Below are 55,939 nucleotides of genomic sequence, written 5' to 3'. Positions count from 1 at the left end.
CGGCATCGCCCTCGCGCCGGCCATGGCTCAGCCCGGGACGTTGCGCGGGTCGTGCCTGTGGGAGTCCTTCTGGGCGATCGTGCCGTCCATGTTCTTGATGACGAGCTCGGCGCTCTCGCGCTCGGCCGCCGCGCGTCCGGCGGCTATGGCGTCGTCCTTCTTCGCGTGGTTCGACAGCGGCTCACGCTCGCCCTGCCGGCGAACGTGCCACTGCTCGCCCTGGTGATAGACCTCGATCGTCACTGCCACGGGGGTACCCCCTCTCCGTCGGTGTTGAGACCACCGTGGAACGGCCACGCGGTTCTCGCCGCACCGACGACCCGCGTTGCACTCTCCGCTTCTACGGGTGGCATGAGACAGGCGATGGTTCAAGGTCGACACGCAGGCCGTCTACCGGTAGCTCGAGAGTGGCGCGCCCCACAGGCGTTCCGAGCCCGCGACGACCACTACGGCTGCGGGCGACAGGCCAGGACCGTCGCCACCGCGGAGTTCGACTCGACCCAGGTGGCGAGGTCCTGGTTGATGATCCGTAGCAGCAGAACGTAGGCGTCGTAGCCTTCCTGCGCGCTGATGCGCCGGCTCTGCCCGGGCAACGGGATCCCGCGCAGGAGCGGTTCGTGGTGGGCGCACCGGTTGCGCACGGTCTGGACGGTGCTGGCGATCTCGTGAGTCCAAGAGCGGGTGAACTGCTCCTGGCGCTGATTCGCGACGGCGCGACCGCCACGGAAGGCCTGATGGACGCAGTCGCGCCACAGGTCCTCGTAGTTCATCTTGAACGACTGAGGCTCGCTCCGGCCCACGGTGCCGCCGGCGTCGAGCAGGTTGACCCAGAACCCGAGCATGAGCTGGGCCACGACGCGACCCGGCAAGGGGTTCTTCCCGGGCGCGCGGCGCCAGGCGCTGGCAAGCTCGCTACGGGAACGGTCGTCGAGCCCGATGTCCTTGGTGAAGCCGATATCGGTGTCGCAGTACGGGGGGACCCGGCCGCCGGGCGTTCGTGCTTACGTGAAGGGCTCGATCCATGACACGGTTGATGTCGAGAACACCCTCAGATCGCGGCCGTCCCACGTGAAGCACCACATACAGGACAGTCTCTAGGGGCCGTACCCGGGGCAGTGTTCGGCGATCGCAGCCTCCGCGATGAGTCTCGCCTCCTCAGCGTTGGCATCGCCGGTGGCCATCAACCCATCCACGATGTCCGCGTACGACCAGCCCTTACTGAGGCGGTCACATACGACGCCGCCGTACTGTTGGATAACGTCCGCCACCGACGGGCCGTTGTCGCTAGACGTGGCTGGGTCATCCAGGTGTTCAAGTGTGAGCATCGTTCCGTCAGGGAGCGCCTCCGGAGCGGGTACGAGGTGAGGGCAGCTCGCCGCGTAGGCGGCATCGAAGTCCGCACTCCATCCGGCCGTGTCAACCACACGCGACTTCGCCCAGCGGTCAAAGAACCCGTTCCGCGCATCGAAGAACGCGTTGAAGGTTGGACGATCGCCTCCGTGGCTCTCGGAGATCTCATCGCAGACCTTGGAGGCGGCTTCTGATGCCACCCACGGCATTGGAGCGTTGGCACCGGCGACTCCTCCAACGATGAGTCCCGCGACAGCGCCGATGGTTGTGAGCAGCACTGCGGTGCCAGCGGGGGTCTCAAAGCGCTTGTACCGCACGGACATTGCCATCAGGAGGACACAGATAACGCCACCTGCCGCAACCCACCACTGGATTGAGGTAGGGAAACGGCCCCCGAGCCAACGGTCGATGCCACGTGAGATGAGCCACCACAACCCGAACGCGACCCCGCCGACGACCGCAAGCCCGACCAGGTTCCAACCGTCGTCCTGCTTGACGGCGGATCTCGGGTCGGCCGGTTCGCTCGTCCGAAAGGGACGCTGCGGGACTTCGCTAGGGTAAGGTTCTTCGGCATCCATGTGCCCGATTTAACTCCAAGTTCCGACGGCTCGGCGGGTGAATCATCGCGAGTGCTGCCGGACTTTTCGATCAGGTCCTCGCCGACGTCGACCACCACCTGAACACGCCGTGCCGGTGATGCTTGCCGCCCGGCACGTCAGGCTCCAACGTTCGTTACCGTCCCCACCACGTCGCGTGCCGATACCTGCGAGGAGGACTCGAGCGTGGCAACGCTCAAGTCGATCGGTCGTTCGTCCAGCCTGCGCCCGTGAACGTCAGGCGGATGCCGCAACCTTCCGGGTCGCCTTGATGATGCCCATTACGATGAGCCAGATCACTCCGACGACGCCGACGAGAGCCCACAGCATGAAGGGAAGCTTGAAGAGCGCCAGGGCGGGGTTGCTGCGTCCCAGACCTCGCCGTCGAACTACGGGCTCGCTTCAAGGACCCAGCCGTTGATCGTGCTGCCGGCGCTCATGCATACGAAGGAGATGACGATCACTGCGCCCACGAGAGCGAACGGAGCGATCACGCGCCGACGCGGCGCGGGGCGCAGCGCCTTCGTGATTAGTACCGCGCCGACGATCAGAAGGTGCAGGCCCACCAGGATCATGAGGCCGGTCACGGTCCAGATCGATACCTGATCGTCGAGGTCCGGCAGCCACGGGTCGCTGCGGGAGGTCTTGAACACGATCCGGCCCAGCGCCCACACGATGAAGCCGATCGCGATCGCGATCACCCCCGCGACGAAGAGTCGGACATTCCTACGGGGCGCGGCTTCGACCAGGATCGGAGCCGGGACATCTTTTGCACTCATGCGGCAATTCAAGTGCTCGTAGAACCCTGCGTCGCCCGCGACGGCGTGAACTTTGCGCCAGCCACGGCTTGTCGCGGTCGTTGTGCTCGGGCGGTCAGGCAGCGCCTGGTACCGCCACCTGCCGCTGAGCGAGACGCGGGCTTACTCTCTGGGCATGCCCTATGAGCCGGTCTTCCCCGAGGGTCAGCACCTGGGGACGTCACACCAGGTCGCTGGCGCCTTCACCGGTCATCTCTTCGACGACGAGACGGGCGACCTCAAGGGACACGCCGCCTGGCGATGGGTCGAGGAACCCGAGGCGGACGACTCTTCTGGGGGCCGGTACGAGCCACCAGTCGCGAGCACGGCGGAGGACAGCGAGGGCATCGACCTCGCCGCACTGATCGCCGCGTTAGCCGTTGTCGGCATCGTCGCCGCGACACCGCACATCAAGCGCTGGTGGAACGATAAGGGCGCCCCGAAGGTCAAGGCCGCGCTGAAGCGGATTGTACCTTGGGCCAAGGGCGAGGTCCCTGCCCACACGGTGTCCTCAGAGGTCGTGTCCACTGTGGTCGTTGGCGACGCGCCGGGAACGGAAGTCGCAGTCTCCGAGCCCGTCATCGTGATGAGCCTCGCCGAGTGGCAGTACCGGTTCCAGGCGATGCTCGCCGCCGGAGCCTTCCAGGACGAGCAGCGGCGTATCTTGTCTGGCGCCCACGTCGTCGACGGGCCGGAGGACGTGGAGGCGCGAACTCCTTCGGAGCAGTTGACGCCTGGGCAGTTCGCCGACCGCATCCGCGGGATGCTTGAGGCCAACCCGTCGCTGCATGACGAGGAGACCTCGCGTGAGCTGATGAGGATCTTCAGTACACGCGCCCTCGGCCTTCCGGCGGCAGTCCATCGCCCCGCCGAGCCACAGCGGCCAACGATGGAGCTGCCGCCGCACACCGGGGAGGGCGACGACGACCCCGAACAACTCCGCGGGAGCCGGGGCTATCAGTCAAGAGAACAACTTCCCGAGCCTGACTGACTCCCATCACGGCCTCGTCCGCCGACCCTTCCTGCGAAACGCAGGACGTCTGCGGCGGCGCGGACGGGTCTGATCGGCCTCGTCGTCCGAGCCGCGGCCAGGACGTCCTACCCCGCGGGATCAGGTCTCATCGCCTCCGACCACGCGTCGAAGGTCAGCTCGCCGTCGACCCAACGCCTGATGAGAGCGAGCGTCTCAGCGTCGGGCTCGTGGCTATCCAGCGACCAGCTGGCGGTCGTGTCGATCGCGACCTGGCGTCGGCGTTCGCGTTCGTGCCCAGTCATCAACGTGACACCTACCGTGTGGCCGGTGCTCAGGCGACAGTAGCCACGGCGGAGCACCACCGGCAGCCCGAGCGGCTCAGCCGTAGACGACGAGCACGCGCACGTGGCGGGGCATTTTGTGGCGGCCTCACGTCGTGGATTCCACCGCTCCGCTCTCCGCGGTCGGCCGCCGCTGCCGCATTGGTCGCGATCGTCGGCGGCCTGCTTGTCTCGCGCGTCATCGCGTTGTCCACCGAGGCAGGTGACATAAGTCAACGGGTCGCCGACCTTGCATCGGCTCGGCTCAGACGGGCTCAGCCACGTCGGCTCAGACGGGCTCAGCCACGTGTGGCTCATGTCTTCCTGGACCACCGAGTCCATCTACCGCTAGGGCACGGGACGGTGGGTTTTGTTCGACAAGGTAATCGAGTAGCCGCCACTCGCTCGGCACGGAGACGCCAGGGCTCATGCCGTCGAGTGAGGCCTCTGCCGTATCGCCCCCTGCAGGTATCCGTTCAGGACACACCGCAGGGGCCGCAAGAGCGCGACCCTGATCGAACACGTGTTGCGTGTAGGCCGCCGGGGCCTCGAACCCCGAACCCACTGATTAAAAGTCAGTTGCTCTGCCAATTGAGCTAGCGGCCCGTCGTCGCCTCGTGACGACTGTCCGCAGCCTAGCCTGAACCCACTCGGGCCCAGGGGTCATGCCTACGACAGTGCGGAACCGGGCGTCGCCATGCCCTCAATCTTGGCTGCTTCCTCGGCGCGCGTAGTGCTTCAGGGTGTCTCCGCGCTCGCGTGGCCCAAGACGTCGCGGGCGGTCGTGATCGGGACACCGCTGCGAGCCATGGCGCTCGCCGTTGTCCCCCGCTCCCCGCGCAGGACGATGACCGGCACGCCTGCCGTCGCGCAGAGCTTCTTCCACGTCTCCAAGTCACAGTCTGAGTCGACCCGGCATGTCCGGGGACTGGGTTTCGTGCCTCAAGCCGCGTCGGCTTGGCGTTGGTGATGACTGAAGTAGGCCGCTTCGACTTCGACCGGGGTGAGATCGTCGATGTATCCGTGGTGCGTTCGGTGTTGAACCAGTGGACCCAGTCCAGGGTGGCGGCCTCGACGTCGTCGAGGCCCTTCCAGGGGCCTTCGGGGCGGATGAGCTCGGTCTTGTGGAACCCGATGCGTCGATGCCGTGGTCGAGGAGGCGGTCGGTGAATGCGATCGAGGTGTACTGGCTGCCGGCGTCTGTGTGGTGGCGGACCAGCCCGGACAGGTCGACTACGTCCTCGGTGCGCCGGGTCCACAGCGCCATCTCCAGGCAGTCCAGCACCAGGTCGGCCCGCATCGATGTCGCGGCCCGCCAGCCCAGGATCCGGCGGGAGTGGACGTCGAACACGACCAGATCGGCGGCACGGACCGCCGCCAGCCCAGGTCACCTCACACGTTGGGCCTTGCCCCGCACCACCCCGGTGACGCCAAGCTCGCCCATGAGGCGCTCCACGGTGCACCGGGCGATGTCATGCCCGTCCCTGCACACCGCCGTCCAATTCGCCCGGACGCACGCGTCCGTCGCGTCGGACGACAGCGGGTTCAGTCCGCCGAGCGGCTCCTCGCTGCGGGTGCCTCGCCCTCGGTGGGTGGGGACGTCGCGTGGCGCCGTCGTGACGAGCATCAGGACCAGGAGGAGCAGCCCGCGGGTCGGTGACACGGACGGGTCGCCGCCGGTGCAGCGCGTGCGCCGTCTGTTCATCCGCTGTTGGTTGTGCCCCGCGCCGTGGGGCCGGAACGTCGGGTCATGGCGATGGAGGACGAGGACCGCGAGATCGACGTCGTGGTCGAGCGGATCAGTGCGCGCTTCCCGGAGGTGCCGGTGGACGACGTCCGCGACCAGGTGCTCGCGGAGCTCGGGCGCTACCAGACCGCGCACGTGCGCGACTTCGTGCCTGTGCTCGTCGAGAACGCGGTGACGGACGTGCTGCGGTCGGGTACCCGGCCGGCCCGCCCGGCGCGGAGGACGCCGCGACCGGACCGATGAGTCCGGGTGTGGGTGACCGTCGGTAGGTTCACCGGCGGGTCGAGCGGCCCGCCCCCGACGACGAGGAGCACGCATGTCCTTCCAGGCCTATCTCGACGCGGTCGAGGACAAGACCGGCCTCACCCCGCGCCAGCTCGTCGACCTGGCGCACGAGCGCGGGTTCGACGAGTCCACGAAGGCGACGCCGATCCTCGAGTGGCTGAAGGACGACTACGGGCTCGGTCGGGGCCACGGCATGGCGATCGTGCACGTCATCACCAAGGGCCCGCGGATCTCGTCGAAGCACGTGGGGTCCGACGGCACGCACCGCGACGAGTCCGACACCCTGTGGCTCGACGGCAAGGCGACCAAGCCCGCCTGACGCACCGCGGACACCGCCCGGGTCGCCCCGCGCACCGCGGGCAGGGAGACCTCGGGGTCGCCCGTCACCGGCCCCGGTGCACGCTCGACGAAGCCCCGGGTGCCCGACGACGTCCCGCGTGCGGGCGGCGTCGGGCACCGGGCGTGCTGCCGGGTCAGGGACCGGGCGGCGTCAGAACGACCAGCGCTGGGCCTCGGTCTGGTTGCAGGTCCAGAGTTGGACCTTCTGGCCGTCGTGGAGCGGCGCCCCGCCCTGGGCGTCGAGGCACTTGCCGGACTGCGGGTTGCGCAAGGCTTGGGTGCCGGCGTCGTAGACCCACTGCTGGGCGCCAGTCCCGTTGCACGTGTAGATCCACACGACGGTGCCGTCCGCGGTCCCGCTGCGCGCGACGTCGAGGCACTTGCCCAGCGCTCGCACGGTCCCGTCGGGCCCGCGGGTCCACTGCTGCGCCGCGTTGCCGCTGCAGTTCGCGAGCTGGACCTGGTTGGTATCGGTCGGGTCGGCCCACGGCACGTCGAGGCACAGCGCGGCGCCGGCGCGGATCGTCCCGGTGCCGGTCGGCAGGCCGCCGCCGGGGTTCGGCTGCTCGGTGCTGCCATCGTTGTCGCCGATGGGCGTCGCGGCGCCCGTGAACGGGTCCAGCTTGATGAAGGCGGCCTGGGGGTTGCCGTCGTGGACGAGCGACTCGTGCGCGCCGACGTCGTCGAACGCGAAGGCGTACGCCTTGCCGTTCGCCATCTGCTGGTGCGCGAGCTTGGCGTAGACGTTGGTGCGGGCGTCCTGGTAGAAGCCGGCGTCGCTCGCGTCGGGCTGGTTCGGGTTCGTCAGCGCCGTGGTGCGGATGAGCGCCGCGCACAAGGTGCGGGCGATCGGCCCGACGACGTGGTCGTTGGGCGCCTGGAGGTCCTTGTGGCACCCGTACACGCTCGACGCGTCGGGCTTCGTGAAGGCCGCGACCTCCTGCCCGGACGCGTTCCTGAACCGGAACCAGTCGCCGTCGACCCGGCCGCGGAACTGCGTGCCGGGCTCGTGGGAGAACGGCGTGACGACCATGTCGCGCGTGCGGTAGGAGTTCCACACCTCGGTGACGTACGAGTCGATCGACGCCGAGGAGATCTTGCCGACGTCGATCCCGTGCGACGGGTTGAGCGCGCGCAGGCGGCTCCCGTCGGGGGCGCGCTGCACGAGCCCGCCCCACCCCGCGCTCTCGAGGGCCGTGTAGAACGCCTCGTAGCCGTTCGGCGTGAGCATGCCCGTGCTGAGGACCTGCCCGTCGGCGCGCTGGACGCCCACCTGGTACGGCGCGGACCAGTGGTCCACCTGCGTGCTGTTGATCCACAGCCCGCCGTCGTTGAGCGTGTACTCGGTCCAGTTGAAGAGGATGTTCCGGTTGGGGTCGGAGTCGTTCTGGACCGCGGGCTGCACGAGGCGCCCGTCCAGCACGATCTGGAACGTCATCTTCTGGCCGTACGAGTAGTAGACGCGCCCGGACAGCTTCGGGAGCCGGATCGTCACGGACTGGCCGGGGCCGGGTCCCACGATCGACGCGTCGGGTGCCGGGACGGGCACGGGCCCGACCCCGCCGGGCCACGGGTGGAACGTGCCGCCCGCGTCGGCCCAGCCGGCGACGCCGTCGCGCTCGCCGAGGACGTACAGGTAGATCGGCCCCTTGCCCGAGTCGTTGGTGATCGTGAGCGGGATGGTCGCCGGGACCGCGCTCGCGGGGGCCGCCGCACCGACGACCGACCCGCTCACCGCGAGGACCGCCGCGCACAGGGCGGCCCACGCTCGTCTGCTTCTTCTCCGCCTGTCGAGACTCATGCCAGGTCTGCTCCTTGTTCGGTTGCTCCGTCGAAACCGCACTCGCCGGACGGCCCGGCGACGGCACTGCCGCACGAGGTGTGGGAGCGCTGCCACGACCGTAGCGGACGCCACGCCAACGCGCCAGGGAGCGCTCCCACGACGTCGCCGCACGGCCCCCACCGCACCCGGGCCCGCCCGGCACCTAGACTCGAACGAGTGCAGTGCCACCACTACGACGCCGGCCGGTGCCGGTCGTGCAGCCTCCTCGAGCTCGCCTACCCGGCGCAGCTCACCGGCAAGCAGGAGCACTGCGCCGACCTCCTCGCGCCGCTCGCACCCGACCTGACCTGGCTGCCCACGGTCGACTCGGCGGAGTCAGGCTTCCGCAACAAAGCGAAGATGGTCGTGACCGGCACGACGGACGCCCCGGTGCTCGGCATCCTCGGCGAGGGCGGCGGCGTCGACCTCACCGACTGCCCGCTCTACCCGGCCGCGCTCCAGGCGTCGTTCCCGGCGTTCGCGGACTTCGTGACCCGCGCGCGGCTCGTCCCCTACGACGTGCGCGCCCGTCGCGGCGAGCTCAAGTACGTGCTGGTGACGCTGTCCCCCGACGGCGACCTCATGGCGCGGTTCGTCCTGCGGTCCACCGAGTCGCTCCCCCGGGTCCGCAAGCACCTGCCGAGCCTGCTCGACGCGCTGCCGTCGCTGCGCGTCGTCTCGGTGAACCTGCACCCGGAGCACAAGGCCGTGGTCGAGGGCGAGACGGAGATCCTCCTCACGGACGCCGAGACGCTGCGCATGCGCGTCAACGGGATCGACCTGCACCTGCGCCCGCAGAGCTTCTTCCAGACCAACACCGACGTCGCCGCCGCGCTCTACCGCCAGGGCCGCGAGTGGGTGGACGACGCCGCGCCCGCCACGGTCTGGGACCTCTACTGCGGGGTGGGCGGGTTCGCGCTGCACGTCGCGGGGCCGGGCCGGGACGTCGTCGGCGTCGAGACGAGCGCCGAGGCCGTCGCGAGCGCGCGGCTCACCGCGCGCGACGCGGGCCTCGACCGCACGACGTTCCTCGCCCAGGACGCGACGGCGTTCGCGCTGTCGCGGCACGACGTGCCCGACCTCGTCGTCGTCAACCCGCCGCGGCGCGGCATCGGGGAGACGCTCAGCACGTGGCTCGAGGAGTCCGGCGTCGGCCACGTCGTCTACTCGAGCTGCAACGCGACGTCGCTCGCGCGCGACCTCGCGCTCATGCCGTCGCTGCGCCCGCGCGCCGCCCGGGTGCTCGACATGTTCCCGCAGACGTCGCACTACGAGGTCGCGGTCCTGCTCGAGCGCGGCTGACCGCGCTCGTACGGGTGCCGTTCACCCCGGCACCGAGATCGACCCGAGCGTCCGAGATCGACCCTCCGGAGGCCGATCTGGCGACGCGCGGGCCGATCTCGCGGTCAGGGGCGCTCGCCCGCGCGCCGCGCAGCCTCGACGGCGGACGCCTCCAGCCGCTCCCGGTAGGCCGCCCACTCGGCCTCGTCGAGCGCGGGCAGGTTGCCCCGGCCGTCCCCCGCAGCGCCGTCGACGAGCTCCCGCACGATGTCCGCGTGGCCGGCGTGGTGCGCCACCTCCGCGAGCACGTGCACGAGCACCTGGTGGAGCGTGACGTCGCGGTTCTCCGGGCGCCACCACGGCACGTGCCCGGGCGCGTCGAGGTCGAGCGACGCCACGGTCGCGTCGCACAGCTCCGACGACCGGCGGAAGAGCTCCAGGATCTCCTCCCGGCTCTCGTCCGCCGTGGCCCACATGTCCGCGTTCACCTCCGCGTCGTCGGCGAACCAGGGCAGCTCCAGGTCGTGCGTGCCGCCGAACGCCTCGTGGAGATAGCCGAGCTGCACGCTGCCCACGTGCTTCACGAGTCCCAGGACGTTCGTGCCGGTGCGCGTGAGCGGACGGCGGACGTCGTACTCGCTCAGCCCCTCCGCCTTGGCCAGCAGCGCGTCCCGCTCCCGGCCGAGGTACCGCAGCAGCGTCGCCTTGGGGTCGTCAGGTGCCGTCCTCGTGCTCATCCACCGGACACTACCGACGCCCTCCCACGCCGGTGCCAGACTCGCCCCATGGGCACCGTCCACGCAGAGATCACCGACCGGCTCGCGTCGTTCGTCCTCGCGCAGCCGGTGTTCTTCGTCGGGACCGCCCCGCTCGCGGCGGACGGCCACGTCAACGTCTCGCCCAAGGGCATGGCCGGCACGTTCGCCGTGCTCTCGCCGCACCGCGTCGCCTACCTCGACTACACCGGGTCGGGCGCGGAGGCTCCCGCGCACCTGCGGGAGAACGGGCGCATCGTCGTGATGTTCTGCGCGTTCTCCGGGCCGCCCACCATCGTCCGCTTCCACGGCACCGGCCGGTACGTCGAGGCCGGGAGCGCGGAGTTCGACGCGCTGCGCGGGCACTTCGCCAAGACGGAGACCGCCGGGCAGCGCGGCGTCGTCGTCGTGGACGTCACGCGCGTCTCCGACTCGTGCGGGTTCTCCGTCCCGCACCTCGAGCTCGTCGAGGACCGCGACCTGCTCGACCGCTGGGCGGGTCGCAAGACGCCCGAGCAGCTCGACGACTACCGGGTCACCAAGAACTCGACGAGCATCGACGGCCTCCCCGCGATCGGCGAGCCCGCCGAACCTGTCGGCCCGTCGTCGCCGTCGAGCGCGACCTCTCGCCGACCGGTCGAGGCGTCCGCCACCTGACGTCGCGCGACGGCACGACAGAGGCTGACGGCCCACCGGCTCGTCAGGAGCCGGGCGAGGTCGCGTCGAGGTAGGCCCGGCCGCGCGGGGAGAGACGGTAGCCGACGTCCAGGCTCTCGGTGAGGCCGAGCTCCTTGAGCCGGCGCACGCGTACCTTGAAGTCGTCGCGCGCCATCCCGAGGCCGGCGGCGAGCTCGCGCGCGACGACCCCCTCGTTCGCCGCGACCAGCTCCAGGTACTGCCGGGTCCACGGCGCCGCGGCGGCGCGGTCCTTGCGGTCCAGCGCCGCGCGGATCTGCTCGACGGCGGCCGCGTCCAGGTCGGCGTCCTCACGCAGCGCGACGCGCGGGTCGGGACCCGCCAGGCGGATGCCCACGCGGTAGAGGTCGCCCTCGCGTGCGGCTCCCCGGGCGAGCACGCGCTCCGGTGAGGCCATCCCCGCGAGGCGCGCCTCGTCGTCGGACACGAGCGGTGCGCCGTCCGGCCCGACCGCGACGCGCTCGACGGACGTCACCTCGACGACCCCGATCCGCGTCCGCTGGAGCGTCCCCACCTTCACGCGCGGCGTCGTCCAGCGGCGGAACGCGAGCGTCACGGTCCCGTCCTGGAGGCCGCGCAGCGTGCGGGCGTCGAGGAGCACGCCTCCGAGCGTACGACGCCGCCGCCCCGATCTCCCGAGGGAGAGCCCGGGTCACGCGAGGTAGAGCCCTGGTCATGACCAGGGCTCTACCTGGGCGAACCAGGGCTCTACCTCGGCGGGGTCGGACCCGGGGCCGGGTCAGGCGAGCTCGGGGCGGCGGGCGACGGTGAGGACGTGGGTGTCGGGCCAGTCGAGGGGCTCGCCGGTCGCGGCGTCGTGCAGCGCGGCGACGGGCGCGAGGGCGTGCTCGACGACCCACTCGTTGCGCCACGCGCCGCTGCCCGGCTCGAGCTCGAAGCCGGCGTCCGCGAGCAGGTCCGCCCACCGCGGGCCGCTGAGGTCGCAGAACCGCTCGTGGCACTCGGACAGCCAGTTGTCGACGTAGTCCTTGCGCGTGAGGAACTCCATGGCCTCGCGCAGCGTGAGCCGCCACGACCCCGGCGCCAGGCGCTCGGGCGCGAACGCGGCGCCGGACAGGCGCGGGAAGTCGTGCGCGAACTGGACCAGGCGCGCGTCGGTGGACAGCGCGCCGACCCACGCGGCGACGTCCGCGCGCGCGAGGCCGTCGAGGTCGGTACGTGCCCCGCCCGGCCCGTCCCCGGTGGCGGCTGCGCCGTCGTCGGTCCGCAGGGTGAGCACGACGACGCGGTCCGGCGCGGCCGGGCCGCAGACGTCGGAGTTGATCCACACCCCGCCGGGCCGGGTGTGGGCGTGGACGCGGCGCGCGAACGTCTCGACGTCGCGCACGCCGTCCCCGTACGACGAGACCTCGTGCGTGAGGGCGATCGTCAGGGTCGTGTCGACGGTCGCGTCGGGCATCACGGACCGGTCGAGGATGTTGGCCTGCACGAACCACACGTGCGGGTTCGCGAACGCGCCCTGGGCCTTCTTGTGCTCGGCCTCGGCCACGAGGTGCCGCGCGACGTCGACCCCGAACAGGTCGGACTCGTGCAGGCGCGGCTCGCGCGCGACGTGCTCCAGGAGGCCGCCGGTCGCGCAGCCGATGTCGACGATCCGCCCGGGCCGCACGTGCGGCGCCACCTGGGCCCACTTGCGCGCCGACGCGTCCTCGAACGCGGCGGCGTACGTGCGGTAGTCGCGCGTCGAGGTGAGGTCGCCGTCGCCCGAGACGACGGGGTCGGCGAAGATCCGCCGCACGTCCTCCACGAACCGGTAGCGCGCGTAGAACTCCGGGACGGCCGGGTGCGCGACGTCGCGCCAGCGCTCGTCGCCCGCGGCGATCTGCTCGACGACGTCCCACGGGCGGGCGGGCAGCTCACCGCCCGGCTCGGCGGCGTCGAGCTCCACGCCCGCGACGCGGTAGCCGAGCGCGCGGTACGCGTCGACGAGCGCGGGCGTCGAGCACGCGACGACGGTGTCGGCGGGGTCGGGCGCGACACCCGTCGCCGTGGCGACGCTCGTGACGACGAGGTGCGCGAACCGGTCGTCCGGCGCGACGTCGGGCACCGGCACGACGACGGACCGGAGCCCCTCCCGGGTCGTCACGTTCTCGACGAGCGCCTCGCGCCGGTGGCCCGGCAGCGGGTTGCGGCGCGTGCCCGCGTGGTTCGCGGACGTGACCACCCAGACCACCTCGACGTCGGGCGCGCACCGCACGCGGTGCCCGTCGAGGTCGCGCACGAGCCCGGCGCGCAGCGCCCGGAGGTAGTCGACCTGGTAGCGCGTGACGACGTGGTGACGCCCCGGGAAGAGGACGCGACGGACCGGCGGGGACGCAGGAGGGTGCACGCGCACACCGTGCGGGGCGTCACCCCCTCGACGCAACCCGTCTCACCGCTCGGTCCCCCTCGGCGACCGCGTGTTCGCTCTCCGTGAAGGCCGCCGAGCGGGGAAACCCGCTGGTCGCCGGGGCGCCCGCCCCTGAGCGCTCCCCGATCCGGCTGGCCTGGACGCCCGTCCACGATGCGGAGCACAGGGGACGTATGGGACGGTGTTCGCGATGTTCTGGATCGTGGCAGGGGCTGTGCTCGTCGTGTCCGGCCTCGCGATCGCCGCGACGGCCGCCCGCGGCGCGCGCCGAGCCGGGTCGACCGGGGCGAACGGGATGGCGATCGCCGTCGGCGGCGGGCTCGTGATCTGGGGCGCGATCGCCCTGACCGTCGGGCTCCTCACGCAGGACTGAGCGCCGCCTCCCGCGCGTCGACGACCTCCGCCCCGGTCACCGCCCCGGAGAACCCGCGCCGTCCGCGCGTGAACGGGACCGCGGCGACCGACACCACGGCGAACAGCCACGCGACCGGCGCGGCCACGTCGCCCACCACCGCGAGCGCCGCCGGGACGTCCGTCGGCAGGTCGGCGAGCAGGCCCAGCGCCCCCCACAGCGCGCCCCCGGCCGCCGCGCGGGCGACGCGCTGCGCCGTCGTGCCGGGCCGGCCCGCCCAGCGCGGCGCGAGCCACACGGTCCGCTGCCCCCAGGACGCGCCGCTGCCGAGGAACGTCGGCACGACGAACACGAGCGCGAACGGGACGAGCGTGCCGAGCAGCCACTGCGGCCAGTCCGTCCCGTCGGGCAGCGGACGCCCGAGCAGGAGGAGCACCGTGCGGTAGCCCACCTGGAGCACCACCCCGAGCGCGGTGACGAGCAGCGCGTCGAGCAGCATCCCGAGCCAGCGGCGCCACACCGTCACGGGTCGCGCCTCGTCCCGGCGCGCCTCGAGCTCCGCGGCGCGCGGCATCCACCGCAGCACGAGCGGCGCTGCGAGCGCCCCGAGGAACGCGCCGAGCGTGTTGGTCAGGACGTCGTCGACGTCCGCGACGCGGTACGAGCACGGGATGAGCCCGAAGATCCCCGTGTACTGGGTGGTCTCGACGAGCACCGACGCGGCCAGCCCGGAGAGCGTCGCGACGACGACGCCGCGCCCCAGGTAGCGCCGCACGAGCAGCCCCCACGGGACGAACAGGACGACGTTGAACACGACCTGGAGCACGGCCGCGCTGCGCAGGGTCGCGCCGGCGCCGAGGCCGGCGGTGTCACGCCGGATGTCGACCAGGGAGTGGAACGGCACGAGCTCCGCCCCCGCGACGCCGTACCGGGCGCACCACGCGGCGAGGTCGCCGGCGGGCAGCGGCAGGAGCGTGTACGCGACGAGCGCCACCCCGTAGACGGCGACGGCCGCGGCCCCGACCAGGCGGCGGCCGCTCAGGCCGCCGTACCGGCGCGACTGCCACGCGAGGGCGGGCACGAGGAACGCCGCGAAGACCAGCGCGCCGCCGACGACGCCGACGTACGCCGGCCACGTCCACCTGTCGATCACGCGCGGCTCCCGCCGTGCTGAGGGGCGGGTCGGCGTGCGCGGGTGCGGGTCGTGGTCACGGGCTCCAGTATCGCGGCGGCGCCCGCGGCGCCGCCCTCCGGCGCCCGCTGCCCGCCTCCCGGACGAGCGTCGACGACGACCGGCCTCGTCCCCGAGGACCTTCGGCGCGGCGTGCGGGCCGGACCGCGGCCTAGCGTGGAGGTGCGGTCGGTCGCCACGGCCCGCCGAGGGCTCACCGAGGACCGGCCCGGGGACCGCCCGCCGCGCACCGACCGGTGCGCGCGGCCCGACGGACGAGGTGAGGACGATGAAGGCGGCGCGGTACCACGGCAAGGAAGACCTCCGGATCGAGGACGTCCCGGAGCCCGAGACCAGGCCGGGCACCGTGAAGATCCGGCCCGCGTGGACGGGCATCTGCGGGTCCGACCTGCACCTGTACCTCGAGGGCCCCTTCCCGCCCGCGCCGTCGGAGACCGAGCCGCACCCGCTGTCGGGCGAGACGCTGCCCGTCGTGTTCGGCCACGAGTTCTCCGGGGTCGTGGAGGAGCTCGGCGAGGGCGTCGACGGGCTCGCGGTCGGGGATGCCGTGGTGGTCGAGCCGTTCATGGTGTGCGGCGAGTGCCCGCCGTGCCGCGACGGCCTGTACAACGCGTGCGTGAAGATGGGGTTCATCGGGATCTCCGGCCGCGGCGGCGGGCTGTCCGAGCACATCGTCGTCGAGCGCCGGTGGGTGCACCCGGTGGGCGACGTCCCGCTGGACCAGGCCGCGCTGATCGAGCCGCTGGCCGTCGCGTACCACGGCGTGCGGCTGTCCGGGGCTCAGGCGGGCGACACCGTCCTCGTGGGCGGGGCGGGGCCGATCGGCCTGCTGACGTGCGCCGTCCTGCACGCGATCGGGGCGCGGACGATCGTCACGGAGGTGAGCGGGGCGCGCAAGGCCAAGGCGCTGGAGACGGGCGTGGCCGACGTCGTGCTCGACCCGCGCGAGGTCGACGTCGCCGCGCGCGTGCTCGAGCTCACCGACGGCCGCGGCGCGGACGTCGCGATCGAGTGCTCGGGCGCGCAGCCGGTGCTCGACACCCTGACCCACGCGCTCAAGGCGGGCGGCACGCTCCAGATCGTGGCGCTGTTCTCCGCGCCGCCGACGCTCGACGTCATGACGGTGCTGCTGCGCGAGCTCACGATCAAGGGCGCCATCGGGTACGCCGACGACCACCCGGCGGTCATCCGGCTCGTGCAGGAGGGCAAGGTCGACCTCGCCCCGTTCGTCACGAGCCGCATCGCCGTCGAGGACGTCGTGGAGAAGGGGTACCGCGAACTCATCGACCACAAGGACGACCACGTGAAGATCGTCGTGTCGGTGTGAGACGGCGGCCCGCGGCCCTCCCCGTCCCCGGGGGCCGCGGGCCGCGCTCGACCCGTGCTCGTCGACGCGCCGCGCTCGACCTGCGGCGCGCCGCCCGGCGTGCCACGGTGGAGGCTCACGAGGCCTCCGGGAGGTGCCGCATGGATGTCCTCGCCGCCCACGGCGACGCGATCGGCGCGTTCGACGCGATCGTCCGCCCGCTGCGCGACGACCAGTGGGCGCTGCCCACCCCGGACGCCGACTGGACGGTGCGCGACCTCGTCAACCACCTCACCGCCGAGCAGCTCTGGGCCCCGGAGCTGCTCGCCGGGCGCTGGATCGAGGACGTGGGCACCGTCTTCGAGGGCGACGTGCTGGGCGACGACCCGGTGGACCGGTGGGTCGACGCGTCCGTCCAGGCCCGCGAGGCGTTCCTCGCTCCCGACGCCCTGGACCGCCGCGTGCACCTGTCCTACGGCGACGAGTCGGGCGCGGAGTACTGCGCCCAGATGACGCTCGACCTCGTGGTGCACGCCTGGGACCTGGCCCGCGCCGTCGGGGCGGACGAGACGGGCGAGCCCGCGCTGGTCACGTGGGCGCTGCACTACGCGGAGTCGCGCTCGACGTTCCTCGAGCCGGGCCCGCTGTTCCGCGGCCCGCTCGACGTCGACGACGGCGCCGACGACCTCACGCACCTGCTCGCGCTCACGGGCCGCCGCCGCTGACGGTCGCACGCCGGGTGAACGTTCGCGGAACGGTCTGCCCGGAGGCGGCCCCGGCAGGACGGGCGCGCGGGTCGCGCGCGAGACTGACCCCATGCCACCCACCGCTCGGGGTCGCACCCCGGACCAGCGCACGACGCACGCGCCGCCCCTGCTCCGGGCCGCGGCCGACCGCGGGGGCCGTCCCCTCGTCGTCGGGCACCGCGGCAACTCGTCCGTCGCGCCGCAGAACACGCTCGCGGCGTTCGAGGCCGCGGTGCGCGCGGGCGCCGACGCGATCGAGCTCGACGTGCACCTCACGGCCGACCGGCAGGTCGTCGTGCTGCACGACGACGTCGTGGACGAGACGACGGACGGGACCGGCCGCGTGGACGGGCTCACGCTCGCCGAGGTCCGCGCGCTCGACGCCGGGTCGTCGTTCTCGCGCGCGTACGCGGGCCAGCGCGTCCCGACGTTCGCAGAGGTCGCGCGGTTCGCCGTCGCGCACCCGGGTGTCGGGCTCCTCGTCGAGCTCAAGGGCGTCTGGTCGGTCGAGGACGTCCTGCTCGTGACCAAGCAGGTCGACGACGCCGGGCTCGCGGACCGGGTGCTCGTCCAGTCGTTCTGGCCCCCCACGGTCGCCGCGCTGCGCGACGCCGCCGGGCACCTCGACCGCGCGCTCCTGCTCGCGCTGCACCCCGACAGCCTCGCCGAGCTCGTCAGCGTGTGCGCGGACCTGGGAGTCGTGGCTTGCAACCCGGAGGTCGCGCTCCTCGCGCACGAGCCGGGCCTCGTGGACACGCTCCGCGGCGCGGGGCTGCGCGTGCACGCCTGGACCGCGAACACGACGGACGAGTGGGACGACCTCCTCGCGCAGGGCGTCGACGGCATCATGACGGACCGGCCGGACCGGCTCGCCGGCTGGCTCGACGCGCGGTTCGAGGATCCTCGGCGGGTGAACCGGCCGCCGCGCCCCTAGCGTGGACGGATGAGCGCCACCCCGACGCCCTCGCCCGGTCCGCTCCCCACCCCGCCCGACCCGTCCGGCCCGGGAGCCGCGCGCGCCCCGGCGGTGTGCGTGCTCGCGCTGACACCTCTGCTCACGGTGGAGATCGAGCCCGCCGGGCCGTACGAGACCTCGCCGGAGGTGCACGTCCACCCCGGCGGCCAGGGGCTGTGGCTCGCGCGCATGGCGTACTCGCTCGGCGCGCAGGTCGTGGTGTGCGGCCCGTTCGGCGGGGAGACGGGCACGGTCGCGGCGCACCTCGCGCGCGCCGAGCACCTCGACCTGCGCGCGACGACGACCGGCGGCAACGGCGCGTACGTCCACGACCGGCGCAGCGGCCACCGGGAGGAGGTCGTGACGATGGACCCGTTCCCGCTCAACCGCCACGAGGTCGACGACCTGTACGGCACCGTCCTCGTCTCCGGGCTCGACGCCGCGGTGACCATCCTCACCGGGTCGGAGACCGCGATCGGGGTCCCGGCGTCGTTCTTCGGGCGGCTCGCGCGCGACCTGCACGCCTCGGAGCGCCAGGTGGTCGCCGACCTCTCCGGGGAGCAGGCGCGCGCCGTGGCCGACGCGCCCGGCGCGGTGCTCAAGATCAGCCACGAGGAGATGGTCGACGGCGGGTTCGCCGACGACGACACCGAGGCGGCCCTGCTCGCCGCCGCGCGCGGCATGGTCGACGCCGGGCCGCGCGCGGTCGTCGTGTCGCGCGCGCACGACCCCTCGCTGCTCGTGACGCGCGAGCACACGTACACCGTGCGCACGCCGCGCATCACGACCGTCGACCACCGTGGCGCGGGCGACTCCATGACGGCCGGCATCGCCGTCGGGCTGGGCCGCGGCCTCGAGCTCCCGGACGCCGTGCGCCTGGGCGCCGCGGCGGGCGCGCTCAACGTCACGCGGCGCGGGCTCGGCACGGGCCGGCGCGACCAGATCGAGCGCCTCGCGCGCCGCATCACGGTGCGCGAGGCCCGCACCTGAACCCGGCCGCCGGGCCGGCTACCCCACCCCCACCCCCACTCCCCGACCCCGACCCCGACCCCGACCCCGACGACAGAGGAGAACCACCGTGCGCGCCCTCGTGACCAACGACGACGGGATCGACTCCCCCGGCCTGGCGGTCCTCGCCGGGGCGGCGCTCGACGCCGGCTACGAGGTCGTCGTCGCGGCCCCCGCCCGCGAGTCGTCGGGCGCCAGCGCGTCCCTGCTCGGCGCCGAGCGCGACGGTCGGCTCGCCGTCGAGCCGCACCAGGCGCCGGGCCTGCCCGACGACGTGACCTCCTACGCCGTCCGCGCCGCCCCCGCGCTCATCGCGTTCGTCGCCGCCTACGGCGGGTTCGGCCCCCGCCCGGACCTCCTGCTCTCGGGGGCGAACAAGGGCGCCAACACCGGCAACGCGATCCTGCACTCCGGGACGGTCGGCGCGGCGCTGTCCGCGATGACGCACGGGATCCGGTCGCTCGCCGTCTCGGTCGACGCGGCGGAGCCGCAGCACTGGGACACCGCGCGCCTCGTCACCGACCACGTGCTCGCGTGGATGGACGACGCCGCGTCGCGGGACGTCCCGCTCGACCGCCGCACGCTCAACGTCAACGTCCCCGACGTCCCGCCGGACCGGCTGCGCGGTCTGCGCCAGGCGCCGCTCGCGACGTTCGGGCTCGTCCAGGCGAACATCCACGAGGACGGCGACCGGCACCTGGTGCTCCAGTACTCCGGCACGGAGCGGCACTCCGAGCCCGACTCCGACACCGGCCTGCTCACGCGCGGGTGGGCGACCGCGACCCTCCTCGTCGCGCCGTACGCCGACGTGACGGTCGAGGTCCCCGGCCTGACCTGATCCGCTCGCTGTCGGGCGCGCCGGGGACGCGTCCGGGTCCGGTCCTCAGGTCCCGGGTCGGCGGTCGTCGTCCTCGCGGACGCCGTCCCCGTCGTCGGCGGGGTCGCGCGGCGCCCCCGCGTCGGGCGCGTCGTCCGGCGCGTCGTGGTCCGGCACGGCGCCGTGCTCGGCCGTGCGCTCGCGCTCGTCGATGACGTCCTGACCCGGCCCGGCGAACGCGCGCGACCGTTCCTCCCCCTCGGGCGTCCCGCTGAAGAAGGCGGACTCCGCGGCCTCGGGCGTCGCGTCGCCGTGCACGTCGTGCCCGACGGCGGGGAGCGGCCGGGTCCCGCCCGGCACCTCGGCGTCGTGACCGGCGCGGTCGTGACCGGCGCCGGCGTCGACGTCCCGCTCGTCCGGGCGCCCCGCCGGGCCGGGCACGACCCCGACGAGCCGCGTCGGGTCCTCGCTCGGCGCCGCGCCGGCGCCCTTCCCCGCGCGCCGGATCGTCCCGAGGACCACGGGCGCGTCGGCCCGCCGCGACCCGCGCTCCGCGGGGAGGCGCGGCGGTCGCGCCGGGGCCACGGGGACCCCGTCGCCGCCCGTGCCGGTCCCGTCGGGCCGCTCGGCGTCCGCCGCGGCGGGCTCGCCCGGCTCCCCCGGCAGGAGGTCGGCGGCGTCCGCGGCGCGCTCGAGCCGGGTCCGGGGCAGGCCCTGCGGGGCGGCGCGCTGCAGCCAGTCGACCAGGCCCTCCCGGACGAAGCACCGCAGGTCGAACAGCGTCGGGGCGTCGTGCGCGCTGACGAGGGCGCGGACCCGCACGAGGCCCCCGACGGCGTCGGTCACCTGCAGGATGCCGACGCGCTCGTCCCACAGGTCGGTGAGCGCGAGGAGACGCCGCAGCTCGGCCCGCATCGGCCCGACCGGCACCTCGAAGTCGAGGTCGAGCTCGACCGTGCCCAGCAGGTCGGCGGCGCGGCGGGTCCAGTTCTGGAACGGCGTCGTCGTGAAGTACGTGGACGGCATGATGAGGCGGCGGTCGTCCCAGAGGTGCACCACGACGTACGTCATGGTGATCTCCTCGATCCGCCCCCACTCGCCCTCGAGCACCACGACGTCGTCCACGCGGATGGCGTCGGTGAACGCGATCTGCATGCCCGCGAACACGTTCGCGAGCGACGTCTGCGCGGCGAGGCCCGCGACGATCGAGATGAGCCCCGCCGACGCGAGCAGGCTCGCCCCGGCGGCGCGCGCGGCGGGGAACGTGAGCAGGATGCCCGCGACCGCGCACACGACGATCACCGCGACGGTGAGCCGGCGCAGCACCGTGATCTGCGTCCGGACGCGGCGCGCGTGCCGGTTGTCCGCGGTGTCCATGCGGTAGCGCTGCAGCGCGGAGTCCTCGAGCACGAACGCGATGGCGCCCACCCACCACGCACCGGCCAGGATGAGCGCGATGAGCAGGAGGTGCTCGACCGCCGGGCGCCAGGGCGTCGAGGCGTCGGTCGTCAGACGGACCGCCACCCACACCGCGACGACGGTCAGGACCGCACGGTCCGGTCGGCGCAGCCGCCGCGACAGGTCGCGCGCGAGCTCGCTGCGCCGGCCGGCCCGGCGCACGACGGCCGAGATCACGGTCCCCAGGACGAACGCGACGACGACTCCTGCCGCGACCGCGCCCAGCGTGACGAGCACGTCGGTCGTGTTCTCCAGCTCGGTGTCCATCACCTCAGGCTAGGCAGGGCGACCGGGGGTCACCTCCGGGCGGTCGCTCGTGCGGGCCGCGCGGGCCGGGCCTACCGTGGCAGGCATGATCTCGTGGGAGCTCGCGCTCGCGCTGCGCGACGCGGGCGTGAGGTGGTCGCCGGCGTCGGGCGACCGCTTCCGCCTCCTCGCCACGGGCGGCGACGGCGACGTCTTCACCGTGAGCGACATGACGATCGAGCCGCACGAGTTCGACACCGGCGTCGTGCTCGGCTTCAACGGGACGACCGAGTGGGCGCTCGACTCGGTCGCGCTCGAGGACGCGCTGTGGCACCCGCTCGAGGAGCAGCTCCGGGAGCTGCTCGGGGGCACCTTCCGCGCGCTCGAACGGTCGGACGCCGGGTACGTCGTCCGCACCGAGGTGCTCGACGACCTCGGCACGTTCGCCGCGGCGGACGCCGCCGACGCGTACGCGCGGGCCCTGCTCGCGCTCGTCGCCGCGAGCACCGGGGACCCGCCCTGACCCGCGGGCGCAGGGCGAGCTGGCTCGACGACGTGCGACGCGCCCCGTCCGTCGTGCGCCGCGTGCTGCGCGCGCTGGGCGACGAGCCGCCCCCCGCGGTCGATCCCGAGCCGCCCGAGGTGTCCCCCGACCTCGTCCCGCTCCTGCGCGAGCTGGGGACGGCGCTGCTCGACTCCGGACGCTCCGTGACCGACGTCGAGGACGACCTGGAGGCCGTCGCGCGACGCTCGGGCGCGTCCACCGTGGGCACGCTCGTCCTCCCCACGGGTGTCTTCGTCCGGGTGAGCACGGCGGGCGGCACGGTCGCCGACTTCGCGGGTGCTGCCGCGAGCGGTCTCAACCTCGACCAGATCGGGGCGCTCACGACCCTCGTGCGCCGCCTGCGCACGACCGACGTCCCGCTCGCCGACGCGCGGGCCGAGCTGCGCGCGATCGTGGAGCGGCCGCCCCGCTTCGGCGCGGTGCTCACGATCGTCGGCCACGGGCTGCTCACGGTCGGGTTCGGCCTCGTGCTCAACCCCACCGCCCGGCTCCTGCCGGTCTACCTCGCGCTCGGGATCCTCGTCGGCGCCCTGCGCTGGCTCGGGACGCGGTGGCCGACGCTCGCCACCGCCCTGCCCGTCGTCGCGGCGTTCGTCGTGACGCTCCTGGCGGTCGACGTCGTCCACCCCTGGCTCGGCGACGACCCGCTGAGCGTGCTCGTGCCGCCCCTCGTGTCGTTCCTGCCCGGCTCCGTCCTCACGGTGGCCGCGATCGAGCTGACGGGCAACCAGATCGTCGCCGGCGCGAGCCGGCTCGTCTACGGGGTCGCGCAGCTCCTGCTGCTCGTGTTCGGCGTCGTCGCGGGGGCCGCGGTCGCGGGCCCGCTCGTCGCCGCCCCCGCCGCGGACCAGCTCGGGTGGTGGGCGCCGTGGGTGGGGATCCTCGCCGTCGGGCTCGGGCAGATGTACTTCGCCTCGTCGCCGCGGGGCTCGCTCCCCTGGGTGCTGCTCGTCCTGCTCGGCGCGTACGCGGCCCAGCTCGCCGGGGCGCTCGCCGCCGCCCCGCTCGCGGGGTTCGTGGGTGCCCTCGTCATCGCGCCGCTCGCCGCGCTGGTCGAGCGGACGCCGCACGGACCGCCCGCCGCCGTCACGACCCTCCCGGCGTTCTGGCTCCTCGTGCCCGGTGCGCTCAGCCTGCTGGGCCTCTCGGACCTGGTGAACGGCGGCCCGGAGGCGGCACAGGAGATCGCCAACGCGGTCGTCGCCGTGTTCGGGATCGCCCTCGGCACGCTCGTCGGGTCGGCCGTCACGCGGGACGCGGGACGGGTGACACGTACCCTCTTCACATCCTGACCACACGGTCGGCACCCCATTCCCGAGGCTTCCCCCCGTCAGAGGGTCCCGCTGGACGCACGTCTAGTTGAAGATGGAACAGCCGACCGGTCTCCGTGGTCCACCCTGCGACCAGACCAGCCGGCGTCGTGGTGAGAGGGCGCACGCGTCCCGCCCCGACCGCACGCCGTCGTGGTCACCCAGCGCTCCGTCCTGCGCAGGTGCACCAGGGATGGGAGCGCTTCCGCGTTCGACCGCCCGCGACCACGACCCGATGATCGGATCGCTCGCTTGACCACTGCCCAGCACCAGAAGACCGCACCGCACACGTCCAGCACCACCGGCGCGTGCCCCGCCGCCCCCGGCGAGGCACGCTAGATGGGCCGCCACACCGCGAGCCGGGCCTCGCTCCCCGCATCCCTCGCCTCCGCCGCGCGCCGCGGCGCGCAGGGCGCTGCCCGCGTCGCTCCCGGCCGTCGCCGGACCCTCGGGACCGGTGCCGCCGTGGCGGCCGTCGCGCTCACCGCGAGCACCGCCGCGGCCGCCTTCGCCGACGGCGGTGCGCCGTCGGCGGACGTGCCCGCCGACTCCTCGTCCGCGGCACCGACCACGTCGACCGCTGCCGGCACGGCGCCGGTGACCCTGGGCGCGATCGCGGCCGACCCCGCCACCGTCGACGCGGCGAGCGACGCCCTCGTGCGGGCACAGTTCCTCACCGGGGAGGGCGCCGCCGGGCTGACTCCCGAGCAGATCGCCCAGATCGAGGACGCGCGCACCCGGCTCAGCACGGCCGTCACCGCGGCCTCCCCGACCGACGGCTCGTCGGCGTTCGCCGGCCTGCCCTCGCTCGCCGACTCCGGGCTGGGCGGGACCGCCGACGACACGGCAGCCGACACCGCCGACGACGAGTCCGCCGACGACAACGCCGCGGTCGACACCGAGGGCGACGCGCTGCTGACCGCGTCCGACACCCTCGAAGCGAGCGTGCCTCACCTCGCCGAGCGCGGCTCCGACCGTGCGAGCCGATCCTCGGCCCGCACGTCCCTCGAGGACCTCGCCGCCCTCCCGACGCTCGAGCCGACCGTGCCGGACCTGGCCACGGCGTCGGACGAGTCCTCGGACGAGGCGGAGACCGCGGCGGCACCCGACGCCGCGACGAGCGCTGACACCTCGACCGAGTCCCCCGAGGAGGACGCGGCGGCTTCCAAGGCGGCGACCGCGTCGCCCGACCTCACCACCGGGACGGCGACGGACGCCACCACCGACGCCGAGACGCCGGCTCCCGCGGGGTCCACCGAGGAGATCGCCGCGCTGACGGCCGAGCTCTCCACGCTGCTCGACGCGGCCGGCTCGGGCGTGACCGTGCAGGTCGTGCCCGGTCCGCCGTCGGCCGAGGAGATCGCGGCACAGCTCGACCAGTGGGCCGCCTCCACGGCGGGCTTCGGCAACGGGCAGATCCCCGCGAGCGCCCTGTGCGAGCTGTCGTTCGCGCCGGGCGAGCAGCTCCGCTGCGACGCCGCCCACCAGATCGAGGCGCTCAACCAGAAATTCCGCGAGACGTTCGGCGCGGACCTCTCCGTGACGGACTCGTACCGCTCCTACGCCTCGCAGGTCGCGGTCAAGGCGTCGCGCGGCTACTTCGCCGCGCCCCCGGGCATGTCGAACCACGGCTGGGCGCTCGCGCTCGACCTCGGCGGCGGCATCCAGGGCTACGGCACCGCGCAGTACGAGTGGATGCGCGCCAACGCGCCGGCCTACGGCTGGGACAACCCCGAGTGGGCCCGCGCCGGCGGCTCGAAGAACGAGCCCTGGCACTGGGAGTACGGCGACCTCTCCTGACGAGCCGCTCCCCCGACGACGGCCCCGGCACCGCGACGACCTCGCGGGCCGGGGCCTCGTCGTCCGTGCCCGGCGACGCGGGGCGCGTCAGGTGAGGGCGTCCGCGAGGAGCAGCATCGTCACGAGGAACCCGGTGACGAGGTTGAGCCACAGGAACGCGCGCCAGCCCGCGTTGGCGCGCTCGCAGTCGTCGTCGCGCACGTCGCGGAACCGCAGCACGTTGACGGCGTACGGCAGCGGGAGCAGCGCGGCGAGGACGCCGGGCCACGGGAGCACCGCGAGCACGACGGCCGCCGCGACGTACGCCGCCGCGGCGGCGAGCACGGTCGCGTGCGCGCCGATCGCCGTCGCGACGGACGCGATGCCGCCCTCGCGGTCCGCGCGCACGTCCTGCACCGCGCCGAACGCGTGCGACGCCATACCCCAGAGCACGAAGCCGACGAGCACGGGCCAGACGGACCGCGCGGAGAGGTCCGCGTCGACGAGCACGAGCGCGTACAGCAACGGCCCGACGAAGTGCATCGCCGACGTGAACGAGTCGAGGAACGGGCGCTCCTTGAACCGCAGCCGCGGCGCCGAGTACGCGACGACGCCGAACACCACGAGCGCGAGGACCGCGCCCGCGAGCGGGTCGCCGAGGAGCAGGAGCGCGACGAGGAACGGCACGTTGGTCGCGACGCACGCGCGCAGGATGCGGCGGTGCGTGACACGGGCCGTCGCCGGGTCGGCCAGCGCGCCCTCGATCCCGCCCTTGCGCGGGTTGCGCAGGTCGCTCGCGTAGTCGAAGACGTCGTTCACGCCGTACATGAGCAGGTTGTACGGCACGAGGAAGTACAGCGTCCCGACCACGAACGCGAGGTCGACGCGTCCGCCGGTCGCGACGAGGTACCCCGCGGCGAAGGGGTACGCGGTATTGATCCAGGAGAAGGGCCGCGACGCGGCGAGCACGTCCTTCACCGCTCGTCCTCCGCGGCACGACCGTGCTCGGACCCGCGGCCCGCGGTGCGCTCGCGACCGCGGGCTCCGAGCACCGTCCACAGCACCGGCATCCCGAGCGCGGCGGCGAACGCGTACGCGAAGTCCTCGAGCGGCGCGCCCCACAGGTAGACGCCGAGGATCTTGTCCGGGTGGTAGACGTACAGGTCGGCGGCGATCATCAGCGTGTCGAACACGAGGGTGAGCACGCACATCACGACGGCCGTCCACACGAGCGGCCCGGGTCGCAGCCGGCGCAGCACGCGCCACGACACCGCGACGAGCACCGCGAGGACGACGACGTTGAGCACGAGGTTCGTCACGCGTCGCCCTCCGCCCGGCTCCGTCGCGCGGCGAGCACGCGCTCCGCGCCGCGCCAGCCCAGCAGCGCGGTGTAGCACAGGAGCGTCAGGAAGACCGCCTCCTCGACGGGGAGGTCGGGCGCGAGCAGGAGCCCCGTCATCCACGGGCTCTCCCCGCGCGCGAAGATCCCGAGCGCGAGGCCCGCGACGTCCCACGCGAGGAACCCGACGACGCCGAGGCCGACCGTGAGCGCGGCACGGCGCCGGTCCGCCCAGAACGCGAGGCGGAAGCGCCGGTCGAGCACGGCGAGGCCGCCGAGCGAGACCGCGAGCGCGCCGAGGTAGACCAGACCCGTCACCGGCGGACCTCGACCGGTCGCGCACCCGACGGCCGGATCCGCTCGGGCCGACGGCTCGCCGCGAGGTAGCCGGGGCGCAACGGCGTCGGCAGCGGGCGTGCCGACGTCTCGCCGAGCAGGCGCTTCGCGACGAGCTCGGCGCTGATGAGGCACATCGGCAGTCCCACGCCCGGGATGCTCCCACCCCCGGCGTGGTAGAGCCCGTCGACACGGCGGGCCGCCGTGCCGGGCCGCCACAGAGCCGACTGCCGGAGGGTGTGCTCCATGCCGAGCGCGCCGCCGCGCCACGACGAGAGCTCGGTCGCGAAGTGGGCGGGCCCGAGCACGCGCCGCGTGACGACCCGACCCGGGAGGTCCTCGATCCCGGCCCAGCGCCCGACCTGCGCGAGGTAGCGGTCCGCGAGCGCGTCGAGCGCGCGGCGCGACGCGGCGTCGGCGCCGAGCGTCGGGTCGGCGGGGAACGGGACGAGGAGGAAGAGGTTCTCGTGCCCGGGCGGGGCCGCGGGCGCGGACGACGACGGCCCGTCGGTCGCGGAGGTGCGCGACACGTAGAGGGAGGCGGGGTCGGGGACGCGCAGCCCCGCGGGGTCGCTGCGCCGGTCGGCGCCGAGCACGGCGTCGAAGTTCGCGGGCCAGTCGCGCGTGAAGAAGAGGGAGTGGTGCGCGAGCTCGGGCAGCGCGCCCCGCACTCCCGCGAGCACGAGCAGGGCCGAGATCCCCGGCCCCTTGTCGTCCCACGCCGCGGCGGGCAGGTCCGCCCACCGCGGGGCGAGGAGCGCGGTCTCCGTGTGGTGCCGGTCGGCGGCCGACACGACGAGGTCCGCCTCGACGAGCTCGCCCGAGGCGAGGTGGACGCCCGTGACGCGCCCGCGCCGTCGGGCACCGGGGGCCACCTCGATCCCGGCGACGTCCGCGCCGGTCCGGAGCTCGGCCCCCTCCGCGCGCGCGAGCCGCGCCACGGCCTCGATCAGCGTGTGCATCCCGCCGCGGGGGTACCGGACGCCGTCGACGAGGTCGAGGTGGCTCATGAGGGAGTACAGCGCGGGCGCGCGGTAGGGCGAGGAGCCGAGGAAGACGGCGTGGTACCCCAGGAGCTGGCGGAGCCGCGGGTCCTCCACCGCGCGCGCGGCACGGTCGGCGAGCGGCTCGCGCAGCAGCGCGGCGAGGCGCGGGAGACGGCGCAGCACCTCCGGCGCGAGCGCGCGGTCGGGCCGCTCGAACGTGGTGTAGAGGAAGTGGTCGAGCGCGAGCCCGTAGGCCTCGCTCGCCGCGGCCGCGTACGCGGCCACGCGGTCGCCGGCCCCGGGCTCGATCGCGTCGAGCCGGGCGCGGTTCACGCCCGGGCTCGCCGAGAGCTCGAACGTGGACGCCGCGCCGCCCGGTGCGTCGGGCTCGAAGAACACGCGGTAGGCCGGGTCGAGCGGCACGAGGTCGAGGTGGTCCTCGACGCGCGCGCCGAGGAGCGCGAAGAAGTGCTCGACCACCTCCGGCATGAAGTACCAGGACGGCCCGGTGTCGAAGCGGAACCCGTCCAGCTCGAGCGTGCCGGCTCGGCCGCCCAGGTCCGCGTGGCGCTCCAGCAGCGTGACGGCCGCGCCCCCGCGCGCGAGCAGCGCCGCGGTGGCGAGCCCGGAGATCCCGCCTCCGACCACGACGACGCGCGGTGCCCTCACGCGAGCACCTTCCGCGGGCGCGCGGGTCGGCCCGACGCCATCTGCCCGAGGAGCTGGCCGCCCGCCGCCCGCGCGGCCAGCGCGACCTTCACGGTGTCGGGGACGCGCACGCGCGCCCGCAGGATGTCCTCGGGCGGCGTCGCCGCGAGCCGGGCGAGCAGCCGCTCGTACACGGCGACGGTCGCGGCGACCGCGACGCGGGGTCGCACCGGGAGCCCCGGGAGCGCCGCCCGCGCCGCCGCGAGGTCCCCCTCGACCTCCCGGCAGAACGCCTCGACGTCGCGACGGCGCAACCGGCCCGGGACGACGCCGGGCAGGTAGGCGCGCCCGAGCTCGTCGTGGTCGGTGCGCAGGTCGCGCAGGAAGTTGATCTTCTGGAACGCGGCGCCGAGCGCACGTGCCCCGCGGACGAGGACCGGGTCCGCGACCCGCAGGGGCTCCCCGGGGCGACGGCGCGCGTTGAGGAAGACCGCGAGGCACATGAGGCCGACGACCTCCGCCGAGCCGTACACGTACCGCTCGTAGCTCTCGCGGTCGTGCACGCGCACCGTGAGGTCGGTGCGCATCGACGCGAAGAAGGGGTCGACCTCGCCGTGGCCGATGCCGCACCGGCGGGCGGTCAGGGCGAACGAGTGCACGACGAGGTTCGTCGACCACCCGCGATCGAGCGCCTTCGCCGTCTCCGCCTCCAGCTCGTCGAGGAGGTCGGCCGCACCGTCGCCGCGGCGCGTGTCCACGACCTCGTCGGCGATGCGGACGAGTCCGTAGACGGCGTCGATCCCGTCGCGCGTCGGGACGTCGAGCAGGCGCGCGCCCAGCCCGAACGAGGTCGAGTAGGACGCGAGCACGACCCGGCTCGTGCGCGCGGCGGTCAGGTCGTACAGCCGTGCCGGGTCGTTCTGGTCGCCCACGTCCTCGTCCCGTCTCCCGTCGCCGGGGCACCTCCCCGGACATTCCTCAGCATGCTGAGGAATGTAGGGTCGCACGGGACGCGCAGACTCACACCTCGGGAGCGCCCTCCGCCCCGTCGTGCGCCGCGACCTCGATGCGCCGCGGGCCCGCCTGCCAGGCCTCCCACGCCGACGCGATGATCTCGGGCAGCCCGTTCGTCGCCGTCCAGCCGAAGAGCTCGTTGATCCGGCGCGGGTCGCCGACGAGCTGCGGCGGGTCGCCCGCGCGCCGCGGCAGGATCTCCGGCGTGACGTCGAGCCCGCTCACGCGCCCGATCTCGTCGATGACCTCGCGCACCGACGACCCCTGCCCCGTCCCGACGTTGAACACGTCGAAGGGGCGCTCCGCGACGTCGAGGTACCCGAGCGCCGCGAGGTGCGCGTGCGCGAGGTCCAGGACGTGGATGTAGTCACGGATGCACGTGCCGTCCGGCGTCGGGTAGTCGTCGCCGAAGATCTTGGGCTGCTCGCCGCGCTCCAGGCGGTCGAGCACCATGGGGACGAGGTTGAGCACGGCGGGGTCGCCGAGGTCGGGCCAGCCGGCGCCGGCGACGTTGAAGTAGCGCAGCGCGACGAACCGCAGGCCCCAGGCGCGGCCGGCCGCGCGACCCAGCCACTCGCCGACGAGCTTGGTCTCGCCGTAGGGGTTGATCGGCTCGGCGTGCAGCTTCTCCTCGACGAGCGAGACCGAGGGCATCCCGTACGTCGCCGCCGAGGACGAGAACACGAGGCGGTCGACGCCGGCCGCCTGCATCGCGGTCACGAGGTTCGTGAACCCGCCGACGTTCTGCTGGTAGTACCAGGCCGGCTTCTCGACCGACTCCCCCACCTGCTTGCGCGCCGCGAAGTGGATCACCGCGCGGACGTCGTGCTCGGTGAGGGCGCGCGTCAGCACGTCCACCGCCTCCGGGGACGCGACGTCGACCTCGACGAGCGTCGCGTCGCCGACACGGTCCGCGCGACCGGTGCTGAGGTCGTCGACCACGACCACCTTCTCGCCGCGCTCCTGCAGGAGGCGCACCACGTGCGCGCCGATGTACCCGGCTCCGCCGGTCACGAGGATCGTCATGGCACCCACCCTAGTGGGGCCGCCCCGCTCCCCCCGCCGAGCTGCCGGACCCGTGGTGGCCGCCGCCCTACGCGTGGCCGTGGGCCTCGCGGTCGCGCAGGGCCGCCGTCTCGAGCTGGAACGTCGAGTGCTCGACGGAGACCGGGAAGTGGTGCGCGACGCACGCACGGACGCGCTCCGTGATCTCGAGCGCGTGACCGTCCCGGAAGCACGCGGCGTCGACGACGACGTGCGCGGAGATGGTCGGCAGCCCCGTCGCGACGGTCGACGCGTGGAGGTCGTGCACGTCCTCGACGTGGTCGAGCGAGAGGATGTGCGCCCGGACGTCGTCGAGGTCCAGCCCCTCCGGCGTGAACTCCATGAGCACGGCCGTCGCCTCGCGCAGGAGGCGGAAGGCGCGCGGGACGATGAGCAGCGCGATGAAGAGCCCGGCGATCGCGTCGGCCTGCTGGTACCCGGTCGTCGCGATGACGACGGCGGCCACGATCACCCCGACCGACCCCAGGGCGTCGTTGACGACCTCCAGGAACGCCGCGCGCAGGTTGAGGTTGGCGCGGCGCCCGGACGCGAGGACGGCGATCGCGACGACGTTGCCGACGAGGCCGACGATCCCGAAGACCAGCAGCTCGGACGAGGGGACCTCCGGCGGCGAGAACAGCCGTCGGACGCCCTCGACGACGGCGTACGCGCCGACCGCGAGGAGGAGCGCCGCCTGCGCGAGGGCGGCGAGCACCTCGACGCGGCGGAATCCCCAGGTCCGGCGCTTGGTCGCGGGCCGCAGCACGAGCGACGCCGCGACGAGCGCCACGGCCAGCCCCGTCGCGTCGGTGAGCATGTGCGCCGTGTCCGTGAGGAGCGCGAGGCTCCCCGTGAGGACCGCGCCGACGGCCTGCGCGACGAGGATCGTCGCGGTGATCCCGAAGGCGACCGCGAGCCGCGCGCGGTGGTCGGGCGCGGCACCCCCCGCGCCGTGGTCGTGTCCGGCTCCCATGAACCCTCCATTCATCGTCAGTTACCGATGATATCGGTGATCGACGATGAATACCAGACCGGCTGCGCCGTGAGGCGCGTCACCGCGCGGGGTCAGGGAGCGAGCGCGACGTGCTCCGCGTCGGCGAGCAGGTGCGCCACCTCGGGCCGCACGAGCCGGTACCAGGACGAGCGCCCCTCGCGGCGGACCGCCACGACCCCGACGTCGCGCAGGGTGGTCAGGTGCGCGGAGACCGTGGACTGCGCGAGCCCCAGCTCGCGCGTGAGGTCGACGACGCGCCGCTCCGCGCCGGTGAGCAGGTGCACGATGGCGAGCCGGCTCGGGTCCGCGAGCGCGTGGAGCAGGCGCGCGACCGCCTCGTGGTCGTGCGCGCCGTCGTGCCGGGGGTCGCTCGCGGCGCTCGTCGTCACCAGCCGATCGTAGCGATCGGCGCCCCCGCGCCGTGCGACCTCAGTCCCAGCCGAGCTCGTGCAGGCGGTCGTCGTCGATGCCGAAGTGGTGCGCGATCTCGTGGACGACCGTCACCGCGACCTCCTCCACCACGTCCTCGCGCGTCTCGCAGATCGCGAGGGTGGGGTTGCGGAAGATCGTGATGCGGTCGGGCAGCGCCCCCGCCGCCCACATGTGGTCCCGCTCGGTGAGGGGGACGCCCTCGTAGAGCCCGAGGAGGTCGGGGTCGTCGGCGGGCGCGTCGTCCTCGACGAGCACCACCACGTTGTCCATCTGCGCCGCGAGGTCCTCGGGGACGAGGTCCAGCCCGTCGCGCACGGCGTCCTCGAACTCGGCCCGCGTCATCTCCACCACGCGACCATCCTCCCCCGTCGCGGGCACCGCCCGTGGCGTCGTCCCGCTGCACCGTCCCGCGGCACCGTCCGCGGGCAGGCCCGGCCGAGGAGGCGACCACGGGTCGACCACGACCCGACCAGGAGGTCACGGTCCCGCCGCTGTACACTGGCGCACGTTCCTGAGCCCCCATCGTCTAGCGGCCTAGGACCCCGCCCTTTCACGGCGGTAGCACGGGTTCGAATCCCGTTGGGGGTACGCGAGATCGCGCCGGGACCGGTGGCCACCAGCGGATTTACGGATCGGCTCATCGGTACGGTACGATCCTCTCGGTTCGAAAGCGGGCCACCACACCACCAGGTTCACTGGTGAAAACCACCGGGTCCCCTGGTGTTAAGGTGTGTCTCGCGAAGAACAGCAAGGCCCTGTAGCGCAGTTGGTTAGCGCGCCGCCCTGTCACGGCGGAGGTCGCGGGTTCAAGTCCCGTCAGGGTCGCGTGAGGCGAAGAGCCCGGTCGGCATCGGCCGGCCGGGCTCTTCCCCCATGGCTCTGTAGCTCAGTTGGTAGAGCGTTCGACTGAAAATCGAAAGGTCACCGGATCGACGCCGGTCGGAGCCACCGAAGAGACCCCCGCCCGGGATCCGGGCGGGGGTCTTTCTCGTCGCGGCGGCGGTGCCGTCCGGCCCTCCCTCTCCGGCACCTCCCAGGCCCGCGGGGAGTTGCGCACCGCCCCGGGTGCCGGTTGAGTGGTGGGGTCACCTGCGGAAAGGCGGAGAGATGAGCGACTGGATCGACGGGCGCATCCCGCCCGAGGAGCAGAAGCCGACGGTCGGGCAGCTCGTCGAGCGGCTGTCCGAGCAGGCGACCCGCCTCGTCCGGTCCGAGATCGCGCTCGCGAAGGCCGAGCTCACGACGAAGGCCAAGCACGCCGGCATCGGCATCGGCCTGCTCGTCGTGGGCGGGGTGCTCGTCCTCTACGGGCTGGGCTTCCTCTTCCACTCCGCCATGGAGGGGCTCGCGACCGTGATGCCGCTGTGGCTCGCCGCGCTGATCGTCGGCCTGGCCCTCGTGCTCGTCGCCGGTACGCTCGCGTTCGTCGGCGTCAAGCAGCTCCAGCGCGGCGTCCCGCCGACCCCGACCGGGGCGGTCGACAGCATCAAGGAAGACGTCGCGACGATCAAGGAAGGACTGCGCCCGTGAGCGGAACCGACGGGGCCCCGGTGCCCCCGCTGTCCCAGTCCCAGCTCGAGGACGAGATCGCGCGCACGCGCGCCGAGCTCGCGGGGACGATCGACGAGCTCACGACCCGCCTGGACCCGCGCGTCCAGGCGAAGGCGGCGGCCCAGCAGGCGAAGCAGGCGGCCTCGGACACGGGCGCGTTCCTCACCGGTGGCGGGTTGCCGGAGGAGGACCCCGACCGGTCGCGCAACGTCAAGCTGCTGCTGGGTGCCGTCGTCGCGGGTGTCGCGCTCGTCGCCGCGGCGGTCCTGCGGCGGCGCTCCTAGAGCGCCTCCCGTACACCCCTCTGGCCGAGCCGCCGCACGTGCCGTCCGTCGCGCCGGCCGTGCCGGCGGCTCGGCGCGAGGACGGCTCAGGACTTGTCGGTGCCCTCCGCGGGCTCGCTGGCGGCCCCGAGCAGCGCCCGGACCTCGGACTCGCGGTAGCGGCGGTGCCCCCCGAGCGTGCGGATCGACGAGAGCTTGCCCGCCTTTGCCCATCGGGTGACCGTCTTGGGATCGACGCGGAACAGGCTGGCGACCTCGGCGGGCGTGAGCAGAACCTCGGACTCTCCGTGCATGGACATCACGACACCTCCTCCTGGTACGCGCTGGTCCGGCAGATACCCCGGATCACGACGACAGCACGACGCCAGTACCCTCCATTGTCGCAGCATGCGGATTTCGGGCGACTTGACGGACGGGTGAATTAGGCCGCCTATGGTCGTATCGGCCGGATAGACGCTCGTGCGGCTTACGGGGCGTGCTCCCCGTGCCCTGCCCGGCCTCGCCTGAGGCGGGCCCGCTCCCCCGCTCGTGGAGAGTGTGTGACGGTAGGCACGTCCGCGGTCCGTCACGGCCTTCTGAGTGGATGGAATAGGCCCCGAGCATGTACCGTTGGACCCTGAACAGACGAAACTACACCCCGGGGCCGCACGTCTGAGCACGTAGCCGCCCCGCTTCTACGTTGAGGGGGTCGGAGCCATGGGCCGCGGCCGTCAGAAGGCAAAGCAGACCAAGGTCGCTCGCGCGCTGAAGTACTACAGCCCCGAGACGAACTACAGTGCGCTCGAGCAAGAGCTCACCGGTCACAGCCACACGGATGTCGTGACGGACTCGCGCTTCGGCGCCGAGTCGTCGGACGACCTCGAGCGCTACGACCAGCGCTACAACGACTGGTCCGACGACCGCTGACGGTCGTCGACCTCCTTTGATCGCCGCGGTCTTCCGCGGAAGCGTCTCGACCTCGACTGCGCCGTCGCCTGCCCCCCGGTAGGCGACGGCGCGGTCGTTCGTGATCTGTGCACCCTGGCGCACCGGCCCACCGCGCCTCGTTCGCCCGAGGCCTCCGCCGGGCCCCGTTGGCCCCGAGGCCTCGGCACCCATGACCGCCGCCGCACCCTGACGTCGTCGTGCCCGCCGCGAGAGCGGCCTCCCCCGAGCGGATCGGCAGGAGCCCACCCGCCCGGGGGCACCGTCGGTCAGGCGCGGTAGTCGCCGACGAGCCGCACGGCGCCCGCCTGGACGCCCTTGGTACCCGCGACGAGGTCGCCGTCCGCGACGTCCCGGGCCGCCGCCGGGTCGAAGGCCTCGACCGAGCCGAGCACCCACGCGGGGACGCCGAGCGCGGCGCAGCGAGCGAGCGCGGCGTCGACGCCGTCCGCGCCGACCACCGCGACCATGCCGACGCCGAGGTTGAGCGTGTTCTCGAGATCGCCGCGCGGGACGCCGCCCAGCTCGCGCACGAGCCGGAAGACCGGCGGGACGTCCCAGCTCGCGCGGTCCACGACCCCGACGAGCCCGGCGGGCAGGACGCGCGCGAGGTTCGCGGCGAGCCCGCCGCCCGTGACGTGCGTGAACGCGTGGACCTGCGCGGCGTCGTCGGCGGCCAGCGCGAGGCAGTCGCTCGCGTAGACGCGCGTCGGCTCCAGGAGCTCCTCGCCGACCGTGCGCCCGAGCTCGTCGACGTGCCGCTCGAGGCCCCAGCCCGCGTGCTTGAGCACGGCACGCACGAGCGAGTAGCCGTTCGAGTGCAGGCCCGACGAGGCCATGGCGACGAGCACGTCGCCCTCGCGCACCCGCTCGGGGCCGAGCAGCCGGTCGGCCTCGACGACGCCCGTCGCCGCGCCGGCGACGTCGTACTCGTCCGCGCCGAGAAGACCCGGGTGCTCGGCGGTCTCGCCGCCCACGAGCGCGGTGCCCGCGACCTCGCAGGCCGCCGCGATGCCGCGGACGATGCCCGCGATGCGCTCGGGCACGACCTTGCCGCACGCGATGTAGTCCGTCATGAACAGCGGCTTGGCGCCGACCACGACGATGTCGTCGACGACCATGCCGACGAGGTCGAACCCGATCGTGTCGTGGACGTCGAGCGCCTGGGCGATCGCGACCTTGGTGCCCACGCCGTCGGTCGACGTCGCGAGCAGGGGGCGGCGGTACGTCGCGACCTCGGAGAAGTCGTAGAGCCCCGCGAAGCCGCCGACGCCGCCGAGGACCTGCGGCCCGTGGGTCCGGCGCACCGCGTCCTTCATGAGCTCGACGGCCTTGTCACCGGCCTCGGTGTCGACGCCCGCGGCGGCGTAGGTGAGGCCCGTCTGGGGCGAGTCGGCAGTCACGGTGTCGGCTCCAAGGAGGTCGTGCGGCGCACGCGCCGGTGGTGCGGGTGCTGGGGTCTCGGGTTCGGGCGCAGGGGTGGTCTCACGGGTGCTGCAGCGCGCCAGCACCGCCGGCGGTCACCGACAGGCTGCGCAGCCCGTCCTCGGGCGCGCCGAGCGGGAGCTCGGCCTGCTCGAGAAGGTGCTTGCCGAGCTGGTCGTCCGGCGGCAGCTCGATGGGGTACTTCCCCGTGAAGCACGCCGTGCAGAGCTGCGACGACGGCTGCTCGGTCGCCGCGATCATCCCCTCGGTCGAGATGTAGCCCAGGCTGTCGGCGCCGAGCGACTGCCCGATCTCGTCCGGCGAGAGGCCGTTCGCGATGAGCTCGGCGCGGGACGCGAAGTCGATGCCGTAGAAGCACGGCCACTTCACGGGCGGGGAGCTGATGCGCACGTGCACCTCGGCCGCGCCGGCCTCGCGCAGCATGCGGATGAGCGCGCGCTGCGTGTTGCCGCGCACGATCGAGTCGTCGACGACGACGAGGCGCTTGCCCCGGATGACGTCGCGCAGCGGGTTGAGCTTGAGCCGGATGCCGAGCTGGCGCAGCGTGTCGGACGGCTGGATGAACGTGCGTCCCACGTAGGCGTTCTTGGTCAGGCCCTGGCCGAACGGGATGCCGGACTCGGCGGCGTAGCCGACCGCCGCGGGCGTGCCGGACTCGGGGACCGGGATGACGAGGTCGGCCTCGACGGAGTGCTCGCGCGCGAGCTGGCGGCCCATCTCGACGCGGGCGGCGTGCACCGAGCGGCCGTTGATCGAGGTGTCCGGGCGCGCGAGGTAGACGTACTCGAAGACGCAGCCCGCACGCTCGGCCGGCGCGAAGCGCTGCGAGCGCAGGCCGTCCGCGTCGATCGCGATGAGCTCGCCCGGCTCGACCTCGCGCACGAACGACGCGCCGACGATGTCGAGCGCCGGCGTCTCGCTCGCGACGACCCAGCCCCGCTCGAGACGGCCGAGGACGAGCGGGCGCACGCCCTGCGGGTCGCGCGCGGCGTAGAGGGTGCGCTCGTCCATGAAGACGAGCGAGAACGCACCGCGCAGCCGCGGGAGCACCTCGAGCGCCGTGGCCTCGAGCGTGTGGTCGGCGTCCCCGGCGAGGAGCGCGGTGACGAGCGCGGTGTCCGTGGTGTTGCCGCGCGCGAGCTCGCCGCGGCGCTGGCTGCCGTAGCGCTCCGCGACGAGGTTGACGAGCTCGGCCGAGTTGGTGAGGTTGCCGTTGTGCCCGAGCGCGACGGTCCCGGACGCGGTGGCGCCGAGCGTCGGCTGGGCGTTCTCCCACGTCACGCCACCGGTGGTCGAGTACCGGCAGTGCCCGACGGCGATGTGCCCCGTCAGGGCGTTGAGGGCCGTCTCGTCGAACACCTGGGAGACGAGTCCCATGTCCTTGTAGACCAGGATCTGCTCACCGTTGCTGGTGGCGATGCCGGCCGACTCCTGGCCTCGGTGCTGCAGCGCGTACAGCCCGAAGTAGGCGAGCTTGGCGACCTCTTCGCCGGGCGCCCAGACACCGAAGACGCCGCAGGCGTCCTGGGGGCCTTTCTCGCCGGGCATGAGGTCGTGGTTGAGAAGTCCATCTCCGCGGGGGGCCACGTACCTCAGTGTCCCACAGCAGGCGCGTCGGGACCGAAGCGCGAGGTCATGCGGACGACCTGGGCGGCGCAGGCCGCGCGGCGACGCACGGACCGTCGTTCACGGTGGCGTTACGTCGTCCCACCTGTCGGGCAGGGGTTTCGCTGCGTGGGAACGGCGCGCTTGAATCTCGACTTACTCGACCGCGGCAGTCGAGTATCACACCGGCCGTGCTGGCCGTGCCGCTCGGTCACCTGATCGACCACCCGCTCGACCTCCTGCTCGACCACCCGCTCCCGGTCTCCCGGGACCCCGACGAAGGACGACACCATGCGACGCCTCCGGACGACGATCACCCTCGCGGCTGCCGCGGCAGCCACCGCCCTGGTCCTCACCGCCTGCGCGCCGACCGCCGTCGACGGGTCGGGCGGCGGCGACGCGAGCGGCGACGGGAGCTCCGACGTCGAGCCCACGACGCTCTCCCTCGTCGGATTCGCCGTCCCGAAGGCGGGCAACGACGCCGCGCAGGAGCTGTGGGGCCAGACCGAGGACGGCCAGGGCGTCACGTGGGAGACGTCGTACGGCGCCTCCGGCGACCAGAGCCGCGCCGTCGCCGACGGGCTGAAGGCCGACTACGTGCACTTCTCGCTCGAGGGCGACGTGACGCGCCTCGTCGACGCGGGCCTCGTGGCGGACGACTGGAACGCGGGCGAGAACAAGGGCATCGTCAGCCAGTCGGTCGTCGTGCTGGTGGTCCGCGAGGGCAACCCGAAGAACATCCAGAGCTGGGAGGACATCGTCCAGCCCGGCGTCGAGATCGTGACCCCGAACCCCGGCTCGTCGGGCTCGGCGCGCTGGAACATCCTCGCCGGCTGGGGCAGCGTCATCGCGAACGGCGGCTCCGAGGAGGACGCGACGGAGTACCTGCGGAAGTTCTTCACCAACGCCGTCGCGCTCCCGGGCAGCGGCCGCGACGCGACGACCGCCTTCACGTCCGGGACCGGCGACGTCCTCCTCTCCTACGAGAACGAGGCGATCCTCGCGCGGCAGAACGGCGAGACGTTCGACTACGTGGTCCCCGACCAGACGCTCCTCATCGAGAACCCGGCCGCGGTGACGGTCGACGCCGACCCCAAGGCGCAGAGCTACCTCGACTTCGTCCTCACGCCGGAGGGCCAGGAGGCGTTCGCGCACGTGGGCTTCCGGCCCCTGACCGGCGACGACGTCGACTTCGAGGTCGAGGGCGCGAACGACCCGAGCGACCCGTTCCCGGCCGTCCCGACGCTCCTCACCATCGCCGACGACTTCGGCGGGTGGTCGGCCACGAACGACAAGTTCTTCGGCGACGAGGGCCTCGTGACGAAGATCCAGGCCGAGACCGGGAAGCAGTGACCCGTGGCCTCGACCCTCGCTGAACGACCGGGCCGGGCGGCGCGCGAGCGCCGCCCGGCTCCGGCCGCGCCGCCGTCGCGCCGGGTCCGCCGGGCACGTCGGACGCCCAACGGCCCCTACCGCCTGACCGCGGCCTCGGGGCTCGGCCTCGGCGTCGCGCTCGTGTGGTTCTCGGCGCTCGCCCTCGTGCCGCTGATCGCGGTGCTCGTCGAGACGTCCGCCGGCGGGTGGCCCGCGTTCGTCGCCGCGATCACCCAGCCGCAGACGGCGGCGGCGCTCACGCTCACGGTCACGCAGGCGCTCGCCGTGACTGCCGTGAACGTGGTCATGGGCACGCTCATCGCCTGGGTCCTCGTGCGCGACCGGTTCCCCGGCAAGCGGCTCCTCGAGGTGCTCATCGACATCCCGTTCGCGCTCCCCACGATCGTCGCCGGACTCGTGCTGCTCGCGCTGTACGGGCCGTCGGGGCCGGTGGGGATCGACGTCGCGAACACGCGCGCCGCCGTCTTCCTCGCGTTCCTCTTCGTCACCCTGCCCTTCGTGGTGCGCAGCGTGCAGCCCGTGCTCGCCGAGCTCGACCGCGACGTCGAGGAGGCCGCCGCGTCCCTCGGCGCGACGCGGTCCACGACGTTCCGCCGCGTCGTCCTCCCCGCGCTCGCGCCCGCGATCACCGCGGGAGCGGCGCTGTCGTTCGCGCGCGCGATCAGCGAGTACGGCGCGCTCGTGCTGCTCTCCGGCAACCTGCCGATGCGCACCGAGGTCGGCTCCGTGCGGATCCTGGCCTACCTGGAGAACGGCCAGCCCGAGCAGGCCGCGGCCGTGGCCTCGGTGCTCCTGCTCGTGTCCCTCCTCGTCATCGCGACGATCCAGCTCCTCCAGCGAAGGGTGGCCCGCCGTGGATAGCTCCCCCTGGGTACGGCGCACGCTGCGCGCCGTCGTGGTCGTCTACCTGGTGCTGCTCGTCGGGTGGCCCGTCTCGCTCGTCGTGCGGGGCGCGTTAGCGGACGGCCTCGAGACGTTCCAGCGCGCGCTCGCCGACCCGTCCGTCGTCTTCGCCCTCCAGCTCACCGCCGCCGTCGCGGTGCAGGTCGTGCTGATCAACACGGTCTTCGGCGTCGGGATCTCGATGCTCATCGTGCGGTACGACTTCCCCGGCAAGGCCCTCCTCAACGCCCTGCTCGACCTCCCGCTGTCGGTCTCCCCCATCGTCGTCGGGCTCTCGCTCGTCCTCGTGTACGGCAAGAACGGCTGGTTCGGCGGAGCGCTCGAGGACGCCGGGCTCCAGGTGATCTTCGCGCCGCCGGGCATCGTCCTCGCGACGGCGTTCGTGTGCCTCCCGCTCGTCATCCGGGAGGTCGTACCCGTCCTCACGGAGCTCGGCACGGACGAGGAGCTCGCCGCGACGAGCCTCGGGGCGAGCTGGTTCCAGACCTTCCGGCGCATCACCCTGCCCGCGATCAAGTGGGCGGTCGTCTACGGCGTCGTGCTCACGCTCGCCCGGGCGCTCGGCGAGTTCGGTGCCGTCAAGGTCGTGTCCGGCAACTTCGAGGGCCGCACCCAGACCTCCACGCTCCTCGTCGAGCAGCGCTACCAGGACTTCGAGCAGGGCACGGCCTACGCGGTCGCCTTCCTGCTCGCGTCGGTGTCCGTCGCGTGCATCGTCGCGGTGACCTTCCTCCGTTCCGACGACGCCGCCGGCACCCGCACCCGCCGCACCGCCCCCCGAACCGCCGCCCCCACGGAGGCCGACGCATGAGCATCGAGATCCGCAACGTCCGCAAGACCTTCGGCGACTTCGTCGCGCTCGACGACGTCTCCGTCTCCGTGCCGACCGGTCGCCTCACCGCGCTGCTCGGCCCGAGCGGCGGGGGCAAGTCCACGCTCCTGCGCGTCGTCGCCGGCCTCGAGGTCCCCGACTCCGGCGAGATCGAGATCGAGGGTCGCGACGCCACGAACCTCCCGGCCCGACGACGCAACGTGGGCTTCGTCTTCCAGCACTACGCGGCGTTCAAGCACCTGAGCGTCGCGCGGAACGTCGCGTTCGGGCTCGAGATCCGCCGCACCCCGAAGGCCGAGATCGCCGAGCGCGTCGACGAGCTCCTGCGCCTCGTGCACCTGGAGAGCTTCGCGCACCGCCTGCCCTCGCAGCTCTCGGGCGGACAGCGACAGCGCATGGCGCTCGCGCGCGCCCTCGCGATCCGGCCGAGCGTGCTGCTGCTCGACGAGCCGTTCGGCGCGCTCGACGCCAAGGTCCGCAAGGAGCTCCGCGACTGGCTGCGCCGCCTGCACGACGAGATCCCCGTGACCACGGTGTTCGTCACGCACGACCAGGAGGAGGCGCTGGAGGTCGCGGACGAGATCGTCGTCGTCAACGAGGGCCGCATCGAGCAGGTCGGCACGCCCGACGACCTCTACGACCGCCCCGCGAACGACTTCGTCATGGGCTTCCTCGGGCCGGTGACCCGGCTCGGCGGCGTCCTCGTGCGCCCGCACGACGTCCACGTCGAGGTGCTGGGCGACGGCACGCCGGACGGCAGCGCCGACGACGCCGCGCCCTCCCGCCCCGGCGGCCCCGTGCCGGGCGTCGTGACCCGCACGACGCGCGTCGGCTTCGAGGTGCGTGCCGAGGTGGCGACCGCGGACGAGGTGGTGTCCGTCGTCGTGACCCGCGCGGAGGCCCGGACGCTGGGTCTCGCGCCGGGGGTCGCCGTGCGGCTCGCCCCGGCTGAGGGCGCGCCGACGTCCGCCGCTCCCCGGCCGGTCGGCGCGCCGGTCCCCGGCTGACCCGGCACCGCCGCGACGGGGCTGTCCCGACCACGGGGCACCGCTCGCTATCCTGCCCGCGTGCCTCCCTCCCGCGTCGACCGCTCCCCCCGAGGCCGTGGCGACCGGGGCCGCGACGACCGGCCGCGGCACCGCCGCGAGCGGGCGGCCTACCGGTTCGTGGAGGTCCGCGCCGCCGCGGGCCCGGCCCGGCTCGATGCCCTCACGGCGGGCGGCGGGGCGTTCCTCGTCGGCGTGGTCCTCGGTTTCCTCGTCCTCCTCGGTCTCGCGCTCGTCGGCGGTGAGCTCGTCCCCGACGTGCGGTACGAGGTCGACGAGGTCCTGCGCTCGACGACGGGCTGGTGGATCCTGACCCTCGCGGTCGCCGTGCCGGTCTTCGTGCCGGTGCACGCCGCGGCGACGCTCGCGGTCACCCGCGCCCTGCTGGGCGAGGGCCGCCCCCGCACCGACGTCCCGCCGCACTCGGTGCGCAAGCGCGTGGCGGAGTCGAGCCCGGCGGGCGCGCTGGCCGGACTCGCCTGGACGTACCTCGTGCTCGCGCTCCTCGCCGGGGCGGTCGGGCTCTTCGCGATGGACCGTGACGACGCGGAGCGCACGCCGACCGTCGCGGTCTCCGCGGTCGTCGGGGTGGTGGCCGCGGCCGGCCTGCTGCTCCTGCCCGGGCTGCGCGCGCGCTGGTCCGCCTGGCAGGACGTCGTGCGGACGACGTGGGGACCGAACGAGGTCCGCTACGCCGAGGAGGCCGAGCGGCGGCGGCGCGCAGCGCTCGGGCCGCCGGCCCCCGCGCGCCCCGACGGGCGGGTCGCGCGCCGGAACGACCGGGCGGCCGCGGTGCTGGGCGGCGCCGGCATGGTCGGCTTCGTCCTGTTCCTGATCGGTCTGTGGATGCGGCACCCGGGCAAGTTCAGCCCGGACCGGCACTTCGGACCGGTGGGCGAGGTGTCGATCGACGTCCTCGTCGGCGTGGGCGGCACGCTGGTCGGGGCGACGCTCCTCCTCGGCGCGACGTGGCTCCTGCTCCCGGTGTCACGACAGGGACGCCAGCGCCGTGCGGGGCTCGCCCTCCTGCGCTCCCCGGAGCCGTCCGCGCCGCCCGCCGACGACGTCGTCCGGGAGCTCCTGTCCCCCTGGTCGGCGTCCACGACGGTCGCCCTCGTGCTCCTGGCCGGTTCCGGGATGCTCGTGCCCTCCGTCCTGGCCGGTCTGGCGGGCAGCGGCGTCGCGCTCCTGGTCGACGGGGTGCCGGTCGCCGCCACGGCGGCGGCCCTGGCCGCCGCGACCCTCGCGGCGCTGTGCGTCGTGGTGGTCGGTGTGACCAGGGCCGCGCGATACCGCGCCCTGGTGCGCGAGCGCTGGCACGTGGGCGACGACGGACCCGGCTGACGCCGAGCCGGCGTCAGCTCCGGCGAGGTCGCTCAGCGACGCCCGCGCAGGCTCCGCCGGTCCGCGAGGACCGCCCACAGGCCGGCGACGGCCGCGCCGAGCGCGGCGCACGTGACGACGATGACGGTGAAGTAGACGCCCGGCTTGAAGACCGGGGCGGCGGCCGGCGACTGCAGCCAGGCGCCGCCGATCCCGAGGCCGAGCACCGTGCCCAGCACCACGCCGACGGTGAAGAACGCCCCGTAGCGCGGCGCGCGGCGGACCGTCGCCGGATCCACGACGGTTTCGATCTCGACCTCGTCCGCCGCCTCGGTCGCGTCCTCGGCCTCGGCCTCGCGCTCGGCGCGGCCCGTCCCGGCCGCACCCGCGGGCACGGCGCCGTCGGCACCTGCGGACGCCAGGGGCGCCGACGGCGCTGCGTCGGGCTCCACGTCGGGCGCTGTGCCGCGCACCGCGTCGGGTGCCGCCGACCCGTCGGGGGCGTCGGCGTCGGGCACGGGGGACTGCTCGGGGCTCACGACCACGACCCTACCCGCGGTTGCTGAGAGCCCCGTGCGCCCGCGCACGGGCGGGCGGGCTCGGACGTCTCGCCCGCCGGGCCCGGACGCACCGCGACCCGGGCCCGTCGGACGGGACCCGGGTCGCGGGACGCGGTGCCGCCTCGTCGGCGGCGCCGCACGGCGTCAGCGAACCGTCAGCCGCAGGTCTGGCCCTCGAACGGGACCTCGTACTCCTGCGTCACGCCGTCCAGCGTGGCGGTGAAGGTCACCGTCCCGCCCTCGACCGACGTGGCCCGGGTGTTGAACGACTGGTACGCGTTCTTGCCCGGCTGGAGGTTCGGGAACCGCTTGGACCCGTAGGGCGTCTCGACGACGACCTCGACCGGGACGTCCTCGCCGTTGGTCGCCCGGACCGCGACGTGGACGAACTTCCCCATGCAGCGGGCAGAGGCCTCGACGTTCTCGAGCACCACGGTCGGGGCCGCGGCCTCGACCGTGACCGGGATCCGGGCGGTCGTGCCGCTCGGCGACGCGACGACCCACAGGTCGTACTCCCCCGCCGCGGCGTCGGCCGGGACCGTCGCCGTCAGCGTGGCCGCCCCGCCCGTCACCGCGGCGGTACCCGCCGGGGTGCCCGGGTTCGCCGGGTCGAACGTGGCGTCCGCCGCGACGAGGTAGCCGTCCACCGAGGTGTTCAGCGGGGAGCCGAGCGAGGTGAGGTCGAGATGCGAGAGGGCCACGCTCACGTCGTCGCCTGCGGTCACCGTGCCGGGCAGCTCGTCGACCACCACGCGCGAGCGGTCGAACGACGGCGACACCGGCGAGCTGTCCTTCAGGTAGGCGATCCACGCGTCCCGGTCGACCAGACCGGAGTCGCGCGGGTCCGTGCCCTCGGTGAACACCCGGAAGTTGTCGCCGCCGGTGGCGAGGAACGAGAACGTCGCCACGCGGTACTGGCCCGCGAGGTCGATCGGCTCGCCGTTGATCGTCACGGACGAGACGTTGCTCCCGGGCGTCGCGAGCGGGTCGGCGGTGCTCGCCGTCCACGACACGTTGTCCGAGAGCCCCAGGGCGAGGTACGGACGCGAGGGACGCGTGCCGTCCAGGTTCGTCTGCCACTGCTGCTCGAGCATCTCGACGACCTGCTCGCCCGTGAGGGTCACGGTCCACAGGTTGTTGACGAACGGGAGCACCGCGTTGGCCTCGGCATAGGTGATGACGCCGTCGCCGTCGTGGAAGAGCTCGCTGCGGAGCCCGCCCGGGTTGACGACGCCGATGTCCGCACCGCCGCGCGCGGGGTCGGACAGCGTCGCGAGGAGCGAGTCGGCGACGAGGTTGCCGAGCGTCGACTCCGACGCGCGGTCGTCACGACCGGACGTCGGGTTCGGGCCGGGGCCCACGTACGTCCCGCCGGGACCCGTGTACGAGCCGCCCGCGAACGCGGTCGTGATGTCCGCGGTGACCTCGCCGATCGGCTGCGCGCCGATGATCTCGGCCTGCTGGAGCGCCGCGTCGACGATCGTCTTGACCGCCGCGACGCGCGGGTACGTCGCGACGAGCGTCGCGTCGTCCGTCGTCGTGCGCGCGACGTTCTGCGCCGTGTACGCCGTGACCTCGTGGGTCGCGGTGTCCACGGTGAGCGACACGTGCCCGATGAACTCGCCGTAGTTGCCGGTCTGGACGATCGGGCGGGTCTTGCCCGGGGCGCCCGGGACGGGCGCGTCCCACGCGTACTGCTTGTGGGTGTGGCCCGTGAAGATCGCCGCGACCCGCGCGTCGGTCTCGTTGACGATGTCCGCGAAGGCGCCGCCCGCGGCGACCTCCTCCTCGAGCGTCGCGCCGTCGGGCGTGCCCGCGGACGCGCCCTCGTGGACGAGACCCACGACCACGTCGGCCTCGCCGTTCGCCGGGTCACCGTCCTGGAGCTGGGCGGTGACGCGGTTGAGCGCCTCGACCGGGTCCCCGAAGTCGAGGTCCGCGATGCCGGACGGCGTGACGAGCGTCGGGGTCTCCTCCGTCACGACGCCCACGAACCCGACGTCGAGCCCGTCGATCTCGACGACCTGGTACTCCGGCAGCGCCGGGTTCGTCGTGCCCTTGTCGTACACGTTCGCGCCCAGGTAGGCCCAGTCGGCCTCGTCGCTGACACGGCCCGTGAGGTCCGCGAAGCCCTGGTCGAACTCGTGGTTGCCCACGGCGGAGGCCGCGAGGTCGAGCGCGTTCAGCACGTCGATCGTCGGCTGGTCCTGCTGGAGCGCCGACGCGAACAGCGACGCGCCGATGTTGTCGCCCGCCGAGACGAAGGCCGTCCCGTCGGGGTTCGCGGCGCGCAGCTGCTCGATCGTGCCCGCGAACTTCACGGTGTTGGCGTCGATCCGACCGTGGAAGTCGTTGATCGCCAGCAGGTCGAGCTGCGTCGTGCCCGGCGCGGCGTCGCCGAGCTGGAGGCCGACGAGCACCGGGTCGTGGTCGGACGACCGGAACGGCGTCGTGTCGTAGAGGATCGACGCGTTGTAGTTGTACCGGCTGTACTCGTTGGCGATCGGCTCGACCGAGTTGATGTTCCACACGTCCGTGCCGGTGACGGCGCTGGCCGCGCCCGCCGAGGCGAACACGTGGTCGAGCGAGCCGACGTACCCGTCGAACAGGTACGTGTGCTCGCCGGTCGTCTCGCCGAGGTCCGTGTAGCCCGCGTCCTTGAGGACCTCGAGCGGGTCCTCCTGCGAGTACGAGTTGAAGTCGCCCGCGAGCAGGATCGTGTCCGTGCCCGCGTCCGCCGCGACGTCCTCGGCGAAGCCGACGAGCGCCGTCGCCTGCGCGACGCGCGACGCGTTGAACGAGCCCTGACCGTCGCCCGAGTCCTCGTCGCCGGGCAGCACGGGCGTGCCGGAGCCCTTCGACTTGAAGTGGTTCGCGACGACGAGCACGTCGTCGCTCGCGGCGTCGTCGCCCTCGGAGATCCCGCCGACCGGCTGGAACACCTGCGCGAGCGGCTCGCGCGCGTTGACGAACGCCGCGTCGTCGAGCAGGATCCGCGACTCCCCGACCGGCTCGGCCGCGTCCACCTGGTAGATGTACGCGAGCCGGATCACGTCCTCGTCGTCCGGCAGCGCGGCCGGCGACGGCACGAACGCCCACTCGTCGGCGCCCGCGGCGTCGTTGAGCGCGTCGACGAGGTCGGACAGCGCCTGGTCGCGGTCCTTGCCGAACGGCGTCGAGTTCTCGATCTCCATGAGCGCGACGACGTCGGCGTCGAGCGCGTCGATCGCCGCGACGATCTTGGTCTCCTGGCGCTCGAGGTTCTCCGCGTTCGCGGCGCCCCGGGCGTCGCAGCCACGGTTGACCGTGATGGGGTTGCCCGCGCGGTCCGTGTAGTAGGTGCAGCCCGTGAGCTGGTCGCCCGTCGTCGTGAAGTAGTTGAGCACGTTGAACGTCGCGACCGACAGGTCGCCCCCGACCTCGGCCGGGGCCTCCTCGCGCGTGTTCGCGAACGTGGCCGGCTGCACGGTGGCGGCGTTCCCGCCGTCACCGGCGGTGAGCTGCGTCAGCGGCTGGAACGTCCACGCGTCGAACCGGTAGTCGAGGATGACGGGCGTCGTGAAGGACACGCCCGCGCCGACGCGCGCCGGCGCCCCGCCCGTGAGGTACGGGAGCGGGATGCCCTTGTTCGCCGTGTTGTTGAAGTTGGTCGTCGCCCCGTCGTCGAGCACGACGGCCCGCGCCGCGCGGTCCGCGACGGCGGCCGCGGCCTCCGCGCTGCCCGGGCGCCCGGCCGACGTCGGCTGGACGAACGGGTCCGTGCCCGCGGCGAGCAGGAACGAGCCGTAGAAGTTCGTGTCGTAGTTGTCCGCGACGACGTAGTCGCCCGCGGGCTGCACGAGCATGCCCTCGAGCACCTCGCGCGCCGCGTCGGTCGCGGGGAACGCGACGTTCGCGGGCTTGACCGCCTCGGCCGCCTCGTCGAGGACCGTCCAGCCGCCCGCGGCGGGCGTGATCTGGGTCAGCGTGAAGTACTCGGACACCGCGCCCGTGACCTCGACGTGGTCGCCGACCTGCACGGCCGCGGCACCGGCCTTGGAGTAGACGAAGATCGCGTCCGACGCCGTGTGCGACGCGTCGAGGTCGCCGCCCGTGCCCTCGGTCTGCAGGTAGAAGCCGTCGTAGCCGCCGGTGGGGTAGGTGGCGGTGACGACGCCGCGCGTCGTGACGGTCTGGCCGACGAGCGGGCTCGCCGCGCCCGTCCCCTGGATCTCCGCGATCGGGACGACCTCGCCCGGCTCGGGGCCGGGGCCGCCGCCGTCGTCGCCGCTGTTCTGCGGGGTGACGGTGCTGGAGAGCGTGAAGTCCTTGCTGTTGTCGTCGGTGTCCGCGAAGCCGGTCCGGTTGATCGACGCGGGCACGTTGTTGGCCGACGGCGCGGGGCTCACGGCGGTCTCGAACGTGTTCGACGTCCCGTACCCGACGAGGTCCACGACGTTCGCGGCGCCCGCGGCGTTCCCCGCGGGCAGCGTGACCGCCGACGTGGAGCGCACGAGGGCGAGGGTGCCCGTCGTGCCCGACGGGTTGAGGCCCCCGGTCGCGTCCGGCGTCGGCAGGGCCGCACCGTTCGAGCCGTTGGAGCCGCCCTGCACGAGGAAGTAGCCCCCGGGCGCGACCGTCCCCGTCAGCGGCGTGACGCCGGTGAAGGCGCCCGTCCCCGTCGCCGAGCGGTACTGGAGCGACATGCCGGAGAGGTCGATCGCCGCCTGCGTGGGGTTGTACAGCTCGACGAACTTGTGGGTGTAGGGGGCGTTGGCGCTGCCGCCGCTCAGGTAGGCCTCGTTGATGACGAGGCCCGACCCGTCGGGCGCCGCGCTCGCGGCGGTGGCCGCGGCGACGGACAGCGGTGCGGCGAGCGCCACGGTCAACGTGCCCGCCACCACCCTCCGTCGCCGCAGGTGCTGGTGGTCGGTCACGCTGACTCCTTCATCTCGTGCGGACGGCCGGGCAGCAGTCGCGCGTCCATCGATCGAGTCCACGACTCGGGACGGGTCGACGCCCTGCCTCCGCAGGACATCGCACCCCACCTGGATGAACGGGCGGTTGCTGCCACGTCACCGCCGCGAGAACGTCGCCGCACGTCGTCGTGCTGCGAGCGCCCGCGCGGACGGCGGCCGATCATCATCGGACGCTAGCCCTCCACGTCCCGCGCCGCCAGACCTGGAGCCGAGAACGTTACGCAGCAGTAACACGCGCCGCCGGGCAGCGCGACGTGCTCAGCGCGGGCGGGCCGCCTGGAGCGGCAGGAGCCACGAGATGTCGGACCGCTCGCCGGAGGCGCGGACGCGCCCGTCGGCGACCGCGTCGGCCCACGCGACCGCGCCGGTCACCAGGCCGAGCCACGTCTGCGGGTCCGTCTCCACGACGTTGGGCGGCGTCCCCCGGGTGTGCCGGGGGCCCTCGACCGCCTGGACCGCGCCGGCCGGGGGGACCCGCACCTCCACGGTGTGCCCGGGCGCGACGTCCGCGAGCTCCTCGAGCGTGAACCGCACCGCGGTCGTCACGGCCGTGCGGTCGGCGGGGTCGGCGCGCCACGCCGCCAGAGCGAGGCGGCCGGCGGCGGGGTCGGTGCGTCGTCGGGCAGGCACGAGGCCAGCCTAGGACGGCGCGCGCGTCCTCAGCCGACGGTGAACCGGACCCGACGCTCGGCCACCGACGCCTCGCGCAGCGTCGCGCGCACCGGGTCGCCGAGCGGGAGGTCCGCACCCTCGACCGGAGCCCGGACCGCGGGGTCGGAGAGGACGACCTGCCCGCGCCGCGCACCCGCCGCGTCGCCGCCCTCCCGCTCGACGCGCCGCCCGCGCTCCCGGTCGTCCTCGACGTCGACGACGACGCCGTCGAACTGCTCCCCCTCGCGCCCGCTGAGCAGCGCCGCCTCGACGACGTCCACGATCGCGCGCTCGTACGAGCCCGCGCGCTGGCCCGTCCGCGCCATCGTGCGGGGCAGGCCGGGCAGCGCGTCGAGCACCCAGCGCGGCACGTCCTCGCCCGCGCACAGGGCGAGGCAGACCTCCGTGCCGTAGCGGTCCACGAGCCGGCGCAGCGGCGCCGTGACGTGGGCGTACTCCGCGCCGATCGCGGCGTGCGCGGCGTCGTCGGGCACCCCGGGCTCCTGCCCCGTCCCTCCGAACGCCTCGTACGACGCGCCGCGGAAGAGCGACGTCGCCTCGTTGAGGAAGGCCGCGTGGCGCGGCACGCGCGAGTCGAGGGTCGGCACGAGGTCGGCGTACGCCGTCTCGCGGGGCCAGTCGATGCCGAGCGCGCGCGCCGTGCGGCGCAGGCGCGCGAGGTCGCGCGGGTCGGCCTCGGGCAGCGCCCGGAAGACGCCGACCCCGCCCGCGCGCATGAGGCGCGCCGCCGCGATCCCCGTGAGCAGCGAGATCTGGGCGTTCCAGCCCTCCGCCGGGAGGGTCGAGCGGAACTCGAGGCCGAACGACCCGTCGTCGCGCGTGACGATCTCCTGCTCCGGGACCTCGAGCGACACTCCCCCGCGCTCCCGCTCGAGCGCGAGCCGCAGCTCGCCCACCTCGCGGAGCAGCAGGAGCGCGGCACCCACCGCGTCCTCGGCCCCGCCCGCGTCGATCGCGGCCTGGGCCTCGTCGTAGGTGAGGCGTCGCGTCGACCGCACGACGGCGCGGCGCACCGTCGCGTCGAGGATCTCGCCGCGCGCGTCGAGCACGACGCGCCACGCCGCCGCGGGGCGCTCCTGGTCCGGCAGGAGGCTCGCCGCGCCCTCGGAGAGCACGGCGGGGTGGAGCGGGGTGCGGCCGTCGGGCGCGTAGAGCGTCGTCCCGCGCTCGTGCACCTCGGCGTCGATCGCCCCGCCCGGCGCGACGAACGCGCCGACGTCGGCGATGGCGTAGTGCACGACGAACACCGCACCCGCGGGACCCGCCGGGTCGTCCCCCGCGCGCTCGAGGTGGAGCGCCTGGTCGAGGTCCATCGACCCGGGCGGGTCGATCGTCACGAACGGGACGTCGCGCAGGTCGACGCGGCCGTCGCCGAGGACGGCGCCGCCGTCCCGGACTACCGCCTCCGCCTCGGCGAGCACCTCGACGGGGAACGACTCCGGGACCTCCATCTCACGGCGCAGCGCCGCGAGCGCGTCGGTCACCGTGGCGACCGGGTCCACGGGGGGCATCGGGGCGGGGGGCTCGGCGGGGCGCACCAGGCGCAGCTGACGGGCGGGCACGAGCCCGACCCTACCCACCCGCGACTTGGCCGTCTCCCGCCCGATCGCCTACGGGGCCGTCACGACCTCCGGGTCGGAGACGACGGCGCGCGCAGGAGGGCGCGCGGGCCAGGGCGTCCGACAGACCTGGCCCGCGCGGCGGGTACGCGTCACCACCGACGCGTACGGCTGGAGGCGGCACCCGCCGCCCGGATCGAGCGGGCGACGGGTGCGCCGGTCTCACATCCCGCGCGTCCCGAACCGGTCGCGCGTGGCGTCGTCGCCCGAGCCCGCCGCGGCCGCCGCGAGCTCGCGGCGCACCTCCTCACGGAGCTTCCCGTGGTTCCGAGGTTCCGGCGCCGCGCCGAGGAGCAGCTTGGTGTAGTCGTGCTGCGGGTCGAGGATCACCTGGTCCGACGGCCCGCGCTCGACGACGTTCCCCCGGAACATCACGAGGATCTCGTCGCTGAAGTGCCGTGCGGTCGCAAGGTCGTGCGTGATGTAGAGGACCCCCAGGTTCTCCTCGCGCTGCAGCCGCGCGAGCAGGTTGAGCACCCCGAGCCGGATCGACACGTCGAGCATCGACACCGGCTCGTCCGCCACGAGGAACCGTGCACCCGGCGCGAGGGCCCGGGCGATCGCGACGCGCTGGCGCTGCCCGCCCGACATCTCGTGCGGCTGCTTGGCCGCGAACACCGGCGCCGGGGTGAGGTTCACGCGCTCCAGGAGCTCGTGGACCCGCGCGTCGATCGCCTGACGCCCGCGGGCGACCTTGTGCAGGCGCAGCGGCCGCTCGAGGTGGTGGGCCACCGTGTGGAACGGGTTGAGCGAGGCGAACGGGTCCTGGAACACCATCTGCACGTCGTGCCGGTAGGCGTCGAGCCCGCGTCCGCGGGTCGCGGACGGCGTGCCGTCCAGCAGGATCTCGCCCGACGTCGGCGTCTCGAGCTGGGCGATCATGCGCGCCACCGTCGACTTGCCCGAGCCGGACTCGCCGACGACCGCGATCGTCTTGCCGGGCTCCAGCGTGAACGACACGTCGTTCACCGCTCGCAGGCGCGTGCGGCGCAGCCCCTTGCGGATCGAGAAGTCCTTGACCAGGTTGCGGACCTCGAGGGTGCTCATGCGTGCGGTCCTTCCTGGTTCTCGCCGGTGCCCTCGCCCGTGCGGACGAACGAGCCACGGTCGCCCGTGAGGCTCGGGAACGAGCCCAGCAGGCGCCGCGTGTAGGGGTGCTGGGCGTCCTCGAAGATCGACTCCGCCGTGTCGATCTCGACGATCTCGCCGCGCAGCATCACCGCGATGCGGTCGCTGATCTCCAGCAGGAGCGGGAGGTCGTGCGTGATGAAGACGACGGCGAACCCGAGCTGCTCGCGCAGCCGCATGATCTCCCGCAGGATCCCGCGCTGGACGACGACGTCGAGCGCCGTCGTCGGTTCGTCCATGATCATGACCTGCGGGTTGAGCGCGAGCGCCATCGCGATCATGACGCGCTGCCGCATGCCGCCCGAGAGCTCGTGCGCGTAGCTGTCGAGACGCAGCGGGTCGACGCCCACGAGCTCGAGGAGCTCGGCGGAACGGGTCGCCCGCTCCTTGCGCGCCATCTCCGGCCGGTGGGTCTTGAGCACGTCCCCGAGCTGGTCGCGCACGCTGATGACGGGGTTGAGCGAGTTCATCGCGCCCTGGAACACCATCGAGACCTTGTCCCAACGGAACGCGCGCAACGCGTCCCCCGAGAGCGCGACGACGTCGACGTCGTCGCCGCCCTGGTCGTGGAACGTCACCGACCCGGACGTGAGGAGGGCCGGGGGCTTGAGGAGGCGGTTGAGCCCGTAGGCGAGCGTGGTCTTGCCGCAGCCCGACTCCCCGGCGAGACCGAGGATCTCGCCACGGTGCAGCGTGAGCGACACGTCCTTCACGGCATGGACGACCGGCTCGACCTCGTAGTCGATCGAGACGTTCCGCGCGGTGAGCACCGGCTCCTTGCCGACGAGGTAGGCGGTGTGGCGCTCGCTGGTGAGCGGCTCGGCGGCCGTGGTCGTGGCGGTCATGCGCCCACCGTCTCCTTCGCGTCGTCGGTGTCGGTGTCCGTGCCGTCAGGGTCGCTGTCGGTGCCGCCGGCGGTGTCCGGTCCGGTGCCGGCGGGGTCCGCGTCCACGGCGAGGCCGGCCTTGCGGGCCTTGCGCACGCTCTTCACGGCCGCCGGCCCCAGGCGCAGGCGGGGGTTGATGATCTCGTCCAGGCTGAAGTTGATGAGCGCGAGCCCGCAGCCGAAGAGGGCGATGAGCAGGCCGGGCGGGACGAACCACCACCACATGCCGAGGCTCAGCGCGTTGTTGGCGCTCGCCTGGTTGAGGATCGTGCCCCACGTGATCGAGCCGGAGGGTCCCAGCCCGAGGAACGAGAGCCCCGCCTCCGCGAGGATCGCGAGCAGCACCGCGCCGAGGAACTGGGCCGTGAGGAGCGGCAGGAGGTTGGGGAAGATCTCCACGAGGATGATCCGCGGTGTCTTCTCCCCCGCGACGCGTGCCGCGGACACGTAGTCGCGGGCACGCAGCGACTTCGCCTGCATCCGGAGCACGATCGCCGCTCCCGGCCACGCCGTCAGCCCGAGGATCACCGCGACGATGAGGAGCGAGCGCGTCTGCAGGTACGCCGAGATGACGATGATCAGCGGCAGGCCCGGGATGACGAGCATGATGTTCGTGACGAGCGAGAGGGCCTCGTCGGTGAACCGCCCGCGGTACCCCGCGACGATGCCGAACACGATCGACAGCACGAGCGCGATCGCGCCGGCGACGAGGCCGACCATGAGCGAGCCCTGCCCGCCGTACGCCACCTGGGCGAAGATGTCGTTGCCGATGTGGTTGGTGCCGAGCAGGTGCTCGGCGCTCGGCGGCAGGAACCGCGCGTTCGCCGTCGAGCGCGGGTCCTGCGTGAAGAACGGCGCGACGAACGTGAACAGCAGGATGCCGGCCACGAGGACGATCCCCGCGGTGAGCTTGCCGGACCGGCGCGGGAGCATCGCGCGCAGGCCACGGCGGGCGGGCGCGGCAGGGGCGTCCTGGTCGAGCGCCGCGGGGACGTCCCGCACGTCCGGGACGATCCCCTCGGTCGTCGTCGCCGGCGCGAGGCCGTCGGCGACGACCGTGGCCACGGGTGCCGCGTCGGCGGCGGGGGTCACGATCTCCGTGTCGCGGGTGTTGTCAGACATTGGCGCGCGCCCTCGGGTCGATGAATCCGTAGATGATGTCCATGAGGAAGTTCGCGGCGAGCACGGCGAGCGTGATGACGAGGAACGTGCCCTGCATGAGCGCGAAGTCGCTCGCCTGGACCGCGTTGAACAGGAGCTTGCCCAGGCCCGGGTAGCTGAAGACCTGCTCCATGACGACCGACCCGGCCACGACGAACCCGAGCGCGACGCCGAACCCGGCGAACGACGGGAGCGCGGCGTTGCGGGTCGCGTAGGTGATCGCCACGCGCATGCGGCGCAGGCCCTTGGCCTCGGCCGTCGTGACGTAGTCCTCGGACAGCGTGGACACCATCATGTTGCGCATCCCGAGCAGCCAGCCCCCCACCGACGAGAGCACGATCGTCAGCGCGGGCAGGAACCCGTGGTAGATCACGCTGCCGACGAACGCCCACGACCACTCCGGTCCGTTGTCGAAGCCGAAGATGTCGTAGCTGCCGATCCGCGGGAACCATCCGGTCGAGACCGAGAAGACCGAGACGAGGATGAGGGCGAGCCAGAAGTAGGGCACCGCCTGGAGCAGGGTCGACGCGGGGATGATGCTGTCCACCCACGTGCCGCGCTTCCAGCCGGCCCACGCCCCCAGCCCGACACCCAGGACGAACGAGATGATCGTCGCGAGTCCCACGAGCCCGACCGTCCAGGGGAGGGCCTGGCCGATCAGCTCGGTGACGGGCTGGGGGTAGTACGTGATGGAGATCCCGAGATCTCCCTGGAACAGGCGCCCCCAGTAGTCCACGTACTGGTCCCACAGGGAGGCGTCGCCGTCCGCGCCGAAGAGGAGGTCGATGCTGTTCTGCATCTGGGGCGTCAGCTCGCCGCCCTTGCGCAGGAACTTGTCGATGAAGATCTGCTTGGGGTCACCAGGCATGAGCTTCGGGATGAGGAAGTTCAGCGAGACCGCTGCCCAGAGGGTGATCACGTAGAACGTGATCCGTCGTGCGTAGTACCTCATGATGCGTGCCCCTCGTTCCCCGTTCCTCCTCCTCGGCGCGGTCGCATCAGCTCGCCGGCTCGAGCTTCGAGAGCACGACGCCCAGCGAGACCGTGCTCCACGACGGCGGGAAGGCGTAGAGGTCGTCCTCGGTCGGCCAGCCCGTGAAGTCCTTCGTGTCCATGAACGTCTGCGAGGCGTTCACGACCACCGGGATGTAGGGCAGGTCACGGACGATCTCCTCCTGGATGATCGCGTACTGCTCCTGCTTCGCGGCCTCGTCGTTCGTCGAGGCGGCCGCCTCGACCGCGGCGTCGACCGTGGGGTTGGTGTAGCGCACGTAGTTGAAGAGGCCGGACTCCATGACCTCGCCGACCGGACGCGTGTAGTCCGTCGTCATCCACTGGCGGTAGATGCTGAACGGGTCGTCCAGCGACGGGCCCGTGATGCCCCCGACCATGAGCTGGTAGGTGCCCGCGACGCGCGCGTCCGACATCTCCTGCTGCGTGATCTTGTTGTGGACGATCGAGATGCCGGCGGCCTTCGCCTGCTCGACGAGCAGGTCGCCGACCGCGTTGTAGTCGTTCCAGCCGTCGACCGTGATGAGGGTCATCTCGACCTTCTGGCCGTCCTTCTCGTAGATGCCGTCCGCGCCCTTGGTGTAGCCGGCGTCCTCGAGGACCTTCGACGCGGCCGCGGCGTCGGCCGACTGCGGGCTCTCCGCCTCGACGTCGGGCGAGATCCAGCGGTCGTCGCGGCCGAGCAGCGCGAACGTCGGGGACGCGGTCGCGGCGAGGCCGGCGAACGCCTTCTCGTTGATCTCGGTGCGGTCCATGGCGAGGTTGATCGCCTGGCG

General features: G+C 73.4%; 54 protein-coding genes and 4 tRNA genes (1 of these 58 only partly in view). 25 read left to right on the top strand and 33 right to left on the bottom strand.

What is annotated here, in order from left to right; all coding sequences use genetic code 11:
• Positions 1 to 27: 27 nt before the first annotated feature.
• The 4 genes from ACTJIY_RS12860 to ACTJIY_RS12845 all read right to left on the bottom strand — a co-directional run bounded on the left by ACTJIY_RS12860 (position 28) and on the right by ACTJIY_RS12845 (position 2,725).
• The gene (locus tag ACTJIY_RS12860) at positions 28 to 249 is read right to left on the bottom strand and encodes a DUF2188 domain-containing protein (RefSeq protein ID WP_440697242.1); all 222 of its coding nucleotides are present in this window, start codon (positions 247 to 249) and stop codon (positions 28 to 30) included.
• 197 nt (positions 250 to 446) lie between these two features.
• On the bottom strand, positions 447 to 854 hold the full coding sequence (locus ACTJIY_RS12855; RefSeq protein WP_440674121.1) for a hypothetical protein: 408 nt from the start codon (positions 852 to 854) through the stop codon (positions 447 to 449).
• A gap of 240 nt (positions 855 to 1,094) precedes the next feature.
• Positions 1,095 to 1,928 (bottom strand): DUF732 domain-containing protein, encoded by an 834-nt coding sequence (locus tag ACTJIY_RS12850; protein ID WP_440674120.1) that lies wholly within the window; start codon positions 1,926 to 1,928, stop codon positions 1,095 to 1,097.
• Positions 1,929 to 2,335: 407 nt separating this feature from the next.
• Positions 2,336 to 2,725: a hypothetical protein gene (locus ACTJIY_RS12845; RefSeq protein ID WP_440674119.1), complete on the bottom strand. Its 390-nt coding sequence runs from the start codon at positions 2,723 to 2,725 to the stop codon at positions 2,336 to 2,338.
• A 154-nt stretch (positions 2,726 to 2,879) separates the two neighbouring features.
• Here ACTJIY_RS12845 and ACTJIY_RS12840 point away from each other — a divergent pair, with 154 nt between their 5' ends.
• Entirely contained in the window at positions 2,880 to 3,734 is an 855-nt protein-coding gene (locus ACTJIY_RS12840) for a hypothetical protein (RefSeq protein WP_440674118.1), read from the top strand.
• An 835-nt stretch (positions 3,735 to 4,569) separates the two neighbouring features.
• Here ACTJIY_RS12840 and ACTJIY_RS12835 read toward each other — a convergent pair.
• A tRNA-Lys gene (locus tag ACTJIY_RS12835) sits at positions 4,570 to 4,642 on the bottom strand.
• Between the two features lie 289 nt (positions 4,643 to 4,931).
• Positions 4,932 to 5,387, bottom strand: a complete 456-nt coding sequence (locus ACTJIY_RS12830) for a DDE-type integrase/transposase/recombinase (protein ID WP_440674117.1) — start codon at positions 5,385 to 5,387, stop codon at positions 4,932 to 4,934.
• 399 nt (positions 5,388 to 5,786) lie between these two features.
• Here ACTJIY_RS12830 and ACTJIY_RS12825 point away from each other — a divergent pair, with 399 nt between their 5' ends.
• Complete coding sequence (locus ACTJIY_RS12825; protein ID WP_353707534.1) at positions 5,787 to 6,026, top strand: three-helix bundle dimerization domain-containing protein; 240 nt, start codon at positions 5,787 to 5,789, stop codon at positions 6,024 to 6,026.
• 73 nt (positions 6,027 to 6,099) lie between these two features.
• Positions 6,100 to 6,387 (top strand): DUF4287 domain-containing protein, encoded by a 288-nt coding sequence (locus ACTJIY_RS12820; RefSeq protein WP_353707533.1) that lies wholly within the window; start codon positions 6,100 to 6,102, stop codon positions 6,385 to 6,387.
• A 171-nt stretch (positions 6,388 to 6,558) separates the two neighbouring features.
• Here the strand turns inward: ACTJIY_RS12820 and ACTJIY_RS12815 are convergent, their stop codons facing one another.
• On the bottom strand, positions 6,559 to 8,208 hold the full coding sequence (locus tag ACTJIY_RS12815) for a glycoside hydrolase family 64 protein (protein ID WP_440674116.1): 1,650 nt from the start codon (positions 8,206 to 8,208) through the stop codon (positions 6,559 to 6,561).
• 198 nt (positions 8,209 to 8,406) lie between these two features.
• Between ACTJIY_RS12815 and rlmC the strand changes: the two genes are divergently transcribed.
• Entirely contained in the window at positions 8,407 to 9,531 is a 1,125-nt protein-coding gene (gene rlmC, locus ACTJIY_RS12810) for a 23S rRNA (uracil(747)-C(5))-methyltransferase RlmC (protein ID WP_440674115.1), read from the top strand.
• Between the two features lie 104 nt (positions 9,532 to 9,635).
• On the opposite strand, the gene ACTJIY_RS12805 is transcribed toward rlmC, so the two are convergent.
• Positions 9,636 to 10,247, bottom strand: coding sequence for a DinB family protein (locus ACTJIY_RS12805; RefSeq protein ID WP_440674114.1), 612 nt, complete (start codon positions 10,245 to 10,247; stop codon positions 9,636 to 9,638).
• 48 nt (positions 10,248 to 10,295) lie between these two features.
• Between ACTJIY_RS12805 and ACTJIY_RS12800 the strand changes: the two genes are divergently transcribed.
• Positions 10,296 to 10,922, top strand: a complete 627-nt coding sequence (locus ACTJIY_RS12800; protein WP_440674113.1) for a pyridoxamine 5'-phosphate oxidase family protein — start codon at positions 10,296 to 10,298, stop codon at positions 10,920 to 10,922.
• Positions 10,923 to 10,965: 43 nt separating this feature from the next.
• On the opposite strand, the gene ACTJIY_RS12795 is transcribed toward ACTJIY_RS12800, so the two are convergent.
• Both ACTJIY_RS12795 and ACTJIY_RS12790 read right to left on the bottom strand, forming a co-directional pair.
• Complete coding sequence (locus tag ACTJIY_RS12795) at positions 10,966 to 11,562, bottom strand: ASCH domain-containing protein (protein WP_440674112.1); 597 nt, start codon at positions 11,560 to 11,562, stop codon at positions 10,966 to 10,968.
• Positions 11,563 to 11,700: 138 nt separating this feature from the next.
• Positions 11,701 to 13,311 carry a class I SAM-dependent methyltransferase gene (locus ACTJIY_RS12790; protein WP_440674111.1) on the bottom strand — a complete coding sequence of 537 codons (1,611 nt, stop codon included), beginning with the start codon at positions 13,309 to 13,311 and terminating at the stop codon, positions 11,701 to 11,703.
• A 211-nt stretch (positions 13,312 to 13,522) separates the two neighbouring features.
• Between ACTJIY_RS12790 and ACTJIY_RS12785 the strand changes: the two genes are divergently transcribed.
• Positions 13,523 to 13,705 (top strand): hypothetical protein, encoded by a 183-nt coding sequence (locus tag ACTJIY_RS12785; RefSeq protein WP_253055251.1) that lies wholly within the window; start codon positions 13,523 to 13,525, stop codon positions 13,703 to 13,705.
• Here ACTJIY_RS12785 and ACTJIY_RS12780 read toward each other — a convergent pair.
• A complete protein-coding gene (locus ACTJIY_RS12780) occupies positions 13,692 to 14,837 on the bottom strand; it encodes a VanZ family protein (protein WP_440674110.1) in 1,146 nt (381 codons plus the stop codon). The genes ACTJIY_RS12785 and ACTJIY_RS12780 overlap by 14 nt on opposite strands.
• Positions 14,838 to 15,144: 307 nt before the next feature.
• Between ACTJIY_RS12780 and ACTJIY_RS12775 the strand changes: the two genes are divergently transcribed.
• The 5 genes from ACTJIY_RS12775 to surE all read left to right on the top strand — a co-directional run bounded on the left by ACTJIY_RS12775 (position 15,145) and on the right by surE (position 19,729).
• Positions 15,145 to 16,203: a 2,3-butanediol dehydrogenase gene (locus ACTJIY_RS12775; RefSeq protein WP_375822548.1), complete on the top strand. Its 1,059-nt coding sequence runs from the start codon at positions 15,145 to 15,147 to the stop codon at positions 16,201 to 16,203.
• Between the two features lie 140 nt (positions 16,204 to 16,343).
• Positions 16,344 to 16,907: a TIGR03086 family metal-binding protein gene (locus ACTJIY_RS12770; RefSeq protein ID WP_440674109.1), complete on the top strand. Its 564-nt coding sequence runs from the start codon at positions 16,344 to 16,346 to the stop codon at positions 16,905 to 16,907.
• A gap of 91 nt (positions 16,908 to 16,998) precedes the next feature.
• The gene (locus ACTJIY_RS12765; protein ID WP_440674108.1) at positions 16,999 to 17,862 is read left to right on the top strand and encodes a glycerophosphodiester phosphodiesterase; all 864 of its coding nucleotides are present in this window, start codon (positions 16,999 to 17,001) and stop codon (positions 17,860 to 17,862) included.
• 9 nt (positions 17,863 to 17,871) lie between these two features.
• Positions 17,872 to 18,873: a 1-phosphofructokinase family hexose kinase gene (locus ACTJIY_RS12760; RefSeq protein WP_440674107.1), complete on the top strand. Its 1,002-nt coding sequence runs from the start codon at positions 17,872 to 17,874 to the stop codon at positions 18,871 to 18,873.
• A gap of 88 nt (positions 18,874 to 18,961) precedes the next feature.
• A complete protein-coding gene (surE, locus tag ACTJIY_RS12755; RefSeq protein WP_440674106.1) occupies positions 18,962 to 19,729 on the top strand; it encodes a 5'/3'-nucleotidase SurE in 768 nt (255 codons plus the stop codon).
• A gap of 45 nt (positions 19,730 to 19,774) precedes the next feature.
• Here surE and ACTJIY_RS12750 read toward each other — a convergent pair whose 3' ends face one another.
• The gene (locus tag ACTJIY_RS12750; protein ID WP_440674105.1) at positions 19,775 to 21,433 is read right to left on the bottom strand and encodes a mechanosensitive ion channel domain-containing protein; all 1,659 of its coding nucleotides are present in this window, start codon (positions 21,431 to 21,433) and stop codon (positions 19,775 to 19,777) included.
• A gap of 85 nt (positions 21,434 to 21,518) precedes the next feature.
• On the opposite strand from ACTJIY_RS12750, the gene ACTJIY_RS12745 reads away from it, so the two are divergent.
• The 3 genes from ACTJIY_RS12745 to ACTJIY_RS12735 all read left to right on the top strand — a co-directional run bounded on the left by ACTJIY_RS12745 (position 21,519) and on the right by ACTJIY_RS12735 (position 25,087).
• Positions 21,519 to 21,935: a hypothetical protein gene (locus tag ACTJIY_RS12745; protein WP_253055243.1), complete on the top strand. Its 417-nt coding sequence runs from the start codon at positions 21,519 to 21,521 to the stop codon at positions 21,933 to 21,935.
• 32 nt (positions 21,936 to 21,967) lie between these two features.
• A complete protein-coding gene (locus ACTJIY_RS12740; protein WP_253055242.1) occupies positions 21,968 to 23,269 on the top strand; it encodes a threonine/serine ThrE exporter family protein in 1,302 nt (433 codons plus the stop codon).
• 357 nt (positions 23,270 to 23,626) lie between these two features.
• Positions 23,627 to 25,087 (top strand): M15 family metallopeptidase, encoded by a 1,461-nt coding sequence (locus ACTJIY_RS12735; protein WP_440674104.1) that lies wholly within the window; start codon positions 23,627 to 23,629, stop codon positions 25,085 to 25,087.
• An 87-nt stretch (positions 25,088 to 25,174) separates the two neighbouring features.
• Here ACTJIY_RS12735 and ACTJIY_RS12730 read toward each other — a convergent pair whose 3' ends face one another.
• From ACTJIY_RS12730 to ACTJIY_RS12690, 9 genes are all read right to left on the bottom strand, one after another.
• Positions 25,175 to 26,044 (bottom strand): prenyltransferase, encoded by an 870-nt coding sequence (locus tag ACTJIY_RS12730; protein ID WP_440674103.1) that lies wholly within the window; start codon positions 26,042 to 26,044, stop codon positions 25,175 to 25,177.
• Positions 26,041 to 26,385: a lycopene cyclase domain-containing protein gene (locus ACTJIY_RS12725; RefSeq protein WP_440674102.1), complete on the bottom strand. Its 345-nt coding sequence runs from the start codon at positions 26,383 to 26,385 to the stop codon at positions 26,041 to 26,043. Before ACTJIY_RS12725 ends, ACTJIY_RS12730 begins: the two co-directional genes overlap by 4 nt.
• Entirely contained in the window at positions 26,382 to 26,723 is a 342-nt protein-coding gene (locus ACTJIY_RS12720) for a lycopene cyclase domain-containing protein (protein ID WP_353707513.1), read from the bottom strand. Before ACTJIY_RS12720 ends, ACTJIY_RS12725 begins: the two co-directional genes overlap by 4 nt.
• Positions 26,720 to 28,396: a phytoene desaturase family protein gene (crtI, locus tag ACTJIY_RS12715; protein ID WP_439157431.1), complete on the bottom strand. Its 1,677-nt coding sequence runs from the start codon at positions 28,394 to 28,396 to the stop codon at positions 26,720 to 26,722. The genes ACTJIY_RS12720 and crtI overlap by 4 nt, the downstream gene beginning before the upstream one ends.
• Complete coding sequence (locus ACTJIY_RS12710; RefSeq protein ID WP_353707511.1) at positions 28,393 to 29,307, bottom strand: phytoene/squalene synthase family protein; 915 nt, start codon at positions 29,305 to 29,307, stop codon at positions 28,393 to 28,395. The genes crtI and ACTJIY_RS12710 overlap by 4 nt, the downstream gene beginning before the upstream one ends.
• Before the next feature lie 88 nt (positions 29,308 to 29,395).
• The gene (gene galE, locus ACTJIY_RS12705; protein WP_440674101.1) at positions 29,396 to 30,415 is read right to left on the bottom strand and encodes a UDP-glucose 4-epimerase GalE; all 1,020 of its coding nucleotides are present in this window, start codon (positions 30,413 to 30,415) and stop codon (positions 29,396 to 29,398) included.
• A gap of 67 nt (positions 30,416 to 30,482) precedes the next feature.
• Positions 30,483 to 31,406: a cation diffusion facilitator family transporter gene (locus ACTJIY_RS12700; RefSeq protein WP_353707510.1), complete on the bottom strand. Its 924-nt coding sequence runs from the start codon at positions 31,404 to 31,406 to the stop codon at positions 30,483 to 30,485.
• Positions 31,407 to 31,498: 92 nt separating this feature from the next.
• A complete protein-coding gene (locus ACTJIY_RS12695; protein ID WP_204539642.1) occupies positions 31,499 to 31,816 on the bottom strand; it encodes an ArsR/SmtB family transcription factor in 318 nt (105 codons plus the stop codon).
• A 40-nt stretch (positions 31,817 to 31,856) separates the two neighbouring features.
• On the bottom strand, positions 31,857 to 32,201 hold the full coding sequence (locus ACTJIY_RS12690) for a metallopeptidase family protein (protein WP_170227325.1): 345 nt from the start codon (positions 32,199 to 32,201) through the stop codon (positions 31,857 to 31,859).
• Positions 32,202 to 32,374: 173 nt separating this feature from the next.
• Between ACTJIY_RS12690 and ACTJIY_RS12685 the strand changes: the two genes are divergently transcribed.
• The 5 genes from ACTJIY_RS12685 (at position 32,375) to ACTJIY_RS12665 (ending at position 33,694) form a co-directional block, all read left to right on the top strand.
• Positions 32,375 to 32,447, top strand: a tRNA-Glu gene (locus ACTJIY_RS12685).
• Positions 32,448 to 32,610: 163 nt separating this feature from the next.
• A tRNA-Asp gene (locus ACTJIY_RS12680) sits at positions 32,611 to 32,684 on the top strand.
• A gap of 50 nt (positions 32,685 to 32,734) precedes the next feature.
• Positions 32,735 to 32,807: transfer RNA gene (locus ACTJIY_RS12675), tRNA-Phe, on the top strand.
• 159 nt (positions 32,808 to 32,966) lie between these two features.
• Complete coding sequence (locus ACTJIY_RS12670; protein WP_253055233.1) at positions 32,967 to 33,389, top strand: phage holin family protein; 423 nt, start codon at positions 32,967 to 32,969, stop codon at positions 33,387 to 33,389.
• On the top strand, positions 33,386 to 33,694 hold the full coding sequence (locus tag ACTJIY_RS12665) for a DUF3618 domain-containing protein (protein ID WP_440674100.1): 309 nt from the start codon (positions 33,386 to 33,388) through the stop codon (positions 33,692 to 33,694). The genes ACTJIY_RS12670 and ACTJIY_RS12665 overlap by 4 nt, the downstream gene beginning before the upstream one ends.
• 86 nt (positions 33,695 to 33,780) lie before the next feature.
• Here ACTJIY_RS12665 and ACTJIY_RS12660 read toward each other — a convergent pair whose 3' ends face one another.
• Entirely contained in the window at positions 33,781 to 33,993 is a 213-nt protein-coding gene (locus ACTJIY_RS12660) for a BldC family transcriptional regulator (protein ID WP_024839011.1), read from the bottom strand.
• A gap of 397 nt (positions 33,994 to 34,390) precedes the next feature.
• Here ACTJIY_RS12660 and ACTJIY_RS12655 point away from each other — a divergent pair, with 397 nt between their 5' ends.
• A complete protein-coding gene (locus ACTJIY_RS12655) occupies positions 34,391 to 34,600 on the top strand; it encodes a DUF3073 domain-containing protein (RefSeq protein ID WP_047231363.1) in 210 nt (69 codons plus the stop codon).
• A gap of 287 nt (positions 34,601 to 34,887) precedes the next feature.
• Here ACTJIY_RS12655 and purM read toward each other — a convergent pair whose 3' ends face one another.
• Together purM and purF are read right to left on the bottom strand one after the other, a co-directional pair.
• Positions 34,888 to 36,021, bottom strand: a complete 1,134-nt coding sequence (purM, locus tag ACTJIY_RS12650; RefSeq protein ID WP_253055231.1) for a phosphoribosylformylglycinamidine cyclo-ligase — start codon at positions 36,019 to 36,021, stop codon at positions 34,888 to 34,890.
• An 82-nt stretch (positions 36,022 to 36,103) separates the two neighbouring features.
• Positions 36,104 to 37,651 (bottom strand): amidophosphoribosyltransferase, encoded by a 1,548-nt coding sequence (gene purF / locus ACTJIY_RS12645; RefSeq protein WP_253055230.1) that lies wholly within the window; start codon positions 37,649 to 37,651, stop codon positions 36,104 to 36,106.
• A 309-nt stretch (positions 37,652 to 37,960) separates the two neighbouring features.
• On the opposite strand from purF, the gene ACTJIY_RS12640 reads away from it, so the two are divergent.
• From ACTJIY_RS12640 to ACTJIY_RS12620, 5 genes are read left to right on the top strand one after another with little or no spacing between them, the layout of a single operon-like run.
• The gene (locus ACTJIY_RS12640) at positions 37,961 to 39,022 is read left to right on the top strand and encodes a sulfate ABC transporter substrate-binding protein (RefSeq protein WP_253055229.1); all 1,062 of its coding nucleotides are present in this window, start codon (positions 37,961 to 37,963) and stop codon (positions 39,020 to 39,022) included.
• A gap of 3 nt (positions 39,023 to 39,025) precedes the next feature.
• On the top strand, positions 39,026 to 39,925 hold the full coding sequence (gene cysT, locus ACTJIY_RS12635; RefSeq protein WP_440674099.1) for a sulfate ABC transporter permease subunit CysT: 900 nt from the start codon (positions 39,026 to 39,028) through the stop codon (positions 39,923 to 39,925).
• Positions 39,918 to 40,778, top strand: coding sequence for a sulfate ABC transporter permease (locus ACTJIY_RS12630; RefSeq protein ID WP_440674098.1), 861 nt, complete (start codon positions 39,918 to 39,920; stop codon positions 40,776 to 40,778). The genes cysT and ACTJIY_RS12630 overlap by 8 nt, the downstream gene beginning before the upstream one ends.
• Positions 40,775 to 41,806: a sulfate/molybdate ABC transporter ATP-binding protein gene (locus tag ACTJIY_RS12625; RefSeq protein WP_353707506.1), complete on the top strand. Its 1,032-nt coding sequence runs from the start codon at positions 40,775 to 40,777 to the stop codon at positions 41,804 to 41,806. Before ACTJIY_RS12630 ends, ACTJIY_RS12625 begins: the two co-directional genes overlap by 4 nt.
• A gap of 60 nt (positions 41,807 to 41,866) precedes the next feature.
• Positions 41,867 to 43,189: a hypothetical protein gene (locus tag ACTJIY_RS12620; RefSeq protein ID WP_439157433.1), complete on the top strand. Its 1,323-nt coding sequence runs from the start codon at positions 41,867 to 41,869 to the stop codon at positions 43,187 to 43,189.
• Between the two features lie 32 nt (positions 43,190 to 43,221).
• On the opposite strand, the gene ACTJIY_RS12615 is transcribed toward ACTJIY_RS12620, so the two are convergent.
• From ACTJIY_RS12615 to ACTJIY_RS12575, 9 genes are all read right to left on the bottom strand, one after another.
• Complete coding sequence (locus ACTJIY_RS12615) at positions 43,222 to 43,707, bottom strand: hypothetical protein (RefSeq protein WP_439157434.1); 486 nt, start codon at positions 43,705 to 43,707, stop codon at positions 43,222 to 43,224.
• A 176-nt stretch (positions 43,708 to 43,883) separates the two neighbouring features.
• Positions 43,884 to 48,644, bottom strand: a complete 4,761-nt coding sequence (locus ACTJIY_RS12610) for an ExeM/NucH family extracellular endonuclease (RefSeq protein ID WP_440674097.1) — start codon at positions 48,642 to 48,644, stop codon at positions 43,884 to 43,886.
• Between the two features lie 300 nt (positions 48,645 to 48,944).
• Positions 48,945 to 49,316 carry a sterol carrier family protein gene (locus tag ACTJIY_RS12605; protein WP_440674096.1) on the bottom strand — a complete coding sequence of 124 codons (372 nt, stop codon included), beginning with the start codon at positions 49,314 to 49,316 and terminating at the stop codon, positions 48,945 to 48,947.
• A gap of 29 nt (positions 49,317 to 49,345) precedes the next feature.
• Positions 49,346 to 50,920, bottom strand: a complete 1,575-nt coding sequence (locus ACTJIY_RS12600; RefSeq protein ID WP_440697241.1) for an RNB domain-containing ribonuclease — start codon at positions 50,918 to 50,920, stop codon at positions 49,346 to 49,348.
• Positions 50,921 to 51,139: 219 nt separating this feature from the next.
• Positions 51,140 to 52,024, bottom strand: coding sequence for an ABC transporter ATP-binding protein (locus ACTJIY_RS12595; RefSeq protein ID WP_440674095.1), 885 nt, complete (start codon positions 52,022 to 52,024; stop codon positions 51,140 to 51,142).
• The gene (locus ACTJIY_RS12590) at positions 52,021 to 52,950 is read right to left on the bottom strand and encodes an ABC transporter ATP-binding protein (RefSeq protein WP_353707501.1); all 930 of its coding nucleotides are present in this window, start codon (positions 52,948 to 52,950) and stop codon (positions 52,021 to 52,023) included. Before ACTJIY_RS12590 ends, ACTJIY_RS12595 begins: the two co-directional genes overlap by 4 nt.
• A complete protein-coding gene (locus ACTJIY_RS12585; protein WP_253055219.1) occupies positions 52,947 to 54,113 on the bottom strand; it encodes an ABC transporter permease in 1,167 nt (388 codons plus the stop codon). The genes ACTJIY_RS12590 and ACTJIY_RS12585 overlap by 4 nt, the downstream gene beginning before the upstream one ends.
• Entirely contained in the window at positions 54,106 to 55,104 is a 999-nt protein-coding gene (locus tag ACTJIY_RS12580) for an ABC transporter permease (RefSeq protein WP_047231353.1), read from the bottom strand. Before ACTJIY_RS12580 ends, ACTJIY_RS12585 begins: the two co-directional genes overlap by 8 nt.
• A gap of 46 nt (positions 55,105 to 55,150) precedes the next feature.
• Positions 55,151 to 55,939 carry the 3' end of an ABC transporter substrate-binding protein gene (locus ACTJIY_RS12575; protein ID WP_253055218.1) on the bottom strand. 891 nt of this gene lie beyond the right edge of the window, so only the last 789 of its 1,680 coding nucleotides appear in the window; the start codon falls outside the window, past its right edge; the stop codon is at positions 55,151 to 55,153.

It is taken from the genome of Cellulosimicrobium sp. 22598 (genome assembly GCF_052044445.1).
GTDB lineage: Bacteria > Actinomycetota > Actinomycetes > Actinomycetales > Cellulomonadaceae > Cellulosimicrobium > Cellulosimicrobium cellulans_G.
Note: the sequence above shows the minus strand (reverse complement) of the source record. Positions and strands in the feature narration are given on the sequence as shown.

Bases quoted from the DNA above. Each gene is read 5' to 3' on its own strand.
- ACTJIY_RS12625 (WP_353707506.1), top strand. From the start codon at position 40,775: ATGAGCATCGAGATCCGCAACGTCCGCAAGACCTTCGGCGACTTCGTC.
- ACTJIY_RS12815 (WP_440674116.1), bottom strand. From the start codon at position 8,208: ATGAGTCTCGACAGGCGGAGAAGAAGCAGACGAGCGTGGGCCGCCCTG.
- ACTJIY_RS12750 (WP_440674105.1), bottom strand. From the start codon at position 21,433: ATGGACACCGAGCTGGAGAACACGACCGACGTGCTCGTCACGCTGGGC.
- ACTJIY_RS12820 (WP_353707533.1), top strand. From the start codon at position 6,100: ATGTCCTTCCAGGCCTATCTCGACGCGGTCGAGGACAAGACCGGCCTC.
- ACTJIY_RS12840 (WP_440674118.1), top strand. From the start codon at position 2,880: ATGCCCTATGAGCCGGTCTTCCCCGAGGGTCAGCACCTGGGGACGTCA.
- ACTJIY_RS12655 (WP_047231363.1), top strand. From the start codon at position 34,391: ATGGGCCGCGGCCGTCAGAAGGCAAAGCAGACCAAGGTCGCTCGCGCG.
- ACTJIY_RS12595 (WP_440674095.1), bottom strand. From the start codon at position 52,024: ATGAGCACCCTCGAGGTCCGCAACCTGGTCAAGGACTTCTCGATCCGC.
- ACTJIY_RS12670 (WP_253055233.1), top strand. From the start codon at position 32,967: ATGAGCGACTGGATCGACGGGCGCATCCCGCCCGAGGAGCAGAAGCCG.
- ACTJIY_RS12585 (WP_253055219.1), bottom strand. From the start codon at position 54,113: ATGTCTGACAACACCCGCGACACGGAGATCGTGACCCCCGCCGCCGAC.
- ACTJIY_RS12825 (WP_353707534.1), top strand. From the start codon at position 5,787: ATGGCGATGGAGGACGAGGACCGCGAGATCGACGTCGTGGTCGAGCGG.
- ACTJIY_RS12800 (WP_440674113.1), top strand. From the start codon at position 10,296: ATGGGCACCGTCCACGCAGAGATCACCGACCGGCTCGCGTCGTTCGTC.
- ACTJIY_RS12580 (WP_047231353.1), bottom strand. From the start codon at position 55,104: ATGAGGTACTACGCACGACGGATCACGTTCTACGTGATCACCCTCTGG.
- ACTJIY_RS12690 (WP_170227325.1), bottom strand. From the start codon at position 32,201: ATGACGCGGGCCGAGTTCGAGGACGCCGTGCGCGACGGGCTGGACCTC.
- ACTJIY_RS12640 (WP_253055229.1), top strand. From the start codon at position 37,961: ATGCGACGCCTCCGGACGACGATCACCCTCGCGGCTGCCGCGGCAGCC.
- ACTJIY_RS12700 (WP_353707510.1), bottom strand. From the start codon at position 31,406: ATGGGAGCCGGACACGACCACGGCGCGGGGGGTGCCGCGCCCGACCAC.
- ACTJIY_RS12805 (WP_440674114.1), bottom strand. From the start codon at position 10,247: ATGAGCACGAGGACGGCACCTGACGACCCCAAGGCGACGCTGCTGCGG.
- ACTJIY_RS12775 (WP_375822548.1), top strand. From the start codon at position 15,145: ATGAAGGCGGCGCGGTACCACGGCAAGGAAGACCTCCGGATCGAGGAC.
- galE (WP_440674101.1), bottom strand. From the start codon at position 30,415: ATGACGATCCTCGTGACCGGCGGAGCCGGGTACATCGGCGCGCACGTG.
- ACTJIY_RS12745 (WP_253055243.1), top strand. From the start codon at position 21,519: ATGATCTCGTGGGAGCTCGCGCTCGCGCTGCGCGACGCGGGCGTGAGG.
- ACTJIY_RS12850 (WP_440674120.1), bottom strand. From the start codon at position 1,928: ATGGATGCCGAAGAACCTTACCCTAGCGAAGTCCCGCAGCGTCCCTTT.
- ACTJIY_RS12660 (WP_024839011.1), bottom strand. From the start codon at position 33,993: ATGTCCATGCACGGAGAGTCCGAGGTTCTGCTCACGCCCGCCGAGGTC.
- ACTJIY_RS12770 (WP_440674109.1), top strand. From the start codon at position 16,344: ATGGATGTCCTCGCCGCCCACGGCGACGCGATCGGCGCGTTCGACGCG.
- ACTJIY_RS12765 (WP_440674108.1), top strand. From the start codon at position 16,999: ATGCCACCCACCGCTCGGGGTCGCACCCCGGACCAGCGCACGACGCAC.
- ACTJIY_RS12590 (WP_353707501.1), bottom strand. From the start codon at position 52,950: ATGACCGCCACGACCACGGCCGCCGAGCCGCTCACCAGCGAGCGCCAC.
- ACTJIY_RS12735 (WP_440674104.1), top strand. From the start codon at position 23,627: ATGGGCCGCCACACCGCGAGCCGGGCCTCGCTCCCCGCATCCCTCGCC.
- ACTJIY_RS12845 (WP_440674119.1), bottom strand. From the start codon at position 2,725: ATGAGTGCAAAAGATGTCCCGGCTCCGATCCTGGTCGAAGCCGCGCCC.
- ACTJIY_RS12760 (WP_440674107.1), top strand. From the start codon at position 17,872: ATGAGCGCCACCCCGACGCCCTCGCCCGGTCCGCTCCCCACCCCGCCC.
- ACTJIY_RS12785 (WP_253055251.1), top strand. From the start codon at position 13,523: ATGTTCTGGATCGTGGCAGGGGCTGTGCTCGTCGTGTCCGGCCTCGCG.